General features: G+C 55.6%; 52 protein-coding genes (1 of these 52 only partly in view). 27 read left to right on the top strand and 25 right to left on the bottom strand.

Annotated elements, in window-relative coordinates:
• Positions 1 to 81: 81 nt before the first annotated feature.
• On the top strand, positions 82 to 702 hold the full coding sequence (sodA, locus tag OGY07_RS01530; RefSeq protein ID WP_042292530.1) for a superoxide dismutase [Mn]: 621 nt from the start codon (positions 82 to 84) through the stop codon (positions 700 to 702).
• An 82-nt stretch (positions 703 to 784) separates the two neighbouring features.
• On the opposite strand, the gene OGY07_RS01535 is transcribed toward sodA, so the two are convergent.
• Positions 785 to 1,675 carry a dihydrodipicolinate synthase family protein gene (locus tag OGY07_RS01535; protein WP_042292532.1) on the bottom strand — a complete coding sequence of 297 codons (891 nt, stop codon included), beginning with the start codon at positions 1,673 to 1,675 and terminating at the stop codon, positions 785 to 787.
• A gap of 154 nt (positions 1,676 to 1,829) precedes the next feature.
• Here OGY07_RS01535 and yiiM point away from each other — a divergent pair, with 154 nt between their 5' ends.
• Positions 1,830 to 2,501: a 6-hydroxyaminopurine reductase gene (yiiM, locus tag OGY07_RS01540; protein WP_286598274.1), complete on the top strand. Its 672-nt coding sequence runs from the start codon at positions 1,830 to 1,832 to the stop codon at positions 2,499 to 2,501.
• A gap of 123 nt (positions 2,502 to 2,624) precedes the next feature.
• Here yiiM and cpxA read toward each other — a convergent pair whose 3' ends face one another.
• Together cpxA and cpxR are read right to left on the bottom strand one after the other, a co-directional pair.
• Complete coding sequence (gene cpxA / locus OGY07_RS01545; protein ID WP_042292539.1) at positions 2,625 to 3,998, bottom strand: envelope stress sensor histidine kinase CpxA; 1,374 nt, start codon at positions 3,996 to 3,998, stop codon at positions 2,625 to 2,627.
• Positions 3,995 to 4,693, bottom strand: coding sequence for an envelope stress response regulator transcription factor CpxR (gene cpxR / locus OGY07_RS01550; protein ID WP_042292540.1), 699 nt, complete (start codon positions 4,691 to 4,693; stop codon positions 3,995 to 3,997). Before cpxR ends, cpxA begins: the two co-directional genes overlap by 4 nt.
• 150 nt (positions 4,694 to 4,843) lie before the next feature.
• On the opposite strand from cpxR, the gene cpxP reads away from it, so the two are divergent.
• The 7 genes from cpxP to OGY07_RS01585 all read left to right on the top strand — a co-directional run bounded on the left by cpxP (position 4,844) and on the right by OGY07_RS01585 (position 12,511).
• Positions 4,844 to 5,344: a cell-envelope stress modulator CpxP gene (gene cpxP / locus OGY07_RS01555; protein WP_042292543.1), complete on the top strand. Its 501-nt coding sequence runs from the start codon at positions 4,844 to 4,846 to the stop codon at positions 5,342 to 5,344.
• A gap of 148 nt (positions 5,345 to 5,492) precedes the next feature.
• Complete coding sequence (gene fieF / locus OGY07_RS01560; RefSeq protein ID WP_042292546.1) at positions 5,493 to 6,395, top strand: CDF family cation-efflux transporter FieF; 903 nt, start codon at positions 5,493 to 5,495, stop codon at positions 6,393 to 6,395.
• A 185-nt stretch (positions 6,396 to 6,580) separates the two neighbouring features.
• Positions 6,581 to 7,543 carry a 6-phosphofructokinase gene (gene pfkA / locus OGY07_RS01565; RefSeq protein ID WP_042292548.1) on the top strand — a complete coding sequence of 321 codons (963 nt, stop codon included), beginning with the start codon at positions 6,581 to 6,583 and terminating at the stop codon, positions 7,541 to 7,543.
• Positions 7,544 to 7,705: 162 nt separating this feature from the next.
• The gene (locus OGY07_RS01570) at positions 7,706 to 8,695 is read left to right on the top strand and encodes a sulfate ABC transporter substrate-binding protein (RefSeq protein WP_286598278.1); all 990 of its coding nucleotides are present in this window, start codon (positions 7,706 to 7,708) and stop codon (positions 8,693 to 8,695) included.
• 102 nt (positions 8,696 to 8,797) lie between these two features.
• Positions 8,798 to 9,547, top strand: a complete 750-nt coding sequence (locus OGY07_RS01575; protein ID WP_286598280.1) for a CDP-diacylglycerol diphosphatase — start codon at positions 8,798 to 8,800, stop codon at positions 9,545 to 9,547.
• Positions 9,548 to 9,620: 73 nt separating this feature from the next.
• Entirely contained in the window at positions 9,621 to 10,925 is a 1,305-nt protein-coding gene (locus tag OGY07_RS01580; protein ID WP_042292554.1) for an SLC13 family permease, read from the top strand.
• Positions 10,926 to 11,038: 113 nt separating this feature from the next.
• Positions 11,039 to 12,511, top strand: coding sequence for a DASS family sodium-coupled anion symporter (locus tag OGY07_RS01585; RefSeq protein ID WP_042292556.1), 1,473 nt, complete (start codon positions 11,039 to 11,041; stop codon positions 12,509 to 12,511).
• A gap of 41 nt (positions 12,512 to 12,552) precedes the next feature.
• On the opposite strand, the gene tpiA is transcribed toward OGY07_RS01585, so the two are convergent.
• On the bottom strand, positions 12,553 to 13,320 hold the full coding sequence (gene tpiA / locus OGY07_RS01590; protein WP_060571000.1) for a triose-phosphate isomerase: 768 nt from the start codon (positions 13,318 to 13,320) through the stop codon (positions 12,553 to 12,555).
• Positions 13,321 to 13,431: 111 nt separating this feature from the next.
• Positions 13,432 to 14,028 (bottom strand): YiiQ family protein, encoded by a 597-nt coding sequence (locus OGY07_RS01595; RefSeq protein WP_042292561.1) that lies wholly within the window; start codon positions 14,026 to 14,028, stop codon positions 13,432 to 13,434.
• Positions 14,029 to 14,128: 100 nt separating this feature from the next.
• On the opposite strand from OGY07_RS01595, the gene OGY07_RS01600 reads away from it, so the two are divergent.
• The gene (locus OGY07_RS01600; protein WP_181822229.1) at positions 14,129 to 14,557 is read left to right on the top strand and encodes a DUF805 domain-containing protein; all 429 of its coding nucleotides are present in this window, start codon (positions 14,129 to 14,131) and stop codon (positions 14,555 to 14,557) included.
• 42 nt (positions 14,558 to 14,599) lie between these two features.
• Here the strand turns inward: OGY07_RS01600 and fpr are convergent, their stop codons facing one another.
• From fpr to glpF, 4 genes are all read right to left on the bottom strand, one after another.
• Positions 14,600 to 15,346, bottom strand: coding sequence for a ferredoxin--NADP(+) reductase (gene fpr / locus OGY07_RS01605; protein WP_042292566.1), 747 nt, complete (start codon positions 15,344 to 15,346; stop codon positions 14,600 to 14,602).
• Between the two features lie 96 nt (positions 15,347 to 15,442).
• Positions 15,443 to 16,453, bottom strand: coding sequence for a class II fructose-bisphosphatase (gene glpX, locus OGY07_RS01610; protein WP_286598287.1), 1,011 nt, complete (start codon positions 16,451 to 16,453; stop codon positions 15,443 to 15,445).
• 191 nt (positions 16,454 to 16,644) lie between these two features.
• The gene (gene glpK / locus OGY07_RS01615; RefSeq protein ID WP_042292577.1) at positions 16,645 to 18,153 is read right to left on the bottom strand and encodes a glycerol kinase GlpK; all 1,509 of its coding nucleotides are present in this window, start codon (positions 18,151 to 18,153) and stop codon (positions 16,645 to 16,647) included.
• A gap of 21 nt (positions 18,154 to 18,174) precedes the next feature.
• Positions 18,175 to 19,020 (bottom strand): glycerol uptake facilitator protein GlpF, encoded by an 846-nt coding sequence (gene glpF, locus OGY07_RS01620; RefSeq protein ID WP_042292580.1) that lies wholly within the window; start codon positions 19,018 to 19,020, stop codon positions 18,175 to 18,177.
• A gap of 399 nt (positions 19,021 to 19,419) precedes the next feature.
• On the opposite strand from glpF, the gene zapB reads away from it, so the two are divergent.
• The 3 genes from zapB to OGY07_RS01635 are packed head-to-tail and all read left to right on the top strand — an operon-like array spanning position 19,420 to position 20,817.
• On the top strand, positions 19,420 to 19,665 hold the full coding sequence (zapB, locus tag OGY07_RS01625; RefSeq protein ID WP_148365448.1) for a septal ring assembly protein ZapB: 246 nt from the start codon (positions 19,420 to 19,422) through the stop codon (positions 19,663 to 19,665).
• Between the two features lie 28 nt (positions 19,666 to 19,693).
• Positions 19,694 to 20,425, top strand: a complete 732-nt coding sequence (locus OGY07_RS01630) for a hypothetical protein (RefSeq protein ID WP_286598291.1) — start codon at positions 19,694 to 19,696, stop codon at positions 20,423 to 20,425.
• A complete protein-coding gene (locus OGY07_RS01635; RefSeq protein ID WP_286598293.1) occupies positions 20,422 to 20,817 on the top strand; it encodes a hypothetical protein in 396 nt (131 codons plus the stop codon). Before OGY07_RS01630 ends, OGY07_RS01635 begins: the two co-directional genes overlap by 4 nt.
• Positions 20,818 to 20,853: 36 nt before the next feature.
• On the opposite strand, the gene rraA is transcribed toward OGY07_RS01635, so the two are convergent.
• From rraA to priA, 7 genes are all read right to left on the bottom strand, one after another.
• Positions 20,854 to 21,339 (bottom strand): ribonuclease E activity regulator RraA, encoded by a 486-nt coding sequence (gene rraA / locus OGY07_RS01640; protein WP_181822225.1) that lies wholly within the window; start codon positions 21,337 to 21,339, stop codon positions 20,854 to 20,856.
• Positions 21,340 to 21,431: 92 nt separating this feature from the next.
• Positions 21,432 to 22,358 carry a 1,4-dihydroxy-2-naphthoate polyprenyltransferase gene (gene menA / locus OGY07_RS01645; RefSeq protein WP_042292589.1) on the bottom strand — a complete coding sequence of 309 codons (927 nt, stop codon included), beginning with the start codon at positions 22,356 to 22,358 and terminating at the stop codon, positions 21,432 to 21,434.
• A gap of 66 nt (positions 22,359 to 22,424) precedes the next feature.
• On the bottom strand, positions 22,425 to 23,756 hold the full coding sequence (gene hslU, locus OGY07_RS01650; RefSeq protein ID WP_042292592.1) for an ATP-dependent protease ATPase subunit HslU: 1,332 nt from the start codon (positions 23,754 to 23,756) through the stop codon (positions 22,425 to 22,427).
• Between the two features lie 9 nt (positions 23,757 to 23,765).
• Entirely contained in the window at positions 23,766 to 24,296 is a 531-nt protein-coding gene (gene hslV, locus OGY07_RS01655; RefSeq protein WP_042292596.1) for an ATP-dependent protease subunit HslV, read from the bottom strand.
• Positions 24,297 to 24,387: 91 nt separating this feature from the next.
• Complete coding sequence (ftsN, locus tag OGY07_RS01660) at positions 24,388 to 25,371, bottom strand: cell division protein FtsN (protein ID WP_286598297.1); 984 nt, start codon at positions 25,369 to 25,371, stop codon at positions 24,388 to 24,390.
• A gap of 86 nt (positions 25,372 to 25,457) precedes the next feature.
• Positions 25,458 to 26,483, bottom strand: a complete 1,026-nt coding sequence (gene cytR, locus OGY07_RS01665) for a DNA-binding transcriptional regulator CytR (RefSeq protein WP_060571005.1) — start codon at positions 26,481 to 26,483, stop codon at positions 25,458 to 25,460.
• A gap of 156 nt (positions 26,484 to 26,639) precedes the next feature.
• The gene (priA, locus tag OGY07_RS01670; RefSeq protein ID WP_286598298.1) at positions 26,640 to 28,838 is read right to left on the bottom strand and encodes a primosomal protein N'; all 2,199 of its coding nucleotides are present in this window, start codon (positions 28,836 to 28,838) and stop codon (positions 26,640 to 26,642) included.
• A gap of 256 nt (positions 28,839 to 29,094) precedes the next feature.
• On the opposite strand from priA, the gene rpmE reads away from it, so the two are divergent.
• Positions 29,095 to 29,307 (top strand): 50S ribosomal protein L31, encoded by a 213-nt coding sequence (gene rpmE, locus OGY07_RS01675; RefSeq protein WP_012907796.1) that lies wholly within the window; start codon positions 29,095 to 29,097, stop codon positions 29,305 to 29,307.
• Positions 29,308 to 29,361: 54 nt separating this feature from the next.
• Here rpmE and metJ read toward each other — a convergent pair whose 3' ends face one another.
• The gene (metJ, locus tag OGY07_RS01680; protein ID WP_012907792.1) at positions 29,362 to 29,679 is read right to left on the bottom strand and encodes a met regulon transcriptional regulator MetJ; all 318 of its coding nucleotides are present in this window, start codon (positions 29,677 to 29,679) and stop codon (positions 29,362 to 29,364) included.
• 275 nt (positions 29,680 to 29,954) lie between these two features.
• Between metJ and metB the strand changes: the two genes are divergently transcribed.
• Both metB and metL read left to right on the top strand, forming a co-directional pair.
• Entirely contained in the window at positions 29,955 to 31,115 is a 1,161-nt protein-coding gene (metB, locus tag OGY07_RS01685) for a cystathionine gamma-synthase (protein ID WP_042292605.1), read from the top strand.
• Between the two features lie 2 nt (positions 31,116 to 31,117).
• The gene (metL, locus tag OGY07_RS01690; protein WP_042292609.1) at positions 31,118 to 33,550 is read left to right on the top strand and encodes a bifunctional aspartate kinase/homoserine dehydrogenase II; all 2,433 of its coding nucleotides are present in this window, start codon (positions 31,118 to 31,120) and stop codon (positions 33,548 to 33,550) included.
• A gap of 110 nt (positions 33,551 to 33,660) precedes the next feature.
• On the opposite strand, the gene OGY07_RS01695 is transcribed toward metL, so the two are convergent.
• Entirely contained in the window at positions 33,661 to 34,032 is a 372-nt protein-coding gene (locus OGY07_RS01695) for a carboxymuconolactone decarboxylase family protein (protein WP_060571007.1), read from the bottom strand.
• A 90-nt stretch (positions 34,033 to 34,122) separates the two neighbouring features.
• On the opposite strand from OGY07_RS01695, the gene OGY07_RS01700 reads away from it, so the two are divergent.
• From OGY07_RS01700 to katG, 3 genes are all read left to right on the top strand, one after another.
• On the top strand, positions 34,123 to 35,010 hold the full coding sequence (locus tag OGY07_RS01700; protein WP_286598302.1) for a LysR family transcriptional regulator: 888 nt from the start codon (positions 34,123 to 34,125) through the stop codon (positions 35,008 to 35,010).
• 177 nt (positions 35,011 to 35,187) lie between these two features.
• Positions 35,188 to 36,078, top strand: a complete 891-nt coding sequence (gene metF / locus OGY07_RS01705) for a methylenetetrahydrofolate reductase (protein ID WP_042292615.1) — start codon at positions 35,188 to 35,190, stop codon at positions 36,076 to 36,078.
• A gap of 165 nt (positions 36,079 to 36,243) precedes the next feature.
• Positions 36,244 to 38,424, top strand: coding sequence for a catalase/peroxidase HPI (gene katG, locus OGY07_RS01710; RefSeq protein ID WP_042292618.1), 2,181 nt, complete (start codon positions 36,244 to 36,246; stop codon positions 38,422 to 38,424).
• Between the two features lie 49 nt (positions 38,425 to 38,473).
• Here the strand turns inward: katG and gldA are convergent, their stop codons facing one another.
• The 3 genes from gldA to ptsP are packed head-to-tail and all read right to left on the bottom strand — an operon-like array spanning position 38,474 to position 42,765.
• On the bottom strand, positions 38,474 to 39,577 hold the full coding sequence (gene gldA / locus OGY07_RS01715) for a bifunctional L-1,2-propanediol dehydrogenase/glycerol dehydrogenase (protein ID WP_042292621.1): 1,104 nt from the start codon (positions 39,575 to 39,577) through the stop codon (positions 38,474 to 38,476).
• A gap of 12 nt (positions 39,578 to 39,589) precedes the next feature.
• Positions 39,590 to 40,252 carry a fructose-6-phosphate aldolase gene (gene fsa, locus OGY07_RS01720; protein WP_042292623.1) on the bottom strand — a complete coding sequence of 221 codons (663 nt, stop codon included), beginning with the start codon at positions 40,250 to 40,252 and terminating at the stop codon, positions 39,590 to 39,592.
• A gap of 11 nt (positions 40,253 to 40,263) precedes the next feature.
• The gene (gene ptsP, locus OGY07_RS01725; RefSeq protein WP_286598306.1) at positions 40,264 to 42,765 is read right to left on the bottom strand and encodes a phosphoenolpyruvate--protein phosphotransferase; all 2,502 of its coding nucleotides are present in this window, start codon (positions 42,763 to 42,765) and stop codon (positions 40,264 to 40,266) included.
• Between the two features lie 308 nt (positions 42,766 to 43,073).
• Between ptsP and OGY07_RS01730 the strand changes: the two genes are divergently transcribed.
• From OGY07_RS01730 to OGY07_RS01750, 5 genes are read left to right on the top strand one after another with little or no spacing between them, the layout of a single operon-like run.
• A complete protein-coding gene (locus OGY07_RS01730; RefSeq protein ID WP_211934989.1) occupies positions 43,074 to 44,153 on the top strand; it encodes a PTS fructose transporter subunit EIIC in 1,080 nt (359 codons plus the stop codon).
• 14 nt (positions 44,154 to 44,167) lie between these two features.
• Positions 44,168 to 44,488, top strand: coding sequence for a PTS fructose-like transporter subunit IIB (locus OGY07_RS01735; RefSeq protein WP_012907781.1), 321 nt, complete (start codon positions 44,168 to 44,170; stop codon positions 44,486 to 44,488).
• A gap of 47 nt (positions 44,489 to 44,535) precedes the next feature.
• Positions 44,536 to 46,833, top strand: coding sequence for a formate C-acetyltransferase (locus tag OGY07_RS01740; protein WP_286598314.1), 2,298 nt, complete (start codon positions 44,536 to 44,538; stop codon positions 46,831 to 46,833).
• Positions 46,799 to 47,677 (top strand): [formate-C-acetyltransferase]-activating enzyme, encoded by an 879-nt coding sequence (locus OGY07_RS01745; protein ID WP_060571013.1) that lies wholly within the window; start codon positions 46,799 to 46,801, stop codon positions 47,675 to 47,677. Before OGY07_RS01740 ends, OGY07_RS01745 begins: the two co-directional genes overlap by 35 nt.
• 1 nt (position 47,678) lies before the next feature.
• Positions 47,679 to 48,035: a PTS fructose-like transporter subunit IIB gene (locus OGY07_RS01750; RefSeq protein ID WP_181822214.1), complete on the top strand. Its 357-nt coding sequence runs from the start codon at positions 47,679 to 47,681 to the stop codon at positions 48,033 to 48,035.
• Here the strand turns inward: OGY07_RS01750 and OGY07_RS01755 are convergent.
• The 4 genes from OGY07_RS01755 to argE form a co-directional block, all read right to left on the bottom strand.
• Positions 48,022 to 48,873 (bottom strand): helix-turn-helix transcriptional regulator, encoded by an 852-nt coding sequence (locus OGY07_RS01755; RefSeq protein WP_181822213.1) that lies wholly within the window; start codon positions 48,871 to 48,873, stop codon positions 48,022 to 48,024. The genes OGY07_RS01750 and OGY07_RS01755 overlap by 14 nt on opposite strands.
• 145 nt (positions 48,874 to 49,018) lie before the next feature.
• Entirely contained in the window at positions 49,019 to 50,752 is a 1,734-nt protein-coding gene (locus OGY07_RS01760; RefSeq protein ID WP_286598319.1) for a phosphoethanolamine transferase CptA, read from the bottom strand.
• Positions 50,753 to 50,962: 210 nt separating this feature from the next.
• Positions 50,963 to 53,614: a phosphoenolpyruvate carboxylase gene (ppc, locus tag OGY07_RS01765; RefSeq protein WP_042292644.1), complete on the bottom strand. Its 2,652-nt coding sequence runs from the start codon at positions 53,612 to 53,614 to the stop codon at positions 50,963 to 50,965.
• Between the two features lie 335 nt (positions 53,615 to 53,949).
• Positions 53,950 to 55,101 (bottom strand): acetylornithine deacetylase, encoded by a 1,152-nt coding sequence (argE, locus tag OGY07_RS01770; RefSeq protein WP_200035861.1) that lies wholly within the window; start codon positions 55,099 to 55,101, stop codon positions 53,950 to 53,952.
• Positions 55,102 to 55,189: 88 nt separating this feature from the next.
• Here argE and argC point away from each other — a divergent pair, with 88 nt between their 5' ends.
• The 3 genes from argC to argH form a co-directional block, all read left to right on the top strand.
• The gene (argC, locus tag OGY07_RS01775) at positions 55,190 to 56,194 is read left to right on the top strand and encodes an N-acetyl-gamma-glutamyl-phosphate reductase (protein ID WP_060571018.1); all 1,005 of its coding nucleotides are present in this window, start codon (positions 55,190 to 55,192) and stop codon (positions 56,192 to 56,194) included.
• A gap of 7 nt (positions 56,195 to 56,201) precedes the next feature.
• Entirely contained in the window at positions 56,202 to 56,978 is a 777-nt protein-coding gene (gene argB, locus OGY07_RS01780; protein ID WP_286598325.1) for an acetylglutamate kinase, read from the top strand.
• Between the two features lie 77 nt (positions 56,979 to 57,055).
• On the top strand, positions 57,056 to 57,671 hold the 5' portion of the coding sequence (argH, locus tag OGY07_RS01785) for an argininosuccinate lyase (protein ID WP_286598327.1). The gene runs 758 nt beyond the window's last position; only the first 616 of its 1,374 coding nucleotides appear in the window; its start codon is at positions 57,056 to 57,058; its stop codon lies off the right edge, out of view.

Here is a 57,671-nt window from a genome sequence, read left to right on the forward strand (position 1 = left end):
CAATATCATTTAATTAACTATAATGAACCAACTGCTTACGCGGCATTAACACCCAGCCGCTCGACAATAATGGAGATGATTATGAGTTATACACTGCCATCCCTGCCGTACGCTTACGATGCACTGGAACCGCACTTCGATAAGCAGACGATGGAAATCCACCATACCAAACACCACCAGACTTACGTTAACAACGCTAACGCAGCGCTGGAAAGCCTGCCGGAACTGGCCGCGCTGCCGGTTGAAGAACTGATTACGAAGCTGGATCAGGTGCCTGCGGACAAGAAAACGGTTCTGCGTAACAACGCGGGCGGCCATGCTAACCACAGCCTGTTCTGGAAAGGCCTGAAAAAAGGCACCACCTTGCAGGGCGACCTGAAAGCCGCTATCGAGCGCGACTTCGGTTCCGTTGATAACTTCAAAGCGGAATTCGAGAAAGCCGCTGCCACCCGTTTCGGCTCCGGCTGGGCGTGGCTGGTGCTGCAAGGCGATAAACTGGCTGTTGTTTCTACCGCCAACCAGGACTCCCCGCTGATGGGTGAAGCGATTTCTGGCGCATCCGGTTTCCCGATCCTGGGTCTGGACGTGTGGGAGCACGCTTACTACCTGAAATTCCAGAACCGCCGTCCGGACTACATCAAAGAGTTCTGGAACGTGGTGAACTGGGACGAAGCTGCGGCGCGTTTCGCGGCTAAAAAATAATTTGTCTGTCGGATGGCGCGGTGACGCCATCCGGTACGCATCAGCAGGCCCGGTGAGCGAGAGCGCCGCCGGGCCTGTTTTTTTATCTGCCAAAAACGGTATCGATCGTCTGGCATTGTTGCGCATTCAGTTCCCCACCCGCGTTGCGCGACACGCCGGTGCAATAGCCAAACTTGCGCGATACCACTGTTTTAATGGTGGTGACAAAATCCTCGCCGATGGCGTAAATCGACATATAAACGCCGATCTTCTGCTGGATATCGCGCAGGGTGGCGAGGTCGCCCGCCCTGAATGCCTCGCGCGCGCTGACAAACAACTCCGGCATTACGTTGTTCAGCCCGGAAATAATCCCCGCACCGCCTGCCAGCAGGTTAGGAATGTAATATTCGTCATAACCGGACAGTACCGCGAAATCATCGCGTACCGCGCGCGTCGCCTGGATCATGCTGCGGGTATGCGACTGACAGTCGACGGTATCTTTAATACCGGCGAAGTTCGGGAATTCGCCGGCGAGGGTTGCGACCAGCTCCGGCGTTAAATCGCAGCCGGTACGCGCCGGAAAGTTATAGGCGAACCATTTGCCGCTGAGCTGTTGCCCAAGCTGGCGAAAATAGCGCAATAGCTGGGTTGGCGTCTGGCCGTAGTAATACGGCGGCAAAACCATCACCGCGTCATAGCCTGTGAGATACGCTTCCTTCGCCATCAGCAGCACGTCCTGCGTACAGGTTGAGGAGACGTTAGCAACCATTTTTAGCGTGCTCATGGCGCGCGCCTCACGAATCAATAACAGACGCTCTTCTAACGAGAAAGAGGCGAATTCCCCGATACTGCCCATCAGTAAAATGACGTCGATTCTGGCCTCTGTCAGGCGGCTCAGGTGTTGCTTAAGCCCGTTGAGATCGATCTTGCCGTCATTATCCATTGGCGTAATGGAGGGGCACCAGACGCCAGCAAACTGCGTTTGACCTGTCACGTTGTTGACTCCTTATTCTGAAATGGCGTTTCAAAAGACCATTCATTGATAACATGTCTCTTATTGCATCATGTGAACCGTGCTCTCATTTTGCGCACCCGAGGTAAAATAATTGTGGTTAAATAGGGCAAATTTATCGGGGGAGAGGGACCAGATGCGCTATCCAGTAGAGGTATTTACCGGCAAGATTCAGGACTACGCGGGAAACCGCCCCAGTGCGATCGCCAAAATTCAGGTGGATGGCGAACTTAAGCTCACCGAACTCGGTCTGGAAGGCGACCAGCAGGCGGAAAAGAAAATTCACGGCGGGCCGGATCGCGCGCTGTGTCATTACCCCCGCGAGCATTACGGCTGGTGGGCGCGTGAATTCCCCGGGCAGGCGGAGCGGTTCGTGGCTCCGGCATTTGGTGAAAATCTCTCAACCGAAGGACTCACCGAAGAGAACGTCTTTATTGGCGATATTTTTCGCTGGGGCGAGGCGCTGATCCAGGTTACGCAGCCTCGTTCGCCGTGTCATAAGCTTAACTTCCATTTCGGCATCAGCGATATGGCAAGCCAGATGCAAAACAGCGGTAAAACCGGCTGGCTGTGCAGCGTGATTGCCGCCGGGAACGTGTCGACGGACGCGCCGCTGGAGCTGGTCTCCCGTATTAGCGACGTGTCGGTGCAGGAAGCCATCGCGATTGCATGGCATATGCCGTTCGATGATGAGCAGTATCATCGTTTGCTGTCGGCGGCAGGGCTGTCGAAAAGCTGGACCAGAACAATGCAGAAACGCCGCCTGAGCGGCAAGATAGAAGATCAGTCGCGGCGTCTGCGCGGCTAAAACCTCTATCGCCATCCGGCAACGAAACGTGCCTGATGGCGTTGCTTAACAAGACCTACGGGCATACAAGGATGTGCAGGCCGGACAAGACGTTTTCGTCGCCGTCCGGCACGACAACGTGAGTTACGAACGCTTATACAGCGGCAGCCAGATCACCAGCCGTAGCCCACCGAGCGGGCTGTCTTCGGCTTTCACCCAGCCACGGTGCTGTTGAATTGCAGTTTCAACAATCGCCAGCCCCAGTCCTGTTCCGCCAGATTCGCGATCGCGCGCTTCGTCTGTCCGGTAAAACGGCCGGAAGATTTGTTCCCGGTCTTCTGGGCTAACGCCCGGCCCGTCGTCATCCACCGTGATCGTAATGCCGTCTTTATCCACCGCGAAGCCAACTTCGATCTTCGTATGGGAATAGCGCAGCGCGTTACGAACGATATTTTCCAGCGCGCTTTCCAGCGCGTTCGGGTTGCCATACAGCGGCCAGGGTCCCGGCGGGAAGTTCACCGTGAACGATTTACCCATCTGCTCAGCTTCAAAGGCGGCGTTATCCAACACCTCACCCCACAGCTGATTTGCTTTCATCGTTTCGCTGACCAGCGCGTTTTTCTGCTGATTGCGCGACATCACTAACAGGTCGTTGATCATGCTATCCAGACGCTGTGCTTCGGTCTCGATGCGCTCAAGCTCTTTGCTTTCGCCGCTGCGGCGGCGCAACAGCGCGGTGCCCAGCTGCAGGCGAGTGAGCGGCGTTCTCAGCTCATGCGAGATATCCGACAGCAGACGCTGTTGGGTGGTCATCATGCGTTCCAGCGCGGTCACCATCTGGTTGAAACTGGCCCCTGCTGCAAGGAATTCCTGCGGGCCAGCTTCCAGCTCCGGATGCTGACGCAGGTTACCCTGGGCCACCTCATCCGCCGCGTTTTTCAGCTTGCGCGCTGGTTTCGCCAGGCTCCAGGCCAGCCACAGCAGCAGTGGCGAACTCACCAGCATGGTGACAATCAACAACAACAATGGGCGGTCAAACAGCAGGTTAATAAAATCGGATTGGGAATTGCTGGCCGGCCGAATCAGGTAAAGCTGGTAGTTATCTTCGCCGTCTCTCACCGAGAACGGCCCTACCATCTCTACGCGACCATACTTTTTCTTCTGCGGATGATCGGCGTTATCCGCCTGACCAATGAAGTTACGAATGATCTGCATTTCACTGCGTTCTGCGCCGATCACCCGTCCTTCGGTGGTCACAAGCAATAACCGCTGTCCCGGCGGCGCCCACTTGTCTATCGCGCGGAACAAGCGACGCCACCACATCAAATCATTGGGTGGATCGTTCGCAAGTTCAGCTTCTACGTGTTGCTCTATCATCAACCCCTGGCGCTGTTCGCTGTCCAGCAGCTCGGTCATTTGACGCGAGTCGAGCTTGGGCAACATCAGTACCAGCATCAACACCAGCGCCAGCGTCAACCAGAAGATGGCAAAGATGCGCGCGGTTAAGCTCCCTATCATGAAGCGGAGACCATCAGATAGCCGCGACCACGCAGGGTTTTAAACCACGGATGCCCGTCTTTACGTTCCGGCAGCTTGCGGCGCAGGTTCGAGATATGCATATCAATAGCGCGGTCGAATGGCGTCAGGCGTTTACCCAGCACTTCCTGGCTTAAATGTTCACGCGAGACCACCTGCCCAAGATGCTGCGCCAGCAGGTAAAGCAGGGTGAACTCGGTGCCGGTGAGCTCCAGGGTCTGGCCGTCAAAGCTGGCCTCCTGGCGGCCCGGATTCAGGCTCAGCGCGTCGACTTCCAGCGTCGGCGAGCCGTTATCGCTGCTCTGCTGCTGTTCGCTCCAGTGTGAACGGCGCAGAATCGCGCGGATACGCGCAACCAGTTCGCGGTCGTTAAACGGTTTGGGTAAATAATCATCTGCGCCCAGCTCAAGGCCGAGAACGCGATCCAGTTCGCTGCCGCGGGCGGTCAGCATAATTACGGGGGTCTGGTGTGTCTGACGAAGCGCTTTCAGCGTATCGATACCGTTTTTCTTCGGCATCATCACATCAAGCAAAAGTAAATCGATGCTGTCGTCCAGAAGCTCCAGCGCCTGTTCCCCATCATGGGCAACCAGCACCGTGAAGCCTTCCATTTCGAGCAGTTCCTTTAAAAGGGATGTCAACTCTCGGTCATCATCAACTAACAGGATTTTATTCATTGTTTACGTACCTCCGAGGCAGAAATTACGACATCAAGCGCCGCTAATCCATGACTTTACGTTGTTTTACACCCCCTGACGCATGTTTGCAGCCCGAATCGTAGACTGTCTCTCGTTGAATCGCGACAGAAAAGATTTTGGGAGCAAGTGATGCGCAAAGTTACCGCTGCCGTCATGGCCTCAACGCTGGCACTCAGTACATTGAGCCATGCTGCTGAAGTCGTTACAGGCGATAACTGGCACCCGGGCGAACCTTCGGCGCCGCGCACTGTACAAAGCCATATGTTTGACGGCATAAGTTTAACCGAACATCAACGTCAACAGATGCGAGATCTGATGCAACAGGCCCGGCACGAACAGCCTCCTGTTAATGTTAGCGAAATGGAGACAATGCATCGCCTTGTCACCGCAGAAAAATTTGATGAAAACGCTGTACGCGCTCAGGCAGAAAAAATGGCGCAGGCCCAGGTTGCCCGACAGGTCGAAATGGCTAAAGTCCGCAATCAGATGTATCGCCTGCTTACGCCCGAGCAACAAGCGGTTTTAAACGAGAAACATCAACAACGAATGGAGCAGTTGCGCGACGTGACGCAATGGCAAAAAAGTTCATCGTTGAAGTTATTGAGTAGTAGCAACTCACGTTCCCAGTAACAAACCCTGTTTTCCTTGCCATAGACACCATCCCTGTCTTCCCCCACATGATGTGGGGGTTTTTTTTGCCTGAAAATTGTCATCGTCATATTCCATTACTGTTTATCGCCTTCCGTTATACTACCGGCATGTAAAGGCAGGAGTGTTTATGAATCAATCTTATGGGCGGTTAGTCAGCCGGGCCGCGATCGCCGCGACGGTGATGGCATCGCTGTTACTTTTGATCAAAATTTTTGCGTGGTGGTACACCGGGTCAGTAAGTATTCTGGCTGCGCTTGTCGATTCGCTGGTGGATATCGCCGCGTCGCTCACCAACCTGTTAGTGGTGCGCTATTCGCTGCAACCGGCGGACGATGAACACACATTTGGACACGGAAAAGCGGAATCGCTGGCCGCGCTGGCGCAAAGCATGTTTATTTCCGGTTCGGCGCTGTTTCTGTTTTTGACCGGCATTCAGCATCTGATCACACCTACGCCAATGAATGAGCCCGGCGTAGGGGTAATCGTGACGATTATCGCCCTGATATCGACGATTATGCTGGTCACGTTTCAGCGCTGGGTGGTGAAACGGACGCAAAGCCAGGCGGTGCGGGCGGATATGCTTCATTATCAGTCTGATGTTATGATGAACGGCGCTATTCTCGTGGCGCTCGGGCTTGCCTGGTACGGTTGGCATCGTGCGGATGCGTTGTTTGCATTAGGGATTGGCATCTATATTTTATATAGCGCCTTACGTATGGGCTATGATGCAGTGCAGTCGTTGCTGGATCGCGCCTTACCCGATGATGAACGTCAGGAAATTATTGAAATCGTGACCTCCTGGCCGGGCGTCAGCGGTGCTCACGATCTACGAACGCGGCAGTCAGGGCCGACCCGCTTTATTCAGATTCATTTGGAAATGGAAGATAATCTCCCGCTCGTTCAGGCGCATTTGGTGGCTGAACAGGTAGAGCAGGCGATTTTGCGGCGTTTTCCAGGGTCGGATGTGATTATTCATCAGGATCCCTGTTCTGTCGTCCCCAGGGAAGGCAAACGGTTTGAGCTTTCGTAAGTGTTGGTAAAAAAAGAGAGCCAGGCCCGCATTTTGTGTATAAATTACCGCCATTTGGCCTGACCTGAATCAATTCAGCAGGGAGCGATTGTTATACTATTTGCATATTCGTTGGATCGTCTCGATGTGCAGAATCGACTTCCGGCAACAGATTTCAATTTGCATTCCAAAGTTCAGAGGTAGTCATGATTAAGAAAATCGGTGTGTTGACAAGCGGCGGTGATGCGCCGGGCATGAACGCAGCAATCCGTGGTGTGGTGCGCGCAGCACTGACGGAAGGACTGGAAGTCATGGGCATTTATGATGGCTACTTGGGTCTGTATGAAGACCGCATGGTGCAGCTTGACCGTTACAGCGTGTCCGACATGATCAACCGTGGCGGTACTTTCCTGGGCTCCGCGCGCTTCCCGGAATTCCGTGACGAAAACATCCGCGCCGTGGCTATCGAAAACCTGAAAAAACGGGGGATCGACGCGCTGGTGGTTATCGGCGGCGACGGTTCCTACATGGGGGCGAAACGCCTGACTGAAATGGGTTTCCCATGCATCGGTCTGCCGGGCACTATCGATAACGATATCAAAGGCACCGACTATACCATTGGTTATTTCACCGCTCTGGGTACCGTGGTAGAAGCCATTGACCGTCTGCGCGACACCTCGTCTTCCCACCAGCGTATCTCCATCGTTGAAGTGATGGGCCGTTACTGCGGCGACCTGACGCTGGCAGCGGCTATTGCCGGTGGCTGCGAATTTGTGGTGGTGCCGGAAGTGGAATTCAGCCGTGACGATCTGGTTGCTGAGATCAAAGCCGGTATCGCGAAAGGTAAAAAACACGCCATCGTCGCGATCACTGAGCATATGTGTGATGTCGATGAACTGGCGCATTACATCGAGAAAGAGACAGGCCGTGAAACCCGTGCAACCGTTCTGGGCCACATTCAGCGTGGGGGTTCGCCGGTGCCTTATGACCGGATCCTGGCTTCCCGCATGGGCGCGTACGCCATTGAGCTGCTGCTGGAAGGCTTTGGCGGTCGTTGCGTTGGCATTCAGAACGAAAAACTGGTGCACCATGACATCATCGACGCAATTGAGAACATGAAGCGTCCGTTTAAAGGTGACTGGCTGGACTGCGCGAAGAAACTGTACTAACGCGTGTACCGCAGACTGCCGGCTGGCAGTCTGCGTTGATCAGACAAATTCCCCGTTTTTCATATTCCCCCAAGTTATAGCCAATCTTTTTTTATTCTTTAATGTTTGAATGCATTTCTGGCACGCTTTCTTCATCACAACACAGCATAAGAGAGTTGGGCGATGAACAAATGGTGCGTGGGGTTAACATTATTGCTGGCATCGACCAGCGTTCTGGCAAAGGATATTCAGTTACTTAACGTGTCTTATGATCCAACCCGTGAGCTGTACGAGCAGTACAATAAAGCGTTTAGCGCCCACTGGAAGCAGGAGACGGGCGATAATGTGGTGATCCGCCAGTCTCACGGTGGTTCCGGCAAACAGGCCACGTCGGTGATAAACGGTATCGAAGCCGATGTGGTGACGCTGGCGCTGGCCTATGACGTTGATGCTATTGCCGAACGGGGCCGCATTGATAAAAACTGGATCAAACGCCTGCCGGACAACTCTGCACCGTATACCTCCACCATTGTTTTCCTTGTTCGTAAAGGCAACCCCAAACAAATCCGTGACTGGAGCGATCTGGTCAAGCCGGGCGTTTCGGTGATTACCCCAAATCCAAAAAGCTCTGGCGGGGCGCGCTGGAACTATCTGGCGGCCTGGGGCTACGCGCTGCATCACAACAATAACGACCAGGCCAAAGCCCAGGCGTTCGTGAAAGCGCTGTATAAAAACGTGGAAGTGCTGGATTCCGGCGCACGCGGTTCAACTAACACCTTCGTTGAGCGCGGCATTGGCGACGTACTGATCGCCTGGGAGAACGAAGCGTTGCTGGCTGCCAACGAACTGGGCAAAGATAAATTCGAAATTGTGACGCCTGGCGAATCGATCCTCGCCGAACCGACCGTCTCCATCGTCGACAAAGTGGTGGATAAAAAGGGAACACAGACGGTCGCGGAAGCTTACCTGAAATACCTGTACTCGCCGGAAGGCCAGGCGATCGCCGCGAAAAACTACTACCGTCCGCGCGATGCGGAGGTGGCGAAGAAATATGAAAATGTCTTTCCGAAGCTAAAGCTGTTTACCATTGATGACGTCTTCGGCGGCTGGACGAAAGCGCAGAAAGACCATTTCTCGAATGGCGGCACGTTCGATCAGATCAGTAAACGTTAATCTGTGTGTTGAGCATCGGCCCGGGGCAATTGCCGCCGGGCTTTTTTATTTGTCATCATTTTGCGTTACTCTTGCAGGTCGTTTAGATACAGGGAACGCGTCATGAAAAAAATCGTTTATGGATTGCTGGCACTGCTGGTGTTTGTTGCCGCTGCGGGTGTGGGTTACTGGAAATTTATGCGTAATCCTGACGCATTACGCGACATCGTTTTTGAGCAATGTCTGCCAAACCAACTGCAGCGGCAAAATCCGGCGCCGTGTGCCGAAGTAAAACCCGATGCCGGTTACGTGGTGTTCAAAGACCGCAACGGTCCGCTGCAATATCTCCTGATGCCAACGTATCGCATCAACGGTACAGAAAGTCCGTTACTGACCGAGCCGTACACGCCCAATTTTTTCTGGCTGGCCTGGCAGGCGCGCAGCTTTATGAGCCAGAAGTACGGTAAGGAGATACCGGACAGCGCCGTTTCCTTGACGATAAACTCACGTACCGGGCGGACACAGAACCATTTCCACATCCATATCTCCTGCCTGCGTCCCGATGTTCGCGCGCAGTTGGACGCAAATCTCGCGAATGTCAGTACCCGTTGGCTCCCCCTGCCAGGCGGATTGCGCGGACATGTGTATCTGGCGCGTCGTGTGACCGAAAGCGAACTGGCGCAGCGTAGTCCGTTTATGATGCTGGCGGAAGAAGTGCCGGACGCGCGTGACCATATGGGAAGCTATGCGTTGGCGATGGCTCGCCAGAGCGATAACGCGTTTGTTTTACTGGCGACGCAACGCAATCTGCTCACGCTGAACCGTGCCTCGGCAGAGGAAATTCAGGATCATCAGTGTGATATTCTCCGCTAGCCCCTGCTAATCTGTCATTTACTCGACCTGCCTGTCCCCGTATTCTTGATGAAAAAAACGACAGGAGACAGGCATGTCGCTCTGGCTTTCGCATCCCCTTTTTCTTCCTTCGCTGGTGATTGGCATCACCATTCTGCTCTGGGCAACCTCGCTGTTGCCGGAGTTCATCACCGCACTGCTGTTCTTTACCGTGGCGATGATGGCAAAGATCGCGCCGCCGGACGTCATCTTCGGTGGTTTTGCTTCGTCGGCGTTCTGGCTGGTGTTCAGCGGTTTTGTACTTGGCGTGGCGATCCGGAAAACGGGGCTGGCAGACCGGGCGGCGAGGGCACTGTCTTCAAGATTGACCGACTCCTGGCCACTAATGGTGGCGAGCGTGGTGCTACTGAGCTACGCGCTGGCCTTTGTGATGCCGTCTAACATGGGGCGCATCGCACTGTTGATGCCTGTCGTCGCGGCGATGGCGAAGCGTGCCGGAATTAAGGACGGAACCCGCGCATGGTACGGCCTGGCGCTTGCTGTCGGTTTCGGCACTTTCCAGCTTTCTGCCACGATACTACCGGCTAACGTGCCGAATCTGGTGATGAGCGGCGCGGCGGAAGGCGCATACGGCATCCATCTCAATTATCTCCCCTATCTGCTTCTGCACACGCCGGTATTGGGCTGGTTGAAAGGCGCTTTGCTCATTGTACTGATCTGCGGATTATTTCCAGGCAAGCCTCAGGCGCCGCGCGAATTAACGCCGCCTGAGCCGATGAGTCGCGCCGAAAAACGGTTGGCCTGGATGTTAGCGGTGGTGCTGGTGATGTGGGTTAGTGAGAGCTGGCACGGTATTGGTCCTGCATGGACAGGACTGGCGGCGGCGGTGATAACCTTGCTGCCGCGTATCGGTTTTATCAGCGGAGACGAGTTTGCCTCGGGCGTGAACTTCCGTACCTGCCTGTACGTTGCAGGCATACTTGGGCTGGCGATGACCGTCACGCAAACGGGGATTGGCGATGCGGTGGGTGAGGCGCTCCTGCACGTCATGCCGCTCGATCCGCAGGCGCCGTTTACCAGCTTCCTCGCATTGACCGGCATTACCACCGCGCTCAACTTCATTATGACCGCTAATGGTGTCCCGGCGCTTTACACCACACTGGCGCAGAGCTTCTCTGAGGCCACCGGTTTTCCGCTTCTGTCGGTGATTATGATTCAGGTACTGGGTTATTCCACTCCGCTGTTGCCGTATCAGGCGTCACCGATAGTGGTGGCGATGGCGTTAGGGAAGGTACCGGCAAGGGCAGGCATGTTGCTATGTATCGCACTGGCGCTGGCAACTTATTTTGTGCTGCTCCCATTGGATTACGCCTGGTTCAGCGTGCTGGGGAAATTATAGTTTCATTATGGTGTTAATTTTTTGTTTTGTGAGATGGTGAATTGTTTTATATGGAGCGATGGCGGTTAATAGCGAAGCGCTGATTTGCGCACTGGAAACTCAAGGACAGATTCATGGACAGATTAACCCCCATCCGCTGTTGGCCTGCCATCATCTCGCTTGTGATTACGCTGACAATCTGGTTTGTTATCCCTTGCCCACCTGAGGTCACCCCAGAGGCGTGGCACCTGTTGGCGTTGTTTATCGGCACGATTGCGGCAATTATCGGTAAAGCAATGCCGATTGGCGCTATCGCAGTTGTGGCGATTATGCTGGTGGCAATGACCGGTGTTACCAATCCGGGTAAACCTTCGGCAGCGCTTAATGATGCGTTAAGCGGCTTTTCAAACCAGCTGATCTGGTTAATTGGCCTGTCGATCATGCTGTCGCAAAGTCTGTTGAAAACCGGGCTGGGCGCGCGCATTGGCTACGGATTTATTGCGCTGTTTGGTAAAAGAACGCTGGGTATCGCCTGGGCGCTCACCCTCGCTGAAACGCTGATTGCGCCAGTCACGCCGAGCAATACCGCGCGCGGCGGCGGCATTATTCATCCGGTGATGCGGGCCATTGCGGAAAGCCTCGGCTCGCAGCCGGGAAACAGTGAAAATGGCTCCACGGGACGCTATCTCGCGCTGGTGAACTACAACATTAACCCGATCAGTTCTGCGATGTTTATCACCGCAACCGCGCCTAACCCGCTAATTGTCAGCTTTCTGCTGAAGGGAACGGATGGGGTACTGAATATGACCTGGGGGATGTGGGCTATTGCCGCGCTGCTTCCTGCGGTCGTATCACTGGTCGTGATGCCCATTGTTATCTGGTGGCTCTATCCGCCCGCGATTACGCGCACGCCGAATGCGCCGCAGTTCGCGCGGGAAAAACTGGATGCGCTTGGTCCGCTCTCGCTGGCGGAAAAAATCACCCTGGCGGTTTTCATTTTGTTGCTCTGCCTGTGGGCGGGTGTTCCTGCGATGCTCATGGGCAGCGGCTGGACTGTTAATCCCACCAGTGCCGCGTTAATTGGCTTATCGATTTTGTTGCTGACCGGCGTATTAAGCTGGGACGATATGCTTAAGTGTCGTGGGGCATGGGATACTATCGTCTGGTTTGCCGCACTGGTGATGATGGCGGATTTTCTCAGTAAGCTGGGTCTGGTGGGCTGGCTGGCGACCAGCGTCGGAAGCGCCATTGACCATCTCGGCGTTCACTGGAGCATCGCGACGCTTTTGCTGATTCTGCTTTACGTCTACTCGCACTACTTTTTTGCCAGCACCACTGCGCATATTACAGCGATGTTTGCTGCGTTCTTCGCCGCGGGATTAGGCCTTGGCGCGCCACCCGCACTGCTTGGGCTGATGCTCGGTTTTTCATCCTCTCTGATGATGTCGCTCACGCACTATGGTACGGGCACTGCGCCTATCATCTTTGGATCGGGCTATGTCACGCTGGCGGAATGGTGGAAAACGGGGCTGGTCATGAGTGTGGTCAATCTGACCATCTGGGGAGTGACTGGTGCCTTCTGGTGGCGCTGGCTGGGTTACTGGTAAAGCGATAGTGACGGGAGGAGAGGTCCTCCCGTCCTGACAACTTACGCCTGTTTAGCCGCTTCTGCCGCTTTTACGATGACAGCGAAAGCATCCGCTTTCAGAGAAGCACCGCCAACCAGCGCGCCGTCGATGTCCGGCTGAGCGAACAGTTCCGCCGCGTTGGACGCGTTTACGGAACCGCCGTACTGGATGATGACCTGCTCAGCGATTTTCGCGTCCGCTTTGGCAATGTGGTCACGGATAAACTTATGCACCGCCTGTGCCTGCGCAGGCGTCGCTGATTTACCGGTACCGATAGCCCATACCGGCTCGTACGCGATGACCGCGCCTTCGAACGCTGCTGCGCCCTGGGTTTTCAGCACGGCGTCGATCTGACGTGCGCACACTTCTTCGGTTTTGCCTGCTTCGTTTTCGGCTTCGGTTTCACCGATGCACAGAACTGGCGTCAGGCCCTGTTCTTTCAGTACGGCGAATTTTTTCGCGATCAGCTCGTCAGACTCTTTATGGTAAGTACGACGCTCAGAGTGGCCGATAATGATGTACTGCGCGCCGATGTCTTTCAGCATTTCAGCGGAAGTTTCACCGGTGAATGCGCCAGACAGGTTCAGGTCAACGTTCTGCGCGCCCAGAATGATGTGGCTACCGGCCGCGGCCTGCTTCGCCAGATCGATATACATTTCCGGCGGAGCGATCGCAACCGCACAGCCAGCAACGCCAGCCAGCTCTTTACGCAGGTTAGCCACCAGCTCGTTTACCATATGGCGGCTGCCGTTCAGTTTCCAGTTACCCATCACTAAAGGATGTCGCATTGTAATTCTCCACGCTTTGTCAGCGAATTAAGGAAGATGGCCACTCTTGCGAGCAGCATGGTCTGTGAAACAGTATAGAGATTTTCCCCTGAGAGGCTTTGCTTTTTATCACTAATTAAGCCCCTCAAGGTCCTCAGATAACGCCAGCTTAATCGGTTCAACCGCGAAGGTCAGCCCCTTTTCGCCGTTATCTGCCACAACATAGCGAATTGCGCCTTCGGTTTCGGCGTAGTAGCGTTTATTTTTTCCTGCGGCGAGCAGTTTTTGCAGCTTTTTCTGGCTTTGTTCTTTGGTCAGCAGTGGTGCGACGGTGCGGATCACGGCCGTCATGTACTCCAGCGCTTTCGCTTTCGCCGCTTTTTGTTCCGGCCCCTGGATCGGCAGCCAGGTGATCTGCATACTCTTGATCTTCAACGTTCCCCGCTCAAGGGCGGTAGAAGCGTACAGATTCTCGTTAATTTTGCTGGCTGCGCGGGTGAGATTGGCTTTATCGCGACTGCTGTCGATAGAACGGAATTCGTTTAACGGAAGCTTTGGGTTCTGTTGGTTAAAGTTTTCGCGAAACTGGCTGATAGAGAGATCAAATGTTGGCGCTCCGGCAAGCAAGTATGGTGCTGTGGGGGCGACCAGAGGCTCCGCCGACAGCGCGGTCACGCTGAACGTCATCGCTGAAAATAACATTAAAAACAGTGAACATCCTGGCTTCATCAATCTTACCTTTCGTTATGACTGCTCACGATTAAAACGATAACCGTCTGGCTTGTCAAAAGGGTAAACTGTCGGCGTTTTCTATTTTAAAGGAACTTACATGACCATACAGCAGTGGTTATTCTCATTTAAAGGGCGTATTGGCCGCCGTGATTTCTGGATCTGGATGGTTCTGTGGCTTGTCGGCATGGTGGTCCTGTTTTCGCTGGCGAGCCAGTCGTTGCTCGATATCCAAACCGCGGCGTTTTGCCTGGTCTGCCTGCTCTGGCCGACGGCGGCGGTGACAGTAAAACGCCTTCACGACCGTGGGCGTTCCGGACTGTGGGCGCTCTTGATGATTCTGGCGTGGATGTTGTTGGCTGGAAACTGGGCAATCCTGCCAGGTATGTGGCAATGGGCGGTGGGGCGCTTTGTACCGACGCTGATTCTTATCATGATGATTATCGATCTGGGCGCGTTTATCGGCACCCAGGGGGAAAATAAGTTCGGCAAAGACACCCAGGACGTTAAGTATAAAGCGGAACGGTAAACAGCAGGCCGGATCCGGCGATGTCGCCCTCCGGCAAAATATTCACCAGTAGTGCTCTGCGGTCATATGACCTGGGCGACGACGCAAGTGTTTGCTCATCTGCCGGGTTTCTTTCAACAACTGCTGGGTATCGCGCACCATCTGCGGGTTACCGCAGAGCATCACATGGCTGGTCTCTTTATCTATCGGTAGCCCGATGGCTTTTTCCAGCTCGCCGCTTTCAATGAGCGCCGGAACGCGACCGGTTAACGAACCAGCGACGGTTTCCCGACTGACCACCGTCTGGATCCGCAGCTTGCCTTCATACCGTTTTTGCAGTTCCTGCATGAGCGGTAAATAGCTTAAATCGGCGGCGTAGCGCGCGGCATGGACCAGCACCAGATTTTTAAAGCGGTCCAGATCTTTTCCCCACTGCAGAATCGACAGATACGGGCCAATGGCGGTGCCGGTCGCCAGCATCCACAGCGTGTCGCAGTCGGGGATCTCCTCCAGCACAAAGAAACCTGCGGCTTCACTCACCACCAGGACTTCATCGCCGGGCTTCAGCGCCGCCAGACGCGGGCTTAGCTTGCCGTCGGGAACGGTGACGAGGTAAAACTCCAGATCCGGGTTATCGGGGGCATTCACGTAGGAGTAAGCGCGCTGGACGCGCTCGCCGTCAATCTCCAGCCCAAGCTTGGTAAACTGACCGGCGGTAAAAGGATGAACGGGGGCGTGGACGGTCAGACTAAACAGGGCATCGGTCCAGTTCTGTACCTTCGTGACTTTGCCTGTTACCCAATCTGCCATGGTTTTCTCCTGTTCTGATCTCGTCCCTTTATCTTCGTTCCTTGGCCGCAAGATTTCCAGCCCGGATGGGCTGGAAGGCTCGAACGAACAAATCAATTACAGGATATGCGCCTGCACGTCCGGGTCTTTGCGATCCAGATAGTGAATGGACTGGATACGGCGGATGGTGCGGGACTTTCCGCGAATCAACAGCGTTTCGGTGGTGGCGATGTTGCCTTTGCGGCTAATCCCTTCCAGCAGATCGCCTTTGGTGATGCCGGTGGCGGAGAAAATCACGTTGTCGCTACGCGCCATTTCGTCCAGACGCAGCACTTTTCCCGCGTCGATCCCCATCGCTTTACAGCGTGCCAGCTCTTGTTCGCCAATGCGGCGGTTATCTTCGCTGTCGCCTTTGACGTCATGACGCGCCAGCAGACGACCCTGCATATCGCCATCCAGCGCACGGATCACCGCCGCGGAGACCACGCCTTCCGGCGCGCCGCCAATGCCATACAGCACGTCGACTTCGCTGTCAGGCATACAGGTCAGAATGGAGGCTGCTACGTCGCCGTCAGGAATGGCGAATACGCGCACGCCGAGGGTTTGCATCTGCGCAATCACATTATCGTGACGCGGCTTCGCCAGAATGGTTACCGTTAAATCACACAGCGGCTTGCCAAGCGCGGCGGCGATGTTGCGCAGGTTGTCCGCCAGCGGAAGATTCAGGTCGATAGCGCCTTTCGCGCCCGGTCCGACGATGAGCTTTTCCATATACATATCCGGCGCGTTCAGGAAGCTCCCCTTATCGCCGACTGCCAGCACCGCCAGCGCGTTGGGCTGGCCCATCGCCGTCATACGCGTGCCTTCGATTGGATCGACAGCGATATCCACCGCATCGCCGTGGCCGGTTCCCACGTTTTCGCCGATGTAGAGCATTGGCGCTTCATCGATCTCGCCTTCACCAATCACAATGGTGCCGTCAATATTGACCTGATTAAGCATAATGCGCATCGCGTTTACCGCCGCGCCGTCTGCGGTGTTTTTGTCACCGCGTCCCAACCATTTGTAGCCAGCCAGCGCCGCCGCTTCGGTTACGCGGGAAAATTCGATGGCAAGTTCTCGTCTCATAGCAAACTCGTAGCAGAAAGGGATGGCGCGCAGTGTAGCACAGGGGAAGGGGCCTGATTATTGATGTGTGTGCGGGGTTGCCCCCGCATAAAGATTTTTCCGGATGGCGACGCTAACGTGTCCCATCCAGCCGGGATCCTGCCAGTCGTGGTAGGCCGGATAAGGCGAAGCCTCGATCCGGCATTCCACAATCACTCGTCGTGTTCTTCCCACGCCAGCGCGCGTTTCACCGCTTTTTTCCAGCCGCTGTAACGGTAGTTACGCTCGGTAGTTTCAATGCCAGGGCGGAATTCACGCTCAATGACCGCTTTTTCCTGTAGCTCATCGAGGTTCTGCCAGTAGCCAACCGCCAGACCCGCAAGGTACGCCGCCCCCAGCGCGGTGACTTCACGCACTTCCGGGCGCTCGACGCGTGTACCGAGAATGTCCGACTGGAACTGCATCAGGAAGTTATTAGCGACCGCGCCGCCGTCAACACGCAGAGCGTGTAGGCGAATACCGGAGTCTGCCTGCATTGCCTCCAGCACATCACGGGTCTGATAAGCGATCGATTCCAGCGTCGCGCGGATGATGTGGTTGGAATTCACCCCACGGGTCAGGCCGAAGATCGCGCCACGGGCATACGGGTCCCAGTAGGGTGCGCCGAGGCCAGTAAACGCCGGCACCACATACACGCCGTTAGTGTCCTTCACTTTGGTGGCAAAATATTCAGAGTCGAAGGCGTCGCTGATCAACTTCATTTCATCACGCAGCCACTGGATAGACGCACCGGCCATAAACACCGCACCTTCCAGCGCGTAGTTCACTTCGCCGGTCGGGCCACAGGCGATGGTGGTCAAAAGTCCGTTTTCGGACTTAACTGCTTTCTCGCCGGTATTCATCAGCATAAAGCAGCCGGTGCCGTAGGTATTCTTCGCCATCCCTTCTTTAACGCACAGTTGGCCGAACAGTGCCGCCTGCTGGTCACCGGCGATACCGGCGATAGGAATACGCGTGCCGCCTTTACCGCCAATATTGGTCTGGCCGTACACTTCAGAAGAACGGCGCACTTCCGGCAGCATCGCGCGCGGAATATCCAGCGCATCCAGCATCTTGTCGTCCCAGTCCAGGGTGTGGATGTTGAACAGCATGGTGCGCGAGGCGTTGGTGTAATCCGTCACGTGTACGCGTCCCTGGGTCATTTTCCAGATAAGCCAGGTGTCCACTGTACCGAACAACAATTCGCCCCGACGCGCGCGCTCGCGTGAGCCTTCAACATGGTCGAGGATCCACTTCACTTTGGTGCCGGAGAAGTAAGGGTCAATCACCAGACCGGTGGTGCTACGGACATACTCTTCCATGCCGTCGCGTTTTAAGTGCTCGCAAATGTCGGCGGTACGACGACACTGCCAGACGATGGCGTTATAGATCGGCTTGCCGGTCTCACGCTCCCAGACAATGGTGGTCTCACGCTGGTTGGTGATACCGATCGCTGCAATTTGATCGGAACTGATGTCTGCTTTCGCCAGGACTTCCACCAGCGTAGAGCTTTGCGTCGCCCAGATTTCCATCGGGTCGTGCTCTACCCAGCCTGCTTTCGGGTAGATCTGCTCAAATTCGCGTTGGGAAACGCTCACGATATTCGCATCGTGATCCATCACAACGGCGCGGGAGCTGGTGGTGCCCTGGTCGAGCGCAACGATATACTTTTTGTCAGTCATAATTTTTGTCCCGTAGTCACATTACAGCGAAGCTTTTTGTTGTGTAGCGGCCGTGGTTTCCTTCTCTTCCACGACACAGGTATCGCACGGCAAATGGCGGCCAATCAGCTTGCGATAGGCAAACGCGCCCAGAATAGCGCCGACGATGGGGCCGAACAGCGGCACCAGGAAGTAAGGAATATCTTTGCCGCCGGTGAAGGCCACGTTACCCCAACCGGCCAGCCAGGCGAACGCTTTCGGACCGATGTCACGCGCCGGGTTCATTGCAAAGCCGGTCAGTGGCCCCATTGATGCGCCGATAACCGCAATCAGCAAGCCAATCAGCAGCGGCGCCAGCGGGCCGCGAGGAACACCGTTACCGTCGTCGGTCAGCGCCAGGATAAGCCCCATCAGAATAGCGGTAATCACCATTTCAACCGCGAAGGCCTGCACAAAATTGATATGTGGATTGGGATATGTCGAGAAAGTGCCAGCCAGATCAACACTTTCAACGCTGCCGCGTACGATGTGGTGCGTCAGCTCATAGTCCGCGAAAAGATTGTAATAAAGCCCGTAAACTAACGCCGCTGCGCAAAACGCGCCGGCAAACTGAGAAATAATAAAAGGAACAACTTTACGCTTGTCGAAACAAGCAAACAGCCATAACGCAATGGTGACTGCCGGATTCAGGTGCGCGCCAGACACGCCTGCGGTCAGGTAGATAGCCATCGCTACCCCCAGCCCCCAGATGACGCTGATTTCCCACTGTCCAAAAGACGCTCCGGCGACTTTTAGCGCAGCGACACACCCCACACCGAAGAAAATCAACAACCCGGTACCGAGGAATTCAGCAATGCACTGGCCTTTTAAGGTTGATGTTTGACTCATAATCGGATCCTGAAGAGATTAGTGTTTATTGTAAGCGAGGAGGTCACTGACGTCCGCGATGCCCTGTAGGCATACTGTTAATTTATCGTTAACGAGCAAAAACGAGAAATATCGAAATTAAAATGTGTGTGCTCCGTCAATAAAATGAGCGTTATCGCGCCATAAAGCGCGTTTTGCAATACATAAGAACTGTGAGCAGAATCATTTCTTTAACCAATGTGTTAACACTTTGGAGTTATAGGGCGAATGTCACCAGGAGAAGGATGAAAAGTGTGGCAAACCGCAATCTGCGCGGGATGCTGCTGGACAGGGGCGGCGGGGCTTCATACAATCGGGCACTATAGATTATGCGATATTGTGCGCGTATGCGTGAAGCGTCGCCTTGCAATTCAGGAGAGTATGACCATGTCTTTAGAAGTGTTTGAGAAACTGGAAGCAAAAGTACAGCAGGCGATTGATACCATCACTTTGCTGCAGATGGAAATCGAAGAGCTGAAAGAAAAGAATAACTCGCTGGCGCAGGAAGTGCAGTCTGCACAGCACAGCCGTGAAGAGCTGGAGCGCGAGAACCATTCTCTGAAAGAGCAGCAGAGCGGCTGGCAGGATCGGTTGCAGGCCCTGCTGGGGCGCATGGAAGAGGTTTAATTCCGAATTCGTACAAAAGGCATCCTTAATGGATGCTTTTTTGTTATGGGAGAATATGATCGCTCAACATAGTGTTCTCAAGGAATGCGAGATGACAAAACGAAGCGATATTATCGATAATTCTGATAGATACATAACTCGTAATTCTCGCTACGGCCTTATCTATACAGAAAATTTGGGATGGATTGATTTAGGGCACGCAAACCCTGCTGGCGCTGAGCGTTTGTGGCAGCAAATGATAATGCCAGGCGGGGGTGATAGTGATTGGTTTGATGTTCATTATCACCAGAGCATGTCGAAAAAAATCACTGGATTACAAACCACTACAGGAATATACAGTCATTACCAGGTTCGAAGGGGTTTAAGCGATCGGATGTTAAAAGGTGTGGCTTTATCCATTTTTATGTACACATCCCACCAGTTTGAATCGCTACAAGATTTTTGGCCCTACGTTCTCATCACGGACAGTGGATACAGTGCAGAAGATTTAGTCTCTAATCTTTTCGGATTTTGCCAGGCCGTTGATTATGCCGATTACACGCCCTTTCTGGATATATGTAGTAAAGAGAAAGCGTATCGTATTTGGGATCACTATGGCCCAGTTGGTCAGTTTAAAAACAAGAGCGTGCTTCCGTTACTGTTTCCTGACCCCGTAGACCAAAAGGCGAAACACCAACCGGTATTAGGGCACCTACCGGTATTTATGAGTGCAATTGAGCCTGTCGCTGATCCCTTCTGTGTCAGGGAGATTCGCATTTGAAAAAATACAGAACCCCCATCATCACAACTTTACTTATTTCTGTTGCGCTGATCGTCTGCCTGATTGCCACGAGTCCTTTTACTGACGATGAGTATGATCAAAGCAATTTTATTAAATATTACCTGCTTACGCCGAAACCACTTATGGAAGCCCCCAGGGTCGCATCGAGTTGGTACTTTACGAATCAAACCGTTGAAGGGAGTGGTTTGCAGATCAGTACGCTCAATTTCACTGGCGTTCAGCGTAGTGAAATGCAGAGCCTGAGTGAAAAGTTACAGACTTATATCGATCATTATCCGAATCGACATGAAACGATGAGCATCGCTGTTGAAGAGAGAAATGGGATGTTCGAACTTCGTATCATCCATTACGATTTAGATGACGAGAAATAAAAGAAAGGCCATCCGAAATGAAGATGGCCTTTTTCTTTACTCGATGTCCAGCGGGTCTTCGGAAAGGATGATGCCGGTATTGTCGGCGTAGAGGTGGTCACCGGAGAAGAACGTCACGCCGCCGAAGTTGACGCGGACATCACTTTCGCCAATCCCTTCTCCTGCCGCGCCGACCGGAATCGCGGCAATCGCCTGGATACCGATATCCAGTTCTTCCAGGTCGTCTACCTGACGCACCGCGCCGTAGATCACCAGACCTTCCCATTCATTCTGTGCCGCCAGGCGCGCCAGTTCGGCGTCGACCAGCGCACGACGGACAGAACCGCCGCCGTCGACCAGCAGAACGCGACCACGGCCATTTTGTTCGAGCAGATCGTACAGCAACCCGTTGTCCTCGAAACATTTCACCGTGACGATTTGTCCGCCAAACGACGACCGTCCTCCAAAGTTAGAGAACAGCGGTTCCACGACGTTGACATCTTCTTGATAGATGTCACAAAGCTCGGAAGTATCGTATTTCATAGGCTTAACGTTCAGTTGCTGCGAGAATTTTTAGTATATCGCGCTAAGTGCACTGTTGGCAAAATCATCAATTGTTAATTGATATTTGTCAGTTATCTGCCCCACTGACTTAAGATAATCCCTACAATAAACAGCAGGTTAGTCAGCAATGCCGCTTTTACGGTGCGTTCCAGCATGGGACGCATGGCCGCCGGGTCCATCTGGCGCATGACGTAACGCGACTGTTTTACCAGCAGCGGCGCGGCCAGCAGGAACAGCCAGCCCCACGGACTTTGCAGGGAAAGCAGGTTGAACAGCGCCAGGCAGACCAGCGTTCCCATCAACAGACAGGCGTGATAACGGCGGGCGTTTACCGCGCCTAAGCGGACCACCAGCGTGTTTTTGCCGTTCTCGCGGTCGCTGTTGATATCACGCAGGTTATTGATGTTCAATACCGCCGTTGCCAGCAGGCCGCAGGCGGTCGCTGGCAAAATCAACGCCGGGATCAAGGTGTGCGCCTGCAGGTACCAGCTTCCCATCACGCTGAGCCAGCCGAAGAAAACCAGCACGGAAATATCACCCAGACCAATATAACCATACGGACGATTACCCACGGTGTAAGTGATGGCGGCGATAATCGACAGCCCGCCGAGCACGAGGAAACCGACAAAATCAGTCAGGGTATGGCAAGCCACAGCCACCAACGCCAGCCCTGACAGGCAAATGAGCGCCACGGTGATAATCAGCGCGCGTTTCATCTCCTGCTGGGTAATCACCCCTTTTTGCATTCCGCGCAGCGGCCCGATGCGGTCCGGCTTGTCGCTGCCTTTTACCGCGTCGCCATAGTCATTGGCAAGATTCGACAGGATTTGCAGCAGCCCGGCGGTAATTAACGCCAGCAAGGCCACCAGCGGATCGAAATATCCCTGCCACCACGCCAGCGTGGTGCCGACGATAATGGCCGCGAAGGCCAGCGGCAGGGTTTTGGGTCGTAAACTTTCCAGCCAGGCCTGAGTGCGGCTAATGTGTTGTTCAGTCATAGTTAGCGCCAATAAAAATGGGGCCTTTCAGCCCCATCAACAGTGATGAAAATGCATTGAACGCGATTATAAGATAAAACGGCTCAGATCTTCATCTGCGACCAGCGCATCCAGATGTTTGCTCACATAATCCGCATCAATTGTTATGCTTTGGCCATTCAAATCGCTCGCATCGTAGGAAATATCTTCCATCAGACGCTCCAGAACGGTGTGCAAACGACGGGCGCCGATGTTCTCGGTGGTTTCGTTCACCTGCCATGCGGCTTCGGCAATGCGCTTAATACCAGAATCGGTAAACTCAATGTTCACGCCTTCGGTCGCCATCAGCGCTTTGTACTGAACGGTAACGGAAGCGTTCGGTTCGGTCAGAATGCGTTCGAAGTCGCTGGTGGTCAGCGCCTGAAGCTCGACGCGAATCGGCAGACGACCCTGCAGCTCCGGGATCAGGTCAGACGGTTTCGCCACCTGGAATGCGCCAGACGCGATAAACAGAATGTGATCGGTTTTGACCATACCGTGTTTGGTGGAGACGGTGCAGCCTTCCACCAGCGGCAGCAGGTCACGCTGTACGCCTTCACGGGAGACGTCCGGACCAGACGATTCGCCGCGTTTACAGATTTTGTCGATCTCGTCGATAAACACGATCCCGTGCTGCTCCACGGCGTCGATGGCATCCTGCTTAAGCTCTTCCGGATTCACCAGCTTGGCCGCTTCTTCTTCGATCAACAGCTTCATCGCGTCTTTGATTTTCAGCTTACGCGGTTTTTGTTTCTGTCCGCCGAGGTTCTGGAACATTGACTGCAGCTGGCTGGTCATCTCTTCCATTCCCGGCGGCGCCATGATTTCAACGCCCATTGGCGCTGCGGCAAGGTCGATCTCGATTTCTTTATCGTCGAGTTGGCCTTCACGCAGTTTTTTACGGAATGCCTGGCGCGCCGCAGACGGCTCGGCCTGCTGTTCCGCCTGGCCCCAGTTGTTTTTTGCCGGCGGGATCAGCACGTCGAGAATGCGCTCTTCCGCCATCTCTTCCGCGCGGTAGCGGTTTTTTTCGATCGCCTGTACGCGCACCATTTTGACGGCGGCGTCGGTGAGATCGCGAATAATGGAGTCGACTTCTTTACCAACGTAGCCGACTTCGGTGAATTTGGTCGCTTCAACTTTGATGAACGGCGCGTTGGCCAGTTTCGCCAGACGACGGGCGATCTCGGTTTTACCGACGCCGGTCGGGCCAATCATCAGGATATTTTTAGGCGTCACTTCATGGCGCAGCTCTTCGTCGAGCTGCATACGGCGCCAGCGGTTACGCAGCGCAATCGCCACGGAGCGCTTGGCGTTATCCTGGCCGATGATGTGCTTGTTCAGTTCGCTGACGATTTCGCGTGGGGTCATTTCAGACATGGGAGATCCTTACGCTTTAGAGGTCAATTCTTCGATGGTGTGGAAGTGGTTGGTATAAATGCAGATATCGCCTGCAATATCCAACGCTTTTTCAGCAATGTCGCGAGCGCCGAGCTCGGTGTTTTCCAGCAGAGCGCGCGCCGCGGCCTGGGCGTAGGGACCGCCGGAGCCGATGGCAATCAGATCGTTTTCAGGCTGCACGACGTCGCCATTACCGGTGATGATGAGCGACGCGGTTTCATCGGCAACCGCCAGCAGCGCTTCGAGCTTGCGCAGCATGCGGTCGGTACGCCAGTCTTTCGCCAGCTCAACGGCGGCTTTGACCAGGTGACCCTGATGCATTTCCAGCTTGCGCTCAAACAGTTCGAACAGCGTGAATGCGTCCGCGGTGCCGCCCGCAAAGCCCGCAATGACTTTGTCATTGTACAGGCGGCGCACTTTCTTCACGTTGCCTTTCATTACGGTATTACCCAGCGTGGCCTGGCCATCGCCGGCGATAACTACATGGCCGTTACGGCGTACGCTTACTATTGTTGTCACGAGCAGACCCCTTGGTTACAAATGCAGAATACAAGCCCCGCACGGTGTACGGGGCATAATGCAACTATAGATGGGGGGGATTTTGGGGGTTTCAACCCCCGGCGGCGAGTCGAATGCAGTTTGTGTGGCCAGCCATCTTCAGACGGCTCAGGGTGCTGTCGGCATTTTCTTTGCCTTTCACCGGCCCGATAACCACGCGATTCCAGCCGTTGTTGGTGGTGATTTTGGAGTCAAAGCCTTCGAAAGCCAACTGGGCGCGCACGGTTTCCGCCTGTTCAGCGCCTTTAAAGGAACCGCATTGCACCATCCAGCGACGCTCGTCTTTTTTCTCAGCGGCAGGCTTAGGCGCATCTGGCGCACGGGAAATCGGCGCGGCCTGCTGCGTTTTAGGCTGCGAAGCGGCGGTATGCGCCGGTGTCTGCAACAGATCCTGATACGGCTGCTGGGACGCCGTTTGCTTCGGCTGCGAGGTTTGCTTCGGCTGCGAGGTTTGCTTCGGCGGCTGTTGTACCGGCGCTGACTGAGCCGTACGCGTTTGCGGCTGTGTCTGGGTTCGCGGCTGCTGTACCGGCTGCGTGTACTGCTGCTCAACCTGACGCTGTTGAGCCTGACGTTGCAGCGTTTGCTGGCGCTGTTCCGGCGTCTGCTCGTTCCACGGTACTTCGTTGAGCTGCGTAGGCTGCTGGCGCATATCTGCCTGCATCTGCGCCAGTAACTGTCGCTGTTCGTTGGTCAGTTGATCCGGTTTCATCACTTCACCGCCTGCGGACGGTTCCGTTGGCGCACGTACGCCAGGCTGGCGGCTTTCCAGCTCCTTGATGTAGCGCCAGCGCTCTTCCGGCTTCGGCGGCAGCCCGTTGCCCGTCACTTTCTGGCTCTGCAACGTTTCTGATTCTTCTTTTTTGTGATGCGTGATGAAGTACAGACCACCGATAAAGGCCACAAGGACGGCGGCGGCAATGGCGACCATTGCGGGCGATACCGCAGACGTGTTGCGTTGCTTTTTCCGTGAGGTGCTCTTTTTGCGCCGCGAAGGTGCCGGTTGGCCGCGACGTACATAATCTCGTTGTGCCACTATCGTTTCGCTGTATTTATTCGTTCGTCAGCCCGCCATGTTACTTAAGCGGCGGGCCTTTGACCAGACGCGGGTGTCTGAAAGGTTTACGTTAAGGCGCGAGTGGAGCCCCTGAGGATCAGTTCGCAGTCCATTAAACGCGAGCCGCTGCTCACATTTTGCCCCTGCATCTGATCGAGCAACAGCAGCATTGCTTCGCAGCCGATTTGGAAACGCGGCTGTGCGACCGTCGTCAGCGGCGGATCGCAAAATTCTGACAGGGCGATATTGTCGAAGCCAATGATCGACAGATCGTTTGGCACTTTCATTCCCTGGCGTTTGGCCCAGGAGAGCGCGCCTAACGCCATCACATCGCTATGGCAGAATACCGCCGTCGGCGGCTGCGGCAGCGCCATCAGCTGTTTTAACGCATTGCCCCCCGCTTCGTAAGTGAAGTCGCCACGGGCGATATAGTGCGGGTCGACGGTAATACCGCAGCGGCGCAACGCCTGCACATAACCCTGCAGGCGATAATGGCACAGCGGCATCTCTTCCGGCCCGGCAATACACCCGATGCGCTGATGCCCCAGCTCATGTAAATAATTCACGGCATCAAAGGCGGCGGTCAGGTTATCGATATGTACCGTAGGAAGCTCCAGCTCTGGGGCAAATTCGTTTGCCATCACCATCGGCGGCAGATTGCGCTGTTCTTCAATACTGGCGTCAAACGGCAGGCGCGAACCGAGCAGCAGCATCCCGTCGATTTGCTTGGTGATGATGAGGTTAACGAACGTTTTTTCCTGCTGGTTCTGATGCGCGCAGTCGCCAATGAGCACCAGATAGCCATGACTTGCGGCGGTGATCTCAATGCCACGGATGATCTCGCTAAAGAAGGGATCGCAAATATCCGGCACAATCACCAGGATCGTCCGTGATTCATTTCGTTTAACGTTGCGTCCCGCCGCCTGCGGTAAATAGCCCACTTCCATTGCGGCCTGTTCGACCCGGTTTCGGGTGGACTGGGAGACTTTTTCCGGGTTCATCAGCGCGCGGGACACGGTTGCCGTTGAGACTTTCGCCTTCTCGGCAACATCTTTCATTGTAGCGGCAACAACCTGCTTCTTCGGTTTCACTCTTTCTCCTCGCCAGGGTAATCCGGCGCAGCACTATCCCTGTTGAAATCACATCGAAAACATTTTTATCAGATAGCGAATGGAAACGGTTACAGAATTTTCATAAAAAGTGTGATGGGTGTTGAATTTTACGATCCGCCTCGCATCGTGAAGGCGTTATCCCTCGATCGGATCGACATCCAGCACCCATTTCACCTTGCGCGCGTCCGGCAGCGTGTTGATGAGCGCAAGGGTGCCGCTGACAATATGCTGCAGGCGAACCCGTGAAGGATGCTGCAATAAAATCTGCCAGCGATAGCGTCCGCCGCGCTTTGGCGTCAGCGCAGGAACCGGGCCTAGCACCCACAGTTTCTCGTCTGCCAGGGGGCTGGCCTGAATCAGATTGCGCAACTGCTGTAAAAACAGCGGGGCCAACTGATTGTTATGGTCTTCCGCCCGCACGATGACGTGGCTGGTCCACGGCGGCAATTGCATCGTCTGACGTTCCGCCAACGCTTGCTCGGCAAACGCGTCATAGCCCTTATGCAGCAGCGTCTGGAGCAGCGGATGTTCCGGATGATGGGTTTGCAACACCACTTCACCCTGTTTGCCTGCGCGCCCTGCGCGTCCGGACACCTGGGTATACAGTTGGGCAAACCGTTCAGCGGATCGGAAGTCTGCGGAAAACAGCGCGCCGTCCACGTCGAGCAAGGCGACCAGCGTGACGTCCGGGAAGTGATGGCCTTTTGCCAGCATTTGCGTGCCAATCAGGATCCGCGCGCCGCCGCGATGCACTTCCGCCAGATGTTGCTCCAGCGCGCCTTTGCGACTGGTTGTGTCGCGGTCGATACGGGAAATCGGCACCCCGGGGAAGAAGGGCGCCAGCGCCTGTTCAAGCTGCTCGGTGCCTAAACCGACCGGCACCATGTGTGTAGAGCCGCAGGTTGGGCACTGGCGCGGCACAGGGCGCTGGCTGTCGCAGTGATGGCAGCGCAGGTGATGCTGGGCCTGATGGAGGGTGTAGTAGTGATCGCAGCGCGGGCATTCGGCAATCCAGCCGCAGTCATGACATAGCAGCGCGGGTGCGAAACCCCGACGATTGAGGAACAGGATCACCTGGTTGTCTGCCTGCAAATGCTGGCGCATCCGGGCGATCAGCGCTGGCGCTAACCCGGCCTGTATCTGCTGGCCCTTTAAATCCAGCACATGCTGCGTGGCGGGGCGGGCATTTCCCGCACGCCGCGTCAGACGCAGCAGACGGTATTTTTTCTGTCGAACGTTACACAGCGTTTCCAGCGCGGGCGTAGCGGAACCGAGGATAATCGGAATGTGTTCGCTATGGGCGCGATAGACGGCCAGATCGCGCGCATGATAGCGCCAGCCTTCTTGCTGTTTATAGGAACTGTCGTGTTCCTCATCAATCACGATGACGCCCAGGTTTTTGAACGGCGTAAATAAAGAAGAGCGCGTACCGATTACAATCGCCGCCTCGCCGTTTTTCGCTTTCAGCCAGGCGGAAAGGCGTTCACTGTCGTTAAGACCGGAATGCAGCACTTCCACCGGCGCGTTGAAGCGTTCGCGAAAGCGGGCGATGGTCTGCGGCGTCAGGCCAATTTCCGGCACCATCACCAGCGCCTGCTTTCCCCGGGCGAGGACGTTTTCCAGCACGCTCAGGTAGACTTCTGTTTTACCGGAGCCGGTGACACCTGCCAGCAGCCAGGCGGAGAAACTGTCCGAGGCGCTATGAATTGCGCCTACGGCGGTGGCCTGTTCTGTGTTCAGACGCAAACGATCGCCGCAAACCGCGTAACCGGCGCGCCAGTCGCTAAAGCCCGGTGTTTCGCTTGCCAGTTCGCACAGACCTTTTTTACGTAGCGCCTGTAGCGCGGTGTCGTTAAATTCGAGGTCCGCCACCTGGTCGCGCCAGATTTTACCCTGCCGCAGCGCCGCCAGCGCCTGTTGCTGTTTGGGTGAACGCTTTAAGCTGTTGAGGTCGACCGCCTGACCGTCTTCGGTGGCGAACCAGTACCACATTGGCGTATTGGTTGCCGGTTTCCCCTGGCGCAGCAGAATGGGTAGGGCATGAAACAGCACATCGCCGATAGGATGATGATAGTAATCCGCCGCCCACATCAGCAGCCGCCAGACGGACGGCGAGAAAACCGGTTCGCCGTCCAGCACCTCAACCACCGCTTTGAGCTCATTCAGCGGCAGTTCGCTCTTGTCGCTGACCGACACGACGATCCCGACACGCTCCTGCTGCTTGCCAAACGGAACGCGCACGCGACACCCGGCTTTGACGTTCATCCCTTCCGGCAGAAGGTAGTCAAAGGTGCGGGGAAGCGGAACGGGTAAGGCAACGTGCGCAACGGGCATGACATCATCCTGACTTGAAATCTGGCGGGTTAGTATACACATTAGTTGCGGTGGACAAGTGAATCAGTTTGCATGAGCTGGCTAATTTCTGTATGATTCGCCGCCTTTGATGCAAATTGATCGCGTCAAAATTGACCATTACCCGAGAATTTCGCGCTGCTGGTGTAGAGTGGAAGGCGACGGGAAATAATTAACATCGCGTGGTGTCTGGCGTTAGGGCTGGAAGAGCGACGCGGCCTTAAACTGAGGTTTCCCCATGAAAAAAGATATTCACCCGAAATACGAAGAAATTACTGCTACCTGTTCTTGCGGTAACGTCATGAAAATCCGCTCTACCGTTGGTCACGATCTGAACCTGGACGTGTGCGGTAAATGCCACCCGTTCTACACGGGCAAACAGCGTGACGTTGCAACCGGTGGCCGTGTTGACCGCTTCAACAAGCGTTTCAGCATCCCGGGCAGCAAATAAGATTCTGCTGTCAAAGAAAAAAGCGCCGAAAGGCGCTTTTTTTGTCTCTGTAAATCAGTATTCCCACGTCTCCGGATCGATACCCAGTTCACGCATGATTTCTTTTGCCGCTTCCGGGATCTCGTCGCTGCGCTCTTTTCGCAAATCTTCATCGTTCGGAAGAGGTTGCCCGGTAAAGGCGTGCAAAAACGCTTCGCACAGCAGCTCGCTGTTGGTGGCGTGACGCAGGTTGTTCACCTGACGACGCGTACGTTCATCAGTGAGGATTTTTAACACCTTCAAAGGAATGGAAACCGTAATTTTCTTAACTTGTTCACTCTTCTTACCGTGCTCAGCGTATGGGCTGATATATTCGCCGCTCCATTCAGCCATGAGATACCTTAATCCTCTTTGTCATTAATATGGGGCCAGACCACACGCGGTGTGGCTATCAGCCGGAATTCCGCATAGTTTACCGTACAGGCGATCCCATGACACGGGTAAAGCGCCTGTAGTTGTGCGCTAATGCATATAATTTTAACGGCTATTTGCTGTTTGCTCAATCTATACGCAAAGAAGTTTAGATGTCCAGATGTATTGACGTCTATTGTCACAATGTTTACTCTGAAGCCTGACTTTTCACCGACTCAGCTCAGGAACTCCCTAACATGACGCGTAAACAGGCCACCATCGCAGTGCGTAGCGGGTTAAATGACGACGAACAGTACGGTTGTGTCGTCCCGCCGATTCATCTTTCCAGCACCTACAATTTCACCGGTTTTAATGAACCTCGCGCTCATGACTATTCTCGCCGCGGCAACCCGACGCGCGATGTGGTTCAGCGTGCGCTGGCGGAACTGGAAGGCGGTGCGGGCGCGGTGTTGACCAATACCGGCATGTCGGCGATCCATCTGGTCACGACGGTATTCCTGAAGCCTGGCGACCTGCTGGTGGCGCCACACGACTGCTATGGCGGCAGCTATCGCCTGTTTGACAGTCTGGCGAAGCGGGGGTGTTATCGCGTCCTGTTTGTCGACCAGGGCAACGAGCAAGCGCTACGGGCCGCGCTGGCGGAAAAACCGAAGCTGGTACTGGTAGAAAGTCCGAGTAATCCGCTGTTACGCGTGGTGGATATTGCGAAGATCTGCCAGTTGGCGCGGGACGCCGGGGCGGTGAGCGTCGTCGATAACACGTTTTTAAGCCCGGCGTTGCAAAATCCGCTGGCATTGGGCGCCGATCTGGTGTTGCATTCATGCACGAAATATCTGAATGGTCACTCTGACGTGGTGGCGGGCGTGGTGATTGCGAAAGATCCGGATACCGTTACTGAACTGGCATGGTGGGCGAATAATATCGGCGTCACCGGTAGCGCCTTTGACAGCTATTTGCTGCTGCGCGGGCTGCGCACGCTGTCGCCGCGCATGGAAGTGGCGCAGCGTAACGCGCAGGCGATTGTCGATTACCTGCAAACCCAGCCGCTGGTGAAAAAACTGTATCATCCATCACTGCCGGAAAATCAGGGCCATGAAATTGCCGCGCGCCAGCAAAAAGGCTTTGGCGCGATGTTGAGTTTTGAACTGGATGGCGATGAGCAGACGCTGCGTCGTTTCCTCGGCGGGCTGTCGTTGTTTACGCTGGCGGAATCCTTAGGGGGAGTGGAAAGTTTGATCTCTCACGCCGCGACGATGACCCATGCAGGCATGGCGCCCGAGGCGCGCGCTGCCGCCGGGATCTCTGAGACGCTGCTGCGTATCTCCACCGGTATTGAAGATGGCGAAGATTTAATTGCCGACCTGGAAAATGGCTTCCGGGCTGCAAACAAGGGGTAAACATGAGTGTGATTGCGCAGGCAGGGGCGAAGGGTCGCCAACTGCATAAATTTGGTGGCAGTAGTCTGGCTGACGTGAAGTGTTATCTGCGCGTGGCGGGCATTATGGCGGAATACTCACAGCCTGACGATATGATGGTGGTTTCCGCCGCAGGCAGCACCACCAACCAGTTGATTAGCTGGCTGAAACTCAGTCAGACCGATCGCCTCTCTGCGCATCAGGTGCAACAAACCCTTCGTCGCTATCAGTGCGATCTGATCAGCGGTCTGCTGCCTGCCGATGTGGCGGACAGTTTGATCAGTCTGTTTATCAGCGACCTGGAACGTCTGGCGGCGCTGCTGGACAGCGGCGTCACCGATGCGGTCTACGCGGAAGTGGTCGGCCACGGCGAAGTCTGGTCCGCGCGACTGATGTCCGCGGTGCTCAATCAGCAGGGAATGGAATCCGCCTGGCTGGACGCGCGCGAATTTCTCCGCGCCGAGCGCGCCGCGCAGCCGCAGGTCGACGAAGGTTTATCTTATCCGTTGTTGCAACAGTTGCTGGTGCAGCATCCGGGCAAACGTCTGGTGGTCACGGGTTTTATCAGCCGCAGCAATGCGGGTGAAACGGTACTGCTGGGGCGCAACGGTTCTGACTACTCGGCGACGCAGATAGGCGCGCTGGCGGGCGTTTCCCGGGTCACCATCTGGAGCGACGTCGCCGGGGTTTACAGCGCCGATCCGCGCAAGGTGAAAGATGCCTGCCTGCTGCCCCTGTTGCGTCTGGATGAAGCCAGCGAGCTGGCGCGTCTGGCCGCGCCGGTGCTGCATGCGCGCACGCTTCAGCCCGTTTCCGGCAGCGATATCGATCTGCAATTACGCTGTAGCTACACGCCGGATCAGGGGTCCACGCGCATTGAACGTGTGCTGGCCTCCGGGACAGGCGCGCGTATCGTTACCAGTCATGATGATGTGTGCCTGATTGAGTTTCAGGTGCCCGCGAGCCAGGACTTTAAGCTGGCGTATAAGGATATCGACCAGATCCTGAAACGCGCGCAGGTGCGTCCGCTGGCGGTGGGCGTCCATCACGATCGTCAACTGCTTCAGTTCTGTTACACCTCTGAAGTCGCCGACAGCGCGCTGAGGATCCTTGACGAGGCGGGCTTACCGGGAGAACTGCGCCTGCGGCAGGGGCTTGCGCTGGTGGCAATGGTCGGCGCGGGGGTCACCCGCAACCCGCTGCACTGCCACCGTTTTTGGCAGCAACTAAAAGGTCAGCCGGTCGAGTTCACCTGGCAATCGGAAGAGGGCATCAGCCTGGTCGCGGTGTTACGTACAGGCCCGACCGAAAGCCTGATTCAGGGCTTACATCAGTCTCTTTTCCGCGCCGAAAAGCGTATCGGTCTGGTGCTGTTTGGTAAGGGCAATATTGGCTCCCGTTGGCTGGAACTGTTTGCCCGCGAGCAGAGCACGTTGTCGGCGCGTACCGGGTTTGAATTTGTGCTGGCGGGCGTGGTGGACAGTCGCCGCAGCCTGCTGAACTACGAAGGACTGGATGCCAGCCGTGCGCTGGCGTTCTTTGGCGACGAAGCCGTTGAACAGGATGAAGAGTCGCTGTTTTTATGGATGCGCGCACACCCCTACGATGATCTGGTGGTGCTGGACGTGACGGCGAGCGAGCAACTGGCGGATCAATATCTCGACTTTGCCAGCCATGGTTTTCACGTTATCAGCGCCAATAAACTGGCCGGGGCGAGCAACAGTGACAAGTACCGGCAAATTCACGACGCGTTTGATAAAACGGGTCGCCACTGGCTGTATAACGCCACCGTGGGGGCCGGATTGCCAATCAACCATACTGTGCGCGATCTCATCGACAGTGGCGATACCATTTTGTCGATCAGTGGGATCTTCTCCGGTACGCTCTCGTGGCTGTTCCTGCAGTTTGACGGCACCGTGCCGTTCACCGAACTGGTGGATCAGGCCTGGCAGCAGGGGCTGACCGAGCCGGACCCGCGTGTGGATCTGTCCGGTAAAGACGTGATGCGTAAGCTGGTGATTCTGGCACGTGAAGCAGGTTACGATATCGAGCCGGATCAGGTGCGCGTCGAGTCGTTGGTACCCGCGCATTGCGAAGAGGGCTCCATCGACCATTTCTTTGAAAACGGCGATGAGCTGAACGAGCAGATGGTTCAGCGTCTGGAGGCCGCCCGCGAGATGGGGCTGGTGCTGCGCTACGTGGCGCGTTTTGACGCTAACGGTAAAGCGCGCGTTGGCGTCGAAGCCGTGCGCCCGGAGCATCCGCTGGCGGCGCTGCTGCCGTGTGATAACGTGTTTGCCATCGAAAGCCGCTGGTATCGCGACAACCCGCTGGTGATCCGCGGGCCGGGCGCGGGACGCGACGTGACCGCCGGGGCGATTCAGTCGGACATCAACCGCCTGGCGCAACTGTTATAACCTGTGTTGCAGGCCGGAGGGCGGTTTCGCCTTATCCGGCTGCATCAGCGTTGTCATCGGGCGCGATACCGGCTGGCGATTCATGTAATTTGCCTGTGGTCGACGCTATTTTATTGTCGGGCAAAAACCTCTTTTGCGGCGAACAGCCCGTTTAGCGCAGCCGGAAATCCGGCGTAGACCGCCATCTGCATCATGACTTCAATGATTTCCGCCTGCGTGAGTCCGACATGTAAGGCGGCTTCGATATGCACTTTTAGCTGCGGCGCGGCGTTGCCCATGGCGGTTAATGCCGCGACCGTGGCGATTTCCCGACTGCGTAAATCCAGCTCTGAGCGGGAATAAATATCGCCAAACGGAAATTCAATCAGATAGCGGGCGAAGTCCGGCGCGATATCCCGCAAACTGTCGATAACCGCATCGCCGCCTTTACCGTCTACCTGTTGCAGCATCTGCTGGCCCTTTATAAAACGCTCGGAATACATGGTCTTTTTCTCCTGGTGCACAGTATGTGGCGTGAGGATAGGATGTCCGAAAAAATATCGATAATACCGTTTTCGTGATACCTTTTTGGTATGACACCACCGCTGATACATGCTCTGGATATCCGTCTGCTGCGCTACTTTGCCGTGGTAGCAGAAGAGAACAACATGAGCCGTGCGGCGCAGCGATTGTTTATGTCGCAGCCCCCACTGAGTCGCCATATTCGCCAGCTTGAAGAACGGCTGGGGGTAGCGCTTTTTGTTCGTCATACCAAAGGGTTAACGTTGACAGAAGAAGGGCGGCGGGTGCTTGAAATCGTCGGTCCTCTGCTGGAGATGCAGGAAAAAACCTACGCGATGCTGCAACGGGTCGCACAACGCGGTGATCGCGCGCTACGACTGGGATTAAGCACCGCATTCGAACAAGGCGTGTTTGCACCGCTGGAAACGCAGTTGCGCACGCGCGTGCAGCGACTGCATATCGTACGCCACGGATCGCCAGAACTTGCGCGCCTGGTGCGTCGGGGCAAGCTGGATGCCGCGCTGGTGGCGCTACCGCTGGAGACCGCCGGGCTCGCTGTTACGCCAGTAGACTGGCAGGAGCCGCTGATAGCTGCACTGCCCGCCAGCTGGCCGGAAGCGGAAACTGCCTCACTTTCCCTGAAGGAGCTGAATCACCGACCGTTATTCTGGTTTAAGCGTGAGCGCAATCCGGCGTTCTTTGACTACACGCGGAAAATTTTTCATCGCGCTGGCTATTTCCCCGCCTGTATAGAAGAACCGCTGGAGCACGATGTGCTGCTCGCCCGCATCGCCCACGGCGACGGTCTCAGCTTACTTCCCGCGTCGTTCGCCGCTATTCAGCGCCGGGGCGTAGTTTTCCGCCCGCTATGCAACGGTGAACTGACGCTTCAGGCTGGCCTGGCGACGCTGCCAGAGGACGTTGCGCGGTGGCAGTGGCTAGCGTCAGTCCGGTTCTGATACCGGGGTATCCCTGGCGTCATGAATTATTTTCATCTTCCCTGAGTTTTCCTCACCTTTTACGCTGATTTTTAGGTTGACGGCATCGCACTTTTCCGTCATTTTTACATCTGGACGTCTAAACGGATAGATGTTCACAACACAACATATAATGACACGCGATTGATGAGGTAAGGTATGAGCTTTTTTCACGCCAACCAGCGGGAAGCCCTGAATCAGAGCCTGGCGGAAGTCCAGGGTCAGATTAACGTTTCGTTCGAGTTTTTCCCGCCGCGCACCAGTGAAATGGAGCAAACCCTATGGAATTCTATCGATCGCCTGAGCAGCCTGAAGCCGAAGTTTGTGTCGGTAACGTACGGAGCCAATTCCGGTGAACGCGACCGTACGCACAGCATCATTAAAGGCATTAAAGATCGTACCGGGCTGGAAGCCGCGCCGCATCTGACCTGCATCGACGCGACACGCGATGAACTGCGTACCATCGCCCGTGACTACTGGAATAACGGCATTCGCCATATCGTTGCCCTGCGCGGCGACCTGCCTCCGGGCAGCGGCAAGCCGGATATGTACGCAACTGACCTGGTCAGCCTGCTGAAAGAAGTGGCGGATTTTGATATCTCCGTGGCGGCCTATCCGGAAGTGCATCCGGAAGCGAAAAGCGCTCAGGCAGATCTGTTGAACCTGAAGCGTAAAGTGGATGCTGGCGCCAACCGCGCGATTACCCAGTTCTTCTTTGACGTCGAAAGCTACCTGCGTTTTCGCGATCGCTGCGTTTCGGCAGGCATTGATGTGGAAATTATCCCTGGCATCCTGCCGGTCTCTAACTTTAAACAGGCGAAGAAGTTCGCGGATATGACCAATGTGCGTATTCCGGCATGGATGTCACAAATGTTTAACGGTCTTGATGACGATGCGGAAACACGGAAACTGGTCGGCGCCAATATTGCTATGGATATGGTTAAGATTCTCAGCCGTGAAGGGGTAAAAGATTTTCATTTCTATACACTTAACCGCGCGGAGATGAGTTACGCAATCTGCCACACACTGGGCGTCAGACCTGCCCTGTAAATACCCCGGCCCTCCCTGGAGGGCTTTTTTACGCCTCGTTTTGATCCACATCTTGTTAACGTAAAATATAAAAGGTATCGACTATCGAATCTGTGGATTATATCGACTATATCTAAGCTCCTGTGGTGTATATCGTAACGGTAACATTGAAAAGGGAGCTGAGATATGAGCACGTCTGACGATACCCATAACACCTTATCCACCGGAAAATGCCCGTTCCATAAGGGCGGTCACGACCAGAGCGCTGGCGCAGGAACCACCAGCCGCGACTGGTGGCCTAACCAACTTCGCGTGGACCTTCTGAATCAACATTCCAATCGTTCCAACCCGCTGGGTGAGGACTTTGACTACCGCAAAGAATTCAGCAAATTAGATTACTCCGCCCTTAAAGGCGATCTCAAAGCGTTGCTGACCGAATCGCAACCGTGGTGGCCTGCCGACTGGGGCAGCTATGCCGGTCTGTTTATTCGTATGGCCTGGCATGGCGCGGGCACTTACCGTTCGATTGACGGACGAGGCGGCGCAGGTCGCGGTCAACAGCGCTTCGCCCCGCTGAACTCCTGGCCTGACAACGTCAGCCTCGACAAAGCACGTCGTCTGCTGTGGCCAATCAAACAAAAATACGGGCAAAAAATTTCCTGGGCGGACCTGTTTATTCTGGCGGGCAACGTGGCGCTGGAAAACTCGGGCTTCCGCACCTTTGGCTTCGGCGCAGGACGTGAAGACGTCTGGGAACCGGATCTCGATGTGAACTGGGGCGATGAGAAAGCCTGGTTGACTCACCGCCACCCGGAAGCGCTGGCGAAAGCGCCGCTGGGCGCCACTGAGATGGGGCTGATCTACGTGAACCCGGAAGGTCCGGATCACAGCGGTGAACCATTGTCTGCGGCGGCGGCTATTCGCGCCACCTTTGGCAACATGGGGATGAATGACGAAGAAACCGTCGCGCTGATCGGCGGCGGACATACGCTTGGGAAAACCCACGGCGCGGCAGCTGCCTCTCACGTTGGGCCGGATCCGGAAGCGGCGCCGATTGAAGCCCAGGGCTTAGGCTGGGCAAGCTCTTTTGGCAGCGGTTCAGGCGCGGATGCGATTACCTCCGGTCTGGAAGTTGTATGGACGCAAACCCCAACCCAGTGGAGCAATTACTTCTTCGAGAACCTGTTTAAATACGAGTGGGTGCAAACGCGCAGCCCGGCAGGGGCGATCCAGTTTGAAGCGGTGGATGCTCCGGAAATCATTCCGGATCCGTTTGATCCGTCGAAGAAACGTAAGCCGACGATGCTGGTGACCGATCTGACGCTGCGTTTTGATCCGGAATTCGAAAAGATTTCCCGTCGCTTCCTCAACGATCCGCAGGCCTTTAACGAAGCCTTCGCCCGCGCGTGGTTCAAATTAACGCACAGGGATATGGGGCCGAAAGCGCGCTATATCGGTCCGGAAGTACCGAAAGAAGATCTGATCTGGCAGGATCCGCTGCCACAGCCGGTTTATCATCCAACCGAAGAAGACATCATTAACCTGAAGGCGGCGATTGCATCTTCCGGCCTGTCCGTCAGCGAACTGGTTTCTGTCGCCTGGGCGTCGGCGTCCACCTTCCGCGGCGGTGACAAACGCGGCGGCGCCAACGGTGCGCGTCTGGCTTTAGCGCCGCAGCGCGACTGGGATGTTAACGCCACGGCGGCGCGCGTATTGCCGGTGCTGGAAGAGATTCAAAAGTCGACGGGTAAAGCCTCTCTGGCCGATATCATCGTGCTGGCCGGGGTGGTGGGCATTGAAAAGGCGGCGAGTGATGCTGGCGTGAGCATTGGCGTACCGTTTACGCCGGGCCGGGTGGATGCCCGTCAGGATCAGACGGATATCGAGACCTTTGAACTGCTTGAGCCGATTGCTGACGGTTTCCGTAACTACCGTGCGCGTCTGGATGTCTCCACTACCGAGTCACTGCTGATTGATAAAGCACAACAGCTTACCCTGACCGCGCCGGAGATGACGGCCCTGGTCGGCGGGATGCGCGTGCTCGGCACAAACTTCGACGGCAGCCAGAACGGCGTCTTCACTGACCGTGTCGGCGTACTCAGCAACGATTTCTTCGTGAATCTGCTGGATATGCGCTACGAATGGAAAGCGACCGATGAGTCTGGCGAACTGTTTGAAGGACGCGATCGCCTGAGCGGCGAAGTGAAGTACACCGCAACCCGCGCTGACCTGGTGTTTGGTTCTAACTCCGTGCTGCGTGCGCTGGCTGAAGTGTATGCCTGCAACGACGCTCGCGAGAAGTTCGTGAAGGACTTTGTCGCGGCATGGGTGAAAGTGATGAATCTCGACCGTTTCGACCTGCTGTAAATGTAAGCCTGGATGCCGGATGGCGTTAGCGCCATCCGGCAAACTCAACTTATTCCCACTCTTGCAGGTAGCGCTGACCGTATTGATCGGCCACCAGCAGGGCGGCATACACTTCGTCCGGCGTCGCACCGCCAGGCATGTTATGGATCGTTTCTCCTTCCGCACAGGCGGCTTCTGCCACAGTGCGCATTTTCGCCGGAATATCCTGTTTAATATCCAGTTGCGCCAGTGTGATTGGTAGACCGACGGAGTGACACAACGCGGCGACAGTTTCAATTTCTTCTACCGGGGCATTTTCCAGCACCAACTGCGTCAACGTACCAAACGCCACTTTTTCACCATGATAGTAGTGATGCGCATCAGGAATCGCCGTCAGGCCGTTATGGATTGCGTGGGCTGCCGCCAGACCTCCACTTTCAAAACCGACGCCGCTCAGGTAGGTGTTCGCTTCGATTACGCGCTCAAGAGCGGGCGTCACAACGTGCTGCTCGGCGGCCAGCATCGCTTTTTCGCCTTCTTCCAGCAGCGTGTTGTAGCACAGCTCAGCCAGCGCCAGCGCGGCCTGGGTGCATTTCCCTCCCGCCATGGTAACCGCGCCGCTACGTGAACAAGCGCGCGCTTCAAACCAGGTTGCCAGCGCATCGCCAATACCTGCGGCTAACAAACGCGCCGGGGCGCCAGCGACAATTTTAGTGTCGACGATCACCATGTGCGGGTTATGCGGCAGCATCAGATAACGGTCGAATTCTCCGGCGTCGGTGTAGATAACGGAAAGGGCGCTGCATGGCGCATCGGTGGAGGCAATCGTCGGCGCGATAGCGACCGGCACGTTCATAAAGTGTGCAAGCGCTTTTGCGGTATCAAGCGTTTTACCCCCGCCGATGCCGAGCACTGCCGCACATTGCGCTTTTTCAGCCACGTCGCGCAGTCGGTCAATCTCGTTCTGGGAACATTCGCCGCCAAACGGTGCGATTTCCAGCGTCAGTCCGGCGTCCTGGATGCTTTTTTCCAGCGCGCTCTGGGCGAAACCCAGAACAAATTTGTCGCCGACAACCAGCCAGCGTTCTGCCAGCGGCTTGAGGTAGTCGCCAAGACGTGTGATGACATCTGCTCCCTGGATGTATTTACCAGGTGATTGAATAATGCGATCCATACGTTATCCCCTTTACAGGTTGATGTTTCCGAAAGCGTTTTTCCAGTCTTGCTCAAACTTCTCAATAGCCGACTGTACCGCAGGGGTATCAAGCATTTGTTGCGCTACATCTAAAGGAAGGGTGATCGCTTCGCAACCTGCCAGCAAACAGTCCAGCGCCTGGCGGGGGGTTTTGAAACTGGCCGCCAGCACTTTGCTGTCCGGGGCGTGCAGTTCCAGCAGCGTTTGCAGTTCCTGCACCGTACGGATGCCGTCTCCGCCCTGCGCGTCGACGCGGTTGACGTAGGGCGCGACGTATTTTGCGCCTGCCAGCGCGGCCAGCAGCCCCTGCGATGCGCTGTAGACGGCGGTGCCGAGGGTGGTAATCCCTTCGGTTTTCAGTTGCTTGATTGCGGCCAGTCCTTCGGACGTCACCGGGATTTTCACCACAATGCCCGGTATGGCGTTGTTCAGTCGCTTCGCTTCGCTCACCATGCCCTGCGCGTCGCGGCTCATGGTCTGGGCAAACAGAATGCCGGTTTCGCCAATGGCGTTTTGTAAGCGAGGCAGCACATCCCAAACAGACTCTTTACTTGCCGCCACAATGCTCGGGTTAGTGGTCACGCCCGCAATCGGGAAGATGCGTGCCAGACGTTCGACTTCCCGCACATTGGCGGTATCTAAATACAGCTCCATTTTCCTTCCTCTCAGAGTTCAAGTTCATGTTGCAGCAGACTGGCGATGGCGTCGGCGGACGCGGCGTTCACCAGCGCGTTACGAAATTCTTCATGCATAATCCGGCGGGCCAGGCGCGAGAAAATGCGCATATGCTGATCGCCAGCGGCGTGTTTGTTGAGTGTGAGCATGATGATGAACTGCGCATCGTCGTCTCCCCAACGCACCGGCGCGTTGAGGCGCGCCACGCTGATGGTCGATTGCTCAATGTGTTCAGACTTGCTGTGTGGAATGGCGAAGCTAAAGCCCAAACCGGTGGAGAATACTGCTTCGCGTGCCCAGAGATCGGCTTCCAGTTTGCGTGGATAGCGGCAACGGCCCGCCAGCAGTAAGCTGTCGGTCATTCCTTTGATCACCTCCTCTTTACTGCGCCAGTCGCTGTCAAGCCGGATGCACTCGGCGGTGACCAGCGGGGCGTCCTGCTGGCTCATGCGGAACTGCGCCAGCAAATGTTCCACTTCCAGCGACGTACGGCAGGCCATCGCCTGATTCAGCAACTGGCGACAGGCACGGCTGTCCAGTTGCGCCATCCGCGCTTTAGCGGCGGGGATTGACGGTGCGCTCATGCTGATTTCATCCAGGCCTAACCCCACGAGCAGCGGCAGTACGGAGCCTTTGGCGCCCAGTTCGCCACACAGGCCAATCCATTTTCCCTGGCGATGCACCGCCTGCACCGCGTAGTCCAGTGCGCGTAAAAAGGCCGGATTCAGGCTGTTGTAGTGGCGGGTGACTTTGGCGTTATCGCGATCGACGGCCAGCAGATATTGTGTCAGGTCGTTGCTGCCGATGCTGAAGAAATCAATTTCTTCGCAGCACTGGTCGATAATGAACATTACCGACGGCACTTCCAGCATAATGCCAAGAGGGATTTTCTCATCGAACGGAATGTGTTCATTGCGTAACTGCTGTTTGGCTTCCGCCAGTTTCTCTTTGACCCACAGGATCTCCTCCATGGAGGAGATCATCGGAATCATGATCTTCAGACTGCCGTGGGCGGATGCGCGCAGAATCGATCGCAGTTGGGTGGTAAACAGCGCGGCGTATTCTTCGTAGATGCGTACAGCGCGATAGCCGAGGAACGGGTTGGCTTCGGCAGGAATGTTCAGGTAGTCCACCGGCTTATCGCCGCCGATGTCCATTGTGCGCACGATAATGCTGCGTCCCCGCGCGGACTCCAGCGCCTGGCAAAAAATATTGTATAACTCGTTTTCGTCCGGCGCGCTGGCGCGATCCATATACAGCATTTCCGTGCGGAACAGACCGACCGCTTCCGCACCGTTACTGAATGCCGCCTGGGCTTCAACGGCGTGGGCGATGTTAGCGGCGACTTCCATCCGGATGCCGTCAGCGGTGCGCGCTTCCTGCGTCAGCCAGATGCGCTGCTGTTCACGCAGCGTCTCCTGTACCCGGGCTTCTTGTTGATAATAGCGCTCGATGGCTTCGCTCGGCGACACCACTACCGCGCCTGCGTTTCCGTCGATATACACTTTCTGATGCCGCCACGGTGTTAAGGCCTCTGTCTCTACGCCCACCAGCGTCGGGATATTGAACGAGCGGGCGAGAATGACCGTGTGCGACGTGGTGCCGCCGCTTTTTAACAACAACCCTTTCAGGTACGTTTTATCCAGCTCCAGAAACTGGCTTGGCGTCAGTTCGTCCGCCATACACACGGCTGGCTGGGTCAGTTGGCCCGGCGGCGGAAAACGTGTTTCGCCGTAAATATGCTGTAACAGCTGGAAGCAGACGTCACGGACATCCAGCGCGCGTTCCTGCAGATAATTGCTGCTGGAGCGGGCGAATTCGTCGCAGAAATGGTTCGCACTTTCGACAATCACCTGCGCGCAGCTTAAGCCGCGCGAAACGCCAGCCAGCAGATGCTGACGCAGGGATGCGTCGCTTGCCAGTGAACGGTGGGCTTCCAGAATCGCGCTGGTAGGACCGTCACTGTCCAGCAAACGGAACGCAATGTTTTTCGTTAACAACGTCAGACCGCGATCCAGCGCTGACTGTTCCTGCTCCACGTCTTTCGCTGCTGGAAGTTCGCCGAGCGCGTTAAGATCCAGCGAAGAGAGCGGAGTCAGCACGCCACCCGCGCTACCGTTGCAGACGGGGCGGGCGCGGAATAACTGCGGGTTAAGGTGAGTCAGCGAGGCCGGAAGCGCGTCTAATTCACGGTTATTAACCTCTGCGAGCGGCGCATCGCAATGCGGAAATTCATCGCGTAGCCACTGATTCAGTCGCTGGTGGGCATTGGCTTCATCTGCGCCGGTAATCAGCAACTGGCAACGGTCGCCTGCCAGCGTGTCGGTGCCGATCAGCGACAGCGCGCTTTTGGCGTTACCTTTTCGGCCAGTGCGCAGATTGTGCCATTCAATCTGAGACGTAAAGGTATTGCACAGCGTTTCCACGTGGCTTGCCGGGCGCGCATGGACGCCATTGGGCAGTTCACAGGTAAATTCCACAATCAGGGCCATTGCCTCTCTCCCATAACGGATTTCTGCTTACAGGATAAAAGGGCTTGGTTGAGCTCTGCCATGTGACAAATCTGCCAAAAACTGGATAAATGTAATGTAAGGTGAAAAGTGCGAGTCGCCTCACAACTCGACAAGTTAGCTGTCATCTGTCGGCGAGTAGAAGTTATGAGGCGGATCGCATTTTTGTACTGATATTACAAAAATCCAGTAAATGGCCTTTTTATCCACTGTCTGCGTCGCTGCGGATTGCCTATTGTTTGCCACAACAACGTTATGGATATGGGCTTTCACTGGCCCGGGAGCGACGTATGAAAGAGTTGGTGCAGATCCTGAAAAATACCCGTCAGCATCTGATGACGGGGGTGTCGCATATGATCCCCTTTGTTGTCGCGGGCGGCATCTTGCTGGCGGTCTCCGTCATGCTGTATGGCAAAGGTGCGGTGCCGGATGCCGCAACTGACCCGAATCTGAAGAAACTGTTCGACATCGGCGTCGCCGGGCTGACCCTGATGGTGCCTTTCCTCGCCGCGTATATAGGTTATTCCATAGCTGAACGTTCCGCGCTGGCGCCCTGCGCGATTGGCGCCTGGGTGGGCAACAGCTTTGGCGCCGGGTTTTTTGGTGCGCTGATTGCCGGGATTATCGGCGGTATCGTGGTGCATTACCTGAAAAAAATCCCGGTGCATAAGGTGCTGCGTTCGGTCATGCCGATCTTCGTTATCCCTATCGTCGGCACCTTTATCACCGCGGGTATCATGATGTGGGGGCTGGGTGAGCCGGTGGGCGCGCTGACCAGCAGCCTGACGCAATGGTTACAAGGGATGCAGCAAGGCAGCATCGTCATGTTAGCGGTCATTATGGGGCTGATGCTGGCCTTTGATATGGGCGGTCCGGTGAACAAAGTGGCCTATGCCTTCATGCTCATCTGCGTGGCGCAGGGGGTCTATACCGTCGTGGCGATTGCCGCCGTCGCAATCTGCGTACCGCCGCTGGGCTTAGGGCTGGCGACGCTGCTGGGGCGTAAAAACTTCTCTTCTGAAGAACGCGAAGCCGGAAAAGCGGCGCTGGTGATGGGCTGTGTGGGCGTCACCGAAGGGGCGATACCGTTTGCTGCCGCTGACCCGCTGCGCGTGATCCCCTCCATCATGCTCGGTTCTGCCTGTGGCGCGGTTACCGCCGCGCTGTTCGGCGCGCAGTGCTACGCCGGTTGGGGCGGGTTAATCGTGTTGCCGGTGGTAGAAGGAAAACTGGGGTATATCGCTGCGGTTGTGGTTGGCGCGCTCGTTACTGCGCTCTGCGTGAACGTACTGAAAAGCCTGGCGCGGAAGAATGTCTCTCAGGCCGATGAAAAAGAAGACGATCTCGATTTAGATTTTGAAATGAATTAAGTGAGGAATAAACCATGACGAAAATTATTGCCGTGACCGCATGCCCTTCTGGCGTTGCGCATACCTATATGGCAGCCGAAGCGCTGGAAAGCGCGGCGAAAGCCAAGGGTTGGGAAGTGAAAGTGGAGACCCAGGGTTCGATTGGCCTGGAAAATGAACTGACGCCAGACGACGTGGCGAGCGCGGATATGGTGATTCTGACCAAAGATATCGGCATTAAGTTTGAAGAGCGTTTTGCCGGGAAGACCATCGTGCGCGTCAACATCAGCGATGCGGTTAAACGTGCCGACGCCATCATGAATAAGATTGACGCGCATCTGGCGCAAACCGCGTAACCGTTTTGGATTTAAGAGCCTGGTGGTCAGGCTTCAGGGAGTTCCTTATGACAGACCGTATCCAACGCCTGAAAAGCGCGCTGTTCCAGAACAACCGGGAAATCTCGCTGGAACGTGCGCTGCTTTACACCGCCAGCCACCAGCAAACCGAAGGCGAGCCGGTTATTCTGCGCCGTGCTAAAGCGACAGCGTATATTCTTGAACATGTTGCCATTTCGATTCGTGATGAAGAATTGATTGCCGGAAACCGTACCGTTAAACCGCGCGCAGGCATTATGTCTCCGGAAATGGATCCGTACTGGTTGCTTAAGGAACTCGATCAGTTTCCGACGCGACCGCAGGACCGTTTTGATATCAGCGATGAGGACAAACGCCTTTATCGCGAAACGCTGTACCCGTACTGGGAGAAGCGTTCGATGAAGGACTTCATCAACGGTCAGATGACTGATGAGGTCAAAGCCGCCGTCAGCACGCAGATTTTTAGCGTCAACCAGACGGATAAAGGGCAGGGGCACATTATCATTGATTATCCGCGCTTGCTGAATAACGGGCTGGGTGAACTGGTGGCGCAAATGCGCGCGCACTGTCAGCGGGCGCCGGATAATCACTTTTATCAGGCCGCGCTGTTGCTGCTGGAGGCGTCGCAGCGTCATATTCTGCGCTATGCCGCGCTGGCGGAGGAGATGGCAGAAGGTTGCGCAGACGAGACGCGTCGCCAGGAATTACTCACCATCGCGGCAAATTCGCGGCATAACGCCGCGCATAAGCCACAGACCTTCTGGCAGGCGTGTCAGTTGTTCTGGTACATGAACATCATTTTGCAATATGAGTCTAACGCCAGTTCGCTGTCGCTTGGGCGTTTCGACCAGTATATGCTGCCGTTTTATCAGGCATCGCTGACGCAGGGAGACGATCCTGCGTTTCTGAAAGAGTTGCTCGAGTCCCTGTGGGTAAAGTGCAACGACATCGTGTTATTGCGCTCGACCAGCAGCGCCCGCTATTTCGCCGGTTTCCCAACGGGTTACACTGCGTTGCTTGGCGGATTAACCGAAAACGGACGCAGCGCGGTAAACATCCTCTCTTTCCTGTGTCTTGATGCCTACCAGAGCGTTCAATTGCCGCAGCCAAACCTCGGCGTGCGCACCAATGCGTTAATCGATACGCCATTCCTGATGAAAACGGCGGAGACCATTCGTCTCGGCACCGGTATTCCACAAATCTTCAATGATGAAGTGGTGGTACCGGCATTTCTGAATCGCGGCGTGTCGCTGGAAGATGCGCGAGATTATGCCGTGGTAGGCTGCGTGGAGCTGTCGATACCGGGACGAACCTATGGTCTGCATGACATCGCCATGTTTAACCTGCTGAAAGTTATGGAAATCAGCCTGTTTGAAAACGAAGGCAATAGCGAACTCAGCTATGAAAGCCTGCTGGCGCATATTCGCGCTAAAATCAGCCACTACATCACTCTGATGGTGGAAGGCAGCAATATTTGCGATATCGGTCATCGCGACTGGGCGCCGGTGCCGCTGCTTTCATCGTTTATTAGCGACTGCCTGGAGAAGGGCCGCGATATTACCGACGGCGGTGCGCGCTATAACTTCTCGGGCGTTCAGGGAATTGGCATCGCCAACCTGAGCGACTCTTTGCATGCCCTGAACGGGCTGGTGTTTGAGCAGCAGCGCCTGAGTTTCGATGAACTGCTCGCAGTGCTGAAAGCCAATTTTGCGACGCCGGAAGGGGAAAAAATCCGCGCCCGGCTGATCAACCGCTTCGAAAAATACGGTAACGACATTGATGATGTCGATAACATTAGCGCTGAACTGTTGCGTCATTACTGCAAAGAAGTCGAAAAATATCAGAACCCGCGCGGCGGCCAGTTTACGCCTGGCTCTTATACCGTTTCCGCGCATGTGCCGCTGGGTGCGGTAGTTGGAGCGACGCCAGACGGTCGCTTCGCCGGAGAACAACTGGCGGACGGGGGGCTGTCGCCCATGCTTGGGCAGGATATGCAAGGGCCGACGGCGGTGCTGAAATCAGTCAGTAAACTCGACAACACGCTGCTTTCTAATGGCACGTTGCTGAACGTGAAGTTTACGCCAGCGACCCTCGAAGGCGAAGCGGGCCTGCGCAAGTTGGCCGATTTCCTGCGTGCATTTACCCAATTGAAGCTGCAGCATATCCAGTTTAACGTCGTGAACGCCGAAACGCTGCGCGAAGCGCAACAACGTCCTCAGGATTTTGCTGGTCTGGTGGTTCGCGTGGCGGGCTACAGCGCCTTCTTTGTTGAGCTGTCGAAGGAGATCCAGGATGACATCATTCGGCGCACCGCGCATCAGTTGTGAGGTGCTGGATCCGCGTCGCGAAGACGTTGCGCGCATCTTCAATATTCAGCGTTACTCGCTGAATGACGGACAGGGGATACGCACGGTAGTCTTTTTTAAAGGCTGCCCACATACCTGTCCGTGGTGCGCCAATCCTGAATCTATTTCGCCGCGTATCGAAACCGTGCGGCGGGAAAGCAAATGCCTGCATTGCGCGCCGTGTCTGCGGGATGCTGACGAGTGTCCTTCCGGGGCGTTTGAGCGAATTGGGCGTGATATCACGCTGGATGAGCTGGAGGGTGAAGTCATGAAAGACGACATTTTCTTTCGCACGTCCGGTGGCGGCGTGACCCTCTCCGGCGGCGAGGTCTTGATGCAGGCTCCCTTCGCAACCCGCTTCCTGCACCGCCTGCGGCGCTGGGGCGTGCGCTGCGCGATTGAAACCGCGGGTGATGCGCCTGCCAGTCGTCTTCTGCCGCTGGCGAAAGCCTGCGATGAGGTGCTCTTTGATTTAAAAATCATGTCGCCGGAGCAGGCCCGCGATATCGTAAACATGAACCAGCCGCGGGTGCTGGCGAATCTGCGACTGCTGGTGGCGGAAGGTGTTCATGTCATTCCGCGTCTGCCGCTGATCCCGGGTTATACCCTCACGCCCGGGAATATGCAGCACGCGCTGAGCCTGCTGTTATCGCTTGGTATAAAACACGTTCACCTGTTACCGTTTCATTTGTATGGTGAACCGAAATATCGCCTGCTCGGGCAGGCGTGGGCGATGAAAGATATTCCGGCCCCGACGGCAGAAACCGTGGCGATTTACCGCGCCATGGCCGAGAGAGCTGGTTTTGAGGTGACCACAGGAGGTTAATATGTCCAGCTCAACGGGACGCTATCTGGTTGCGGTGACCGCGTGCGTCAGCGGCGTGGCGCATACTTACATGGCGGCAGAACGTCTGGAGAAGCTCTGTCAGCAGGAAAAGTGGAGCATTAAAATTGAAACGCAGGGCGCGCTGGGGATAGAAAACCGATTAACGGAAGAGGATATCAGCCGGGCCGACGCCGTTCTGTTGATTACCGACATCGAGCTGGCTGGCGGGGAGCGTTTTATTCATAGCCGCTACGTGCAGTCGGGGATCAGCGCTTTTTTGCGCGAACCGCAGCGGGTAATCAGCGTGGTACGTAAACTGCTTTCCGCCCCGCAGCAAACCCATTTTATTCTGAACTAGCCTGCTTTTCCGTCAATTGACTGTGGTACTGGCGACGGTACTCAGACGGCGAGCGTTCCGTATTTTTACGAAACAGGCGGCAAAAGTAATTGCTGTCCACAAATCCACAGGTGTGAGCCACCTCTTTTACTTTCAGATCGTAGCCCTTCAGTAACGTTTTCGCGTGTTCCAGCCGTGTGTGATTAAGGTATTCGTTAAAGCCGACAGCGCCTGTTTTTTGAAACAGGTGCGAGAGATAGTTAGGCGAAATATAAAACGCCTGGGCCACTGACTCACGGGTGAGCGGCGAAGCGTAATGCTCGTCGATATAATCGCGAATGGCTTCAAACAGCGCCTGGCTCCGGGATGAGGTCTGAATCTGGCTGCCGAGCAGGTCGCGGCAGTGGCTAAGCAGGCTGGCGACAATTAACCGCGCGGTTTGCTGCTCCTGCGGCTGCATCTGCATTTCATTAAGCGTTTGTAGCAGGAAAGAGCCGATGCGTGGGCCGCGTCGTGCAACGTGCTGCTTCGTCAGGTTCTGAAAGGTTGTTCCGTCCCATTGCACAACGCTGAAGCCTAGCTGCTGTTTGCCAAACAGAATACTGAGCGTCGTTGTCGGCGCCTGCCAGCGTGGGAGGTTCCAGCCGCCCGCCGGAACGTAGAGCGCGTCGCAGTCTGTCAGCGTATCGCCAACGCTGGCGTCGGTCAGTTCGCCTTCCAGTACGATCTCCAGCCGAGGAAAATCCACCTGATAGGCCAGTTCCGGTGAAGGCGCGCTGGTACCAGCAAAGTAAATCTGGCGCAGCGGAGCGGGGCCATTAATCAGGCGGGAAAGAAGATGGCTGACGTCTTGAAACATGTTGATCCCTTGCAGAGCGCAGACAGGGAAACAGTATCGTTGAAAACCGATGGTCTCAAGTGATTATTGCCGGATGCGCGTCGTTTGCCCGGCCTACATTTGTAGACCGGGTAAGGGGGCCGCCGCCATTCGGCACTGCCGTGGGTTACTGATTGCCGGGGCGATCGCCATACGGCAGGGTGTCGTAATCAATCAACGCTTTTTTCTTGTACGGATTGCCAATCCAGCGTGTGATCTCTTTAAACTGCGGGTTGACGACAGAGCGAGTAGGATCGAAACCGTCGTAGCTTAAGCCCGCTAAGTCCGACCAGGTGTGGATCAGTTCAGAACTGCTGTACTTCCTGTCTACGTCCTGCGAGAAGTCGCGCGGATGCGCCGCCTGCCACTTTTCCGACGTCCACAGCAGGAACGGTACGGTATACATATGGCGCGTCGGATTGTCTTCGTTGCGTCCCTGCGTTTTGTGCGGCGGCGTGTCGTACACTTCCTCACCGTGATCGGAAAAATAGAGCAGGAAGCCGTTCGGGTCGGTCGCTTTATAATCGCGGATCAGACTCGCCACCACCTTGTCGTTGTACAGGTTGGCGTTGTCGTAATCGTTGTACGACTCCAGCTCCTCTTCGCTCAGACCTGGCGGGACGTGGTCGGTATTCCCATCAAATTTCCCCTCGTTTTCGGGATAGCGGAATTTGTACTTAATGTGTGTTCCCAGCAAATGGACGATGATGAATTTTTTCGGCGCCGGGTCGGCCATGACTTCTTTAAACGGCGCAAGCACATTGGTGTCATATTCACGCGCGCTCTGCGTGCGCTGCTGGTTCATATAGAACTGCTTATCAGTCTGTTTAGAGAACACCGTCAGCATGGTATTACGCGCGGTCATCGTCTGCTGATTAGTGATCCAGAAGGTCTTATATCCCGCCTGTTTCATCATGTTCATCAGCGACGGTTTGGTCAGATACAGGTCCGGATGCTTCTCATTAGCGAAGGTCAGCGCCTGCTGAAGAATCTCAATCGTGTAGGGGCGCGAGGTCACCACGTTATTGAAGACGGTCAGATTCGGGTCAGTCTTACGAAGCGCGTCCAGTTGCGGCGTGGTTTCTCGCGGATAGCCGTACAGGCTCATGCGACCACGTTGAGTGGATTCGCCAATGACCAGTACCAGCGTGCGCGGCGTGTCGCCGCTGCTGTCTTTGAAATTCGCCAGCGGCGGCAGAGCGTGGTTTTCACTGAGCAGGTTATTCAGCGAAGAAAGCTGGCGCTGATACTGATAATAGCCCGAGATAAACTGCCACGGCGCGGCGGGCTCCATGCGTGACGCCAGGCTGTCCAGCGTCTTCTCAAACGGCTTGTGCTTGATAAACGTATTCACCGCCATCGGATGCAGGATCAGCCCGTAAAGCAGGGCAAATGACACCAGATAGCGCCACGGCGAAGGAATATAAACCGGGCGCAGACGCGTCCACAGGAAGATCGCGACCGCCGTATAGGCCAGTGCAATAAGCACAAGTTTCAGACTGAAATACTGTGCCAGATACTCGCTGGCTTCATTGGCGTTGCTTTCAAACATGACGAACAGGACGCTTTGTGAGAACTCCTGGCCGTAAATGACGTAATAACTGAGCGCGGCCAGTGACGTTGCCCACAGGATAATGCCGATGACCGCCGCAATGACGCGGATGCGGTTCGGAAACAGGATCACCGGAATCAGCCACAGGGAACTGAACAGCAGAGAGTCCCGCAGCCCGTTGGTGCCGCTGTAGCCGCTGATAAAAATGGTTGCCTGAAGTAAAGTTGAAAAAAACCAAAAATAGAGAAGCGCCCAGCCCAGCGCTTTTCCGCTAAACGCAGAGGGAGACGGGAGTTTTGTGGAATGCATGTGAATAGCCTGTCTTTAAACGTGATGCAAAACGTAACGACAAAACCTTAAGAAATTCTGAAGCGCTCCCCGTCCGAAGGGGGAAGGGAGCGCCTGAAAATTCTTACGGTGGAAAAAACAGACAGGAATATATTTAAAACGAAGTATTTATGACAGTTATATTTCAGATCACCCTCGCGCCATCGCACGAGGGTGACGAGAGAAGGAACGTTAGCCGGTGTTACGCATACCAGCCGCCACCCCAGCGATGGTCACCATCAGCGCCTGCTCAACGCGCGGATCCGGCTCTTTACCCTGTTCTTCCGTCAGACGCGAGCGGTGCAGTAACTCTGCCTGCAGGACGTTTAGCGGGTCGGTGTAGATATTACGCAACTGGATAGATTCGGCAATCCACGGCAGATCGGCCATCAGATGTGAATCGTTCGCGATATCCAGCACCACCTTGATGTCTTCTTGCAGCAGGTCACGCAGCTCTTTACCTAGCGGCCACAGTTCTTTCGACACCAGACGCTGATCGTAATATTCCGCCAGCCACAAATCCGCTTTTGCGAACACCATTTCCAGCATGCCGAGACGGGTGGAGAAGAACGGCCAGTCGCGGCACATGGCTTCCAGTTCGCTTTGCTTACCATCTTCAACCACTTTTTGCAGCGCGGTACCGGCGCCCAGCCAGGCGGGCAGCATCAGACGGTTTTGTGTCCAGGCGAAGATCCACGGAATGGCGCGCAGTGATTCCACGCCGCCGGTCGGACGGCGTTTCGCCGGACGTGAACCGAGCGGCAGTTTGCCCAGTTCCTGTTCTGGCGTTGCAGAGCGGAAGTAAGGCACGAAGTCTTTGTTTTCACGCACATAGCCCCGGTACAGATCGCAGGAGATCACCGACAGCTCGTCCATGATATGACGCCAGCCGTCTTTCGGCTCCGGCGGCGGCAGCAGATTCGCTTCCAGGATGGCGCTGGTATACAGCGACAGGCTGCTGACGGTCACTTCCGGCAAACCGTATTTAAAGCGGATCATTTCGCCCTGTTCGGTCACGCGCAGACCGCCTTTCAGGCTGCCTGGCGGCTGCGACAGCAATGCGGCGTGAGCTGGCGCGCCGCCGCGACCAATCGAGCCGCCGCGACCGTGGAACAGCGTCAGTTCGATACCCGCTTTCTCGCAGGTTTTGATGAGCGCATCCTGTGCCTGATACTGTGCCCAGGACGCCGCCATGACTCCGGCGTCTTTCGCCGAGTCGGAATAGCCGATCATCACCATCTGCTTGCCCTGGATCAAACCGCGATACCAGTCGATGTTCAGCAGTTGGGTCATGACATCGTCGGCGTTGTTCAGGTCGTCGAGGGTTTCAAACAGCGGGGCAACCGGCATGGCGAAACCAATGCCTGCTTCTTTCAGCAGCAGGTGTACCGCCAGCACGTCAGACGGCGTTTTAGCCATGGAAATCACGTAGGCGGCAATAGACCCTTTCGGCGCTTCAGCGATGACTTTGCAGGTGTCGAGCACTTCACGGGTGTCGTTGCTTGGCTCCCAGTGATGCGGCAGCAATGGACGCTTGGAATTCAGTTCGCGGATCAGGAACGCCTGTTTGTCCGCTTCTGACCAGCTTTCATAGTCGCCGATGCCGAGATAGCGGGTTAGTTCACCCAGTGCTTCGGTGTGGCGAGTGCTTTCCTGACGGATATCAATACGCACCAGCGGTACGCCGAAACATTTCACGCGGCGCAGGGTATCGAGCAGTTCGCCGTTGGCGATAATCCCCATACCGCAAGCCTGTAAGGACTGATAGCAGGCGTAAAGCGGTTCCCAAAGCTGTTCGTTTTGCGTCAGCAAACCCGCCGGTTTCGGTAGCTTTTCGCCTTTCAGACGTGCCTCCAGCCAGGCCTGTGTCGCCATCAGGCGGGCGCGCAGATTTTTCATCAGATAGCGATAAGGCTCCGAGGCGCCTTCTTCACCCACCATCGCTAACAGTTCCGGCGTGGCGTCAACCATCGACAATTCTGAGACCAGAACCTGAATATCTTTCAGGAACAGGTCAGTGGCCTTCCAGCGGCTCAGTAGCAGGACATGGCGGGTAATGTCGGCGGTAACATTCGGGTTACCGTCACGGTCGCCGCCCATCCACGAAGTGAATCGCACGGGCACGAAATCAACCGGTAACTGGTAGCCCAGATTCTCTTCAAGCTGTTCGTTTAGCTCGCGCAGGTAGTTAGGTACACCCTGCCAGAGACTGTTCTCCACCACCGCGAAGCCCCATTTTGCTTCGTCTACCGGGCTGGGACGCAGCTTACGAATTTCATCGGTATGCCAGGACTGGGCGATCAGCTGGCGTAGACGGCGCATCAACTGGTGACGTTCGTAATCGACGATGTCCTTGTTGTCGAGCTGTTTTAAGCAGGCGTTAACTTCCACCATTTTGTGGATCAGCGTGCGGCGGGTAATTTCCGTCGGGTGGGCGGTTAGCACCAGTTCAAGCGACAGGGATTCCACCGCTTTTTTGATGGTCGCTTCGTTAAGATCCGGCTGATTTTTGAGTTTACGCAGGGTGCGGGCAATCACTTCCGGGTTGCTGGCGGCTTCGCCTTTCGGCGAAATGCTGTGGTATTGCTCGGCGGTATTGGCCAGATTGAGGAACTGGCTGAACGCGCGGGCAACGGGCAGCAGCTCATCGTTCGACAAATTCTGTAACGTGGTGAGCAACTCCTGGCGGTTTGCCTCATTGCCAGCGCGTGAAGATTTAGACAGCTTACGGATTGTTTCTACGCGATCAAGAATGTTCTCTCCCAGCGCATCCTTGATGGTTTCTCCCAGCACTTTGCCGAGCATACTGACATTACTACGCAACGCGGAATATTGTTCGTTCATATTAACCCAGACACCCCATCTCTGTTGTAATTGTCCTGCGCTTTTCGCGTCGTAGCGGCGCTCGACACCCGAGGTTACCGGCTTATGTCAGTCCCCTGGATGTGCTTGTTTGCCGCCTTGCTACACCACGAAATATGTTGGACATTGTTCTTCGTCGTCTTTTATAAAGCCACGTAAAACCCCTGTCGTCAATTGCTGCGAAATCGGTTCAGCAAACCGATAAATCGCGGCCAATTTACGAAAGTTAATTCCTCGTGGATCAAATAAGCATTACTTATGAAAATGTAAAATAAACGCCGCGATTAACTCAAAAGTGTTAACGCGGCGATGAACATTTAATGCCAGCAAAAGTGATGCACGACCTGAGTGATTAATTCCCGGGTCGGTTTAATAAAACGCGTCTCCAGATATTCATCCGGCTGATGGGCCTGATTAATAGAACCCGGACCGAGGACCAGCGTCGGACACAGCGTTTGAATAAATGGCGCTTCGGTGCAGTAGTTCACCACGTCAGTTTTTTCGCCGAGCAGTTTTTCCACCACTTCAACCAACTGGTGATCCGGGGGACATTCGTAGCCCGGAATAGGCGGATGCAGTTCCGCCACCGTCAGGCGACCCGGCCAACGTTCACTCACTGGAGCCAGCGCTTCGTTCAGTAGGCCGTCAAGATCGCTCAGCGTCATGCCCGGCAAGGGACGGATATCCATGTGCAGCTCACAGCAGGCGCAGATGCGGTTCGAGGCGTCGCCGCCGTGCAGGCTGCCGAGGTTCAGTGTCGGATACGGTACGGTGAACGCGTCATAGTGGTAGCGTTCTTTTAGCGAGTCGCGCAGTTGTATGATGCGGCCTATCGCGTCATGCATCAGCTCAATGGCGTTCACGCCGCGCGCCGGATCGCTGGAGTGACCGGACTGACCGAGCACCCGCACCGCCGTGGAGATATGGCCCTTATGGGCACGAATCGGTTGCAGTGACGTTGGCTCGCCGATGATGGCGCAGTCCGGGCGAATCGATGTATTTTCAGAAAAATAGCGCGCGCCCGCCATGCTGGTTTCTTCATCGGCGGTCGCCAGAATGTACAGCGGTTTTTTCAGCTTCGTCACGTCGACGTCACGCAGGGCGTCGAGAATAAACGCGAAGAAGCCCTTCATGTCTGCGGTTCCCAGACCGTAGAGCTTGTTGTCGTGCTCGGTGAGCGTGAAGGGGTCGCGCGTCCAGCGCCCGTCGTCAAACGGCACGGTATCGGTATGGCCCGTTAGCAGCAGACCGCCCGCGCCCTGTCCGGCGCTGGCGAGCAGATTGAATTTGTTTCGGGTTCCCGGAACCGGTTGAACCTCCACCTTAAAGCCAAGATCGCTGAACCACCCCGCCAGCAGATTGATTAAAGTCGCGTTGCTCTGGTCCAGCGCTTCTTCGGTGGCGCTGATGGACGGCGTGGCAATCAGGGCGCGGTAAATCTCGATAAATGGCGGTAAGTTCATTTTCATTGTTGACACACCTTAGGTCGTGATAGTATCAATATTCATGCAATAAATGTGAATAAAAATACATTAACGTTGAGCATAAAGGAACCCGATGTTGAATACGCTGATTGTAGGCGCTAGCGGTTATGCGGGCGCAGAGCTTGTAAGCTACGTAAATCGCCACCCTCATATGACCATAACCGCTTTGACCGTCTCAGCGCAAAGCAATGATGCAGGAAAGTTAATTTCCGATTTGCATCCGTGGCTTAAAGGCATTGTCGATCTGCCTTTGCAGCCGATGTCCGACATCAGCGCGTTTACCGACGGCGTGGACGTGGTGTTTTTAGCCACCGCCCACGAAGTCAGTCATGACCTGGCGCCGCAGTTTCTTGCCGCCGGTTGCGTGGTCTTCGATCTTTCCGGCGCGTTTCGGGTGAATGACGCCGGGTTCTATGAAAAATATTATGGCTTTACCCATCAATACCCTGAGCTGCTGGCAACCGCGGTTTATGGTCTGGCGGAATGGAACGCGGAAGCGTTAAAAGAAGCGAACCTGATTGCCGTGCCGGGCTGCTACCCGACGGCGGCGCAACTGTCGTTGAAGCCGTTGATCGATGGCGAACTGCTGGATCTGACCCAATGGCCGGTGATCAATGCCACCAGCGGCGTGAGCGGCGCAGGGCGTAAAGCGGCCCTTTCTAACAGTTTCTGCGAAGTGAGCTTACAGCCGTACGGGGTGTTTACCCATCGTCACCAGCCGGAAATCGCCACCCATTTGGGGGCAGACGTGATCTTCACGCCGCATCTGGGCAACTTCCCACGCGGGATCCTTGAAACCATCACCTGCCGCCTGAAGCCGGGCGTGACGCAGGCGCACGTTGCCCAGACCTTGCAGCAGGCGTATCGCGATAAGCCCCTGGTGCGCCTGTATGACAAAGGCGTCCCGGCGCTGAAGAATGTGGTTGGTTTACCATTCTGTGATATCGGTTTTGCCGTACAGGACGAGCATTTGATCCTGGTGGCGACCGAAGATAACTTGTTGAAAGGTGCGGCTGCACAGGCAGTGCAGTGTGCCAATATTCGTTTCGGCTTCGCTGAAGCGCAGTCTCTTATTTAAGGGTGCAATGATGAATCCATTAATTATCAAGCTGGGCGGTGTATTACTGGATAGCGAAGAGGCGCTGGAGCGTCTGTTTACCGCGCTGGTTAACTATCGCGAATCACATCAACGCCCGCTGGTGATTGTTCACGGCGGCGGCTGTGTGGTCGACGAACTGATGAAGGGACTGAACCTGCCGGTCAAAAAGAAAAACGGCCTGCGCGTGACGCCTGCCGACCAGATTGACATCATTACCGGCGCGCTGGCGGGCACGGCGAACAAAACCCTGCTGGCGTGGGCGAAGAAGCATCATATCGCTGCCGTCGGGCTTTATCTGGGTGATGGCGACAGCGTCAACGTCACTCAACTGGATGAAGAATTAGGTCATGTTGGACTGGCGCAGCCGGGATCGCCGGCGTTGATCAACACCCTGTTGGCGGGCTGTTTTCTGCCGGTAGTGAGTTCGATTGGCGTGACGGAAGACGGACAACTGATGAACGTTAACGCCGACCAGGCAGCGACCGCGCTGGCGGCAACGCTGGGAGCGGATCTGATCCTGCTCTCCGATGTGAGCGGTATTCTGGATGGTAAAGGCCAGCGTATTGCCGAAATGACCGCCGCGAAAGCGGAACAACTGATAGATCAGGGCATTATCACCGACGGCATGATCGTTAAAGTGAACGCCGCGCTGGATGCGGCCCGTACGCTCGGCCGCCCGGTGGATATCGCCTCCTGGCGTCATGCGGAGCAACTCCCGGCGCTGTTTAACGGTACGCCGATTGGAACGCGTATTCTGGCGTAATCGATTTACGGTTTTGTAGGCCCGGTAAGCGCAGCGTCGCCGGGCAATGACATTTAAAGATATTAAGGAAGCATGGTATGGCACTTTGGGGTGGGCGTTTTACTCAGGCAGCAGATCAGCGGTTTAAACAGTTCAACGACTCGTTGCGCTTCGACTACCGCCTGGCGGAGCAGGATATTGTGGGTTCTGTCGCCTGGTCCAAAGCGCTGGTCACCGTCGGCGTGTTAACCGCTGACGAGCAGCGTCAGCTTGAAGACGCGCTGACCATTTTGCTGGAAGACGTTCGCGCGAACCCGCAGCAGATCCTGGAAAGCGACGCGGAAGATATCCACAGTTGGGTAGAAGGTAAACTGATCGATAAAGTGGGGCAGTTAGGTAAAAAGCTGCACACCGGACGCAGCCGTAACGATCAGGTCGCCACGGATTTGAAATTGTGGTGTAAAGACACCGTGAGCGAACTGCTCACCGCCAACCGCCAGCTGCAGCGCGCGTTGGTGGAGACGGCAGACCATAATCAGGATGCCGTTATGCCGGGTTACACCCACCTGCAGCGCGCGCAGCCGGTGACGTTTGCTCACTGGTGCCTGGCGTATGTCGAGATGTTGGCGCGGGATGAAAGCCGTCTGCAGGATGCCCTGAAACGTCTGGACGTCAGCCCGCTGGGCTGCGGCGCGCTGGCTGGGACAGCCTATG

The sequence above is a fragment of the Citrobacter sp. Cs237 genome (assembly GCF_030332325.1).
Lineage (GTDB): Bacteria > Pseudomonadota > Gammaproteobacteria > Enterobacterales > Enterobacteriaceae > Citrobacter_A > Citrobacter_A sedlakii.

Coding starts and splice junctions, on each gene's coding strand:
- sodA (WP_042292530.1), top strand. CDS start 82: ATGAGTTATACACTGCCATCCCTGCCGTACGCTTACGATGCACTGGAA.
- yiiM (WP_286598274.1), top strand. CDS start 1,830: ATGCGCTATCCAGTAGAGGTATTTACCGGCAAGATTCAGGACTACGCG.
- cpxA (WP_042292539.1), bottom strand. CDS start 3,998: ATGATAGGGAGCTTAACCGCGCGCATCTTTGCCATCTTCTGGTTGACG.
- cpxR (WP_042292540.1), bottom strand. CDS start 4,693: ATGAATAAAATCCTGTTAGTTGATGATGACCGAGAGTTGACATCCCTT.
- cpxP (WP_042292543.1), top strand. CDS start 4,844: ATGCGCAAAGTTACCGCTGCCGTCATGGCCTCAACGCTGGCACTCAGT.
- fieF (WP_042292546.1), top strand. CDS start 5,493: ATGAATCAATCTTATGGGCGGTTAGTCAGCCGGGCCGCGATCGCCGCG.
- pfkA (WP_042292548.1), top strand. CDS start 6,581: ATGATTAAGAAAATCGGTGTGTTGACAAGCGGCGGTGATGCGCCGGGC.
- OGY07_RS01570 (WP_286598278.1), top strand. CDS start 7,706: ATGAACAAATGGTGCGTGGGGTTAACATTATTGCTGGCATCGACCAGC.
- OGY07_RS01575 (WP_286598280.1), top strand. CDS start 8,798: ATGAAAAAAATCGTTTATGGATTGCTGGCACTGCTGGTGTTTGTTGCC.
- OGY07_RS01580 (WP_042292554.1), top strand. CDS start 9,621: ATGTCGCTCTGGCTTTCGCATCCCCTTTTTCTTCCTTCGCTGGTGATT.
- OGY07_RS01585 (WP_042292556.1), top strand. CDS start 11,039: ATGGACAGATTAACCCCCATCCGCTGTTGGCCTGCCATCATCTCGCTT.
- tpiA (WP_060571000.1), bottom strand. CDS start 13,320: ATGCGACATCCTTTAGTGATGGGTAACTGGAAACTGAACGGCAGCCGC.
- OGY07_RS01595 (WP_042292561.1), bottom strand. CDS start 14,028: ATGAAGCCAGGATGTTCACTGTTTTTAATGTTATTTTCAGCGATGACG.
- OGY07_RS01600 (WP_181822229.1), top strand. CDS start 14,129: ATGACCATACAGCAGTGGTTATTCTCATTTAAAGGGCGTATTGGCCGC.
- fpr (WP_042292566.1), bottom strand. CDS start 15,346: ATGGCAGATTGGGTAACAGGCAAAGTCACGAAGGTACAGAACTGGACC.
- glpX (WP_286598287.1), bottom strand. CDS start 16,453: ATGAGACGAGAACTTGCCATCGAATTTTCCCGCGTAACCGAAGCGGCG.
- glpK (WP_042292577.1), bottom strand. CDS start 18,153: ATGACTGACAAAAAGTATATCGTTGCGCTCGACCAGGGCACCACCAGC.
- glpF (WP_042292580.1), bottom strand. CDS start 19,020: ATGAGTCAAACATCAACCTTAAAAGGCCAGTGCATTGCTGAATTCCTC.
- zapB (WP_148365448.1), top strand. CDS start 19,420: ATGACCATGTCTTTAGAAGTGTTTGAGAAACTGGAAGCAAAAGTACAG.
- OGY07_RS01630 (WP_286598291.1), top strand. CDS start 19,694: ATGGATGCTTTTTTGTTATGGGAGAATATGATCGCTCAACATAGTGTT.
- rraA (WP_181822225.1), bottom strand. CDS start 21,339: ATGAAATACGATACTTCCGAGCTTTGTGACATCTATCAAGAAGATGTC.
- menA (WP_042292589.1), bottom strand. CDS start 22,358: ATGACTGAACAACACATTAGCCGCACTCAGGCCTGGCTGGAAAGTTTA.
- hslU (WP_042292592.1), bottom strand. CDS start 23,756: ATGTCTGAAATGACCCCACGCGAAATCGTCAGCGAACTGAACAAGCAC.
- priA (WP_286598298.1), bottom strand. CDS start 28,838: ATGCCCGTTGCGCACGTTGCCTTACCCGTTCCGCTTCCCCGCACCTTT.
- rpmE (WP_012907796.1), top strand. CDS start 29,095: ATGAAAAAAGATATTCACCCGAAATACGAAGAAATTACTGCTACCTGT.
- metJ (WP_012907792.1), bottom strand. CDS start 29,679: ATGGCTGAATGGAGCGGCGAATATATCAGCCCATACGCTGAGCACGGT.
- metB (WP_042292605.1), top strand. CDS start 29,955: ATGACGCGTAAACAGGCCACCATCGCAGTGCGTAGCGGGTTAAATGAC.
- metL (WP_042292609.1), top strand. CDS start 31,118: ATGAGTGTGATTGCGCAGGCAGGGGCGAAGGGTCGCCAACTGCATAAA.
- OGY07_RS01695 (WP_060571007.1), bottom strand. CDS start 34,032: ATGTATTCCGAGCGTTTTATAAAGGGCCAGCAGATGCTGCAACAGGTA.
- OGY07_RS01700 (WP_286598302.1), top strand. CDS start 34,123: ATGACACCACCGCTGATACATGCTCTGGATATCCGTCTGCTGCGCTAC.
- metF (WP_042292615.1), top strand. CDS start 35,188: ATGAGCTTTTTTCACGCCAACCAGCGGGAAGCCCTGAATCAGAGCCTG.
- katG (WP_042292618.1), top strand. CDS start 36,244: ATGAGCACGTCTGACGATACCCATAACACCTTATCCACCGGAAAATGC.
- gldA (WP_042292621.1), bottom strand. CDS start 39,577: ATGGATCGCATTATTCAATCACCTGGTAAATACATCCAGGGAGCAGAT.
- fsa (WP_042292623.1), bottom strand. CDS start 40,252: ATGGAGCTGTATTTAGATACCGCCAATGTGCGGGAAGTCGAACGTCTG.
- ptsP (WP_286598306.1), bottom strand. CDS start 42,765: ATGGCCCTGATTGTGGAATTTACCTGTGAACTGCCCAATGGCGTCCAT.
- OGY07_RS01730 (WP_211934989.1), top strand. CDS start 43,074: ATGAAAGAGTTGGTGCAGATCCTGAAAAATACCCGTCAGCATCTGATG.
- OGY07_RS01735 (WP_012907781.1), top strand. CDS start 44,168: ATGACGAAAATTATTGCCGTGACCGCATGCCCTTCTGGCGTTGCGCAT.
- OGY07_RS01740 (WP_286598314.1), top strand. CDS start 44,536: ATGACAGACCGTATCCAACGCCTGAAAAGCGCGCTGTTCCAGAACAAC.
- OGY07_RS01745 (WP_060571013.1), top strand. CDS start 46,799: ATGACATCATTCGGCGCACCGCGCATCAGTTGTGAGGTGCTGGATCCG.
- OGY07_RS01750 (WP_181822214.1), top strand. CDS start 47,679: ATGTCCAGCTCAACGGGACGCTATCTGGTTGCGGTGACCGCGTGCGTC.
- OGY07_RS01755 (WP_181822213.1), bottom strand. CDS start 48,873: ATGTTTCAAGACGTCAGCCATCTTCTTTCCCGCCTGATTAATGGCCCC.
- OGY07_RS01760 (WP_286598319.1), bottom strand. CDS start 50,752: ATGCATTCCACAAAACTCCCGTCTCCCTCTGCGTTTAGCGGAAAAGCG.
- ppc (WP_042292644.1), bottom strand. CDS start 53,614: ATGAACGAACAATATTCCGCGTTGCGTAGTAATGTCAGTATGCTCGGC.
- argE (WP_200035861.1), bottom strand. CDS start 55,101: ATGAAAATGAACTTACCGCCATTTATCGAGATTTACCGCGCCCTGATT.
- argC (WP_060571018.1), top strand. CDS start 55,190: ATGTTGAATACGCTGATTGTAGGCGCTAGCGGTTATGCGGGCGCAGAG.
- argB (WP_286598325.1), top strand. CDS start 56,202: ATGATGAATCCATTAATTATCAAGCTGGGCGGTGTATTACTGGATAGC.